Annotated in this window: 51 protein-coding genes and 1 other RNA gene (1 of these 52 cut by a window edge); 25 read left to right on the top strand and 27 right to left on the bottom strand. The window is 64.0% G+C overall.

Features of this window, described 5'->3' with window-relative positions; genetic code table 11:
• Nucleotides 1-457, bottom strand: partial view of an SDR family NAD(P)-dependent oxidoreductase gene (locus DEM26_RS17370; protein ID WP_088718700.1) — the 5' portion only. It extends 290 nt beyond the left edge of the window; only the first 457 of its 747 coding nucleotides appear in the window; the start codon lies at nt 455-457; its stop codon lies off the left edge, out of view.
• A 251-nt stretch (nt 458-708) separates the two neighbouring features.
• Here DEM26_RS17370 and DEM26_RS17365 point away from each other — a divergent pair, with 251 nt between their 5' ends.
• Nucleotides 709-1,302, top strand: a complete 594-nt coding sequence (locus DEM26_RS17365) for an outer membrane protein (protein ID WP_158275150.1) — start codon at nt 709-711, stop codon at nt 1,300-1,302.
• A gap of 100 nt (nt 1,303-1,402) precedes the next feature.
• On the opposite strand, the gene DEM26_RS17360 is transcribed toward DEM26_RS17365, so the two are convergent.
• From DEM26_RS17360 to DEM26_RS17325, 8 genes are all read right to left on the bottom strand, one after another.
• A complete protein-coding gene (locus DEM26_RS17360; RefSeq protein ID WP_075776547.1) occupies nt 1,403-2,011 on the bottom strand; it encodes a TetR/AcrR family transcriptional regulator in 609 nt (202 codons plus the stop codon).
• Nucleotides 2,004-2,900 carry a polyphosphate kinase 2 gene (gene ppk2 / locus DEM26_RS17355; protein ID WP_109172946.1) on the bottom strand — a complete coding sequence of 299 codons (897 nt, stop codon included), beginning with the start codon at nt 2,898-2,900 and terminating at the stop codon, nt 2,004-2,006. Before ppk2 ends, DEM26_RS17360 begins: the two co-directional genes overlap by 8 nt.
• 156 nt (nt 2,901-3,056) lie before the next feature.
• Nucleotides 3,057-4,040, bottom strand: coding sequence for an alpha/beta fold hydrolase (locus tag DEM26_RS17350; protein ID WP_109172945.1), 984 nt, complete (start codon nt 4,038-4,040; stop codon nt 3,057-3,059).
• Entirely contained in the window at nt 4,015-4,935 is a 921-nt protein-coding gene (locus DEM26_RS17345) for a homoserine O-succinyltransferase (protein WP_075776544.1), read from the bottom strand. Before DEM26_RS17345 ends, DEM26_RS17350 begins: the two co-directional genes overlap by 26 nt.
• A 54-nt stretch (nt 4,936-4,989) precedes the next feature.
• Entirely contained in the window at nt 4,990-5,844 is an 855-nt protein-coding gene (locus tag DEM26_RS17340; protein ID WP_075776543.1) for an ATPase, read from the bottom strand.
• A 50-nt stretch (nt 5,845-5,894) separates the two neighbouring features.
• Entirely contained in the window at nt 5,895-6,800 is a 906-nt protein-coding gene (locus DEM26_RS17335) for a DMT family transporter (RefSeq protein ID WP_109172944.1), read from the bottom strand.
• Between the two features lie 119 nt (nt 6,801-6,919).
• Nucleotides 6,920-8,026 (bottom strand): outer membrane protein transport protein, encoded by a 1,107-nt coding sequence (locus DEM26_RS17330; RefSeq protein WP_109172943.1) that lies wholly within the window; start codon nt 8,024-8,026, stop codon nt 6,920-6,922.
• A gap of 199 nt (nt 8,027-8,225) precedes the next feature.
• On the bottom strand, nt 8,226-8,432 hold the full coding sequence (locus DEM26_RS17325; RefSeq protein WP_088718694.1) for a hypothetical protein: 207 nt from the start codon (nt 8,430-8,432) through the stop codon (nt 8,226-8,228).
• Nucleotides 8,433-8,505: 73 nt separating this feature from the next.
• Here DEM26_RS17325 and DEM26_RS17320 point away from each other — a divergent pair, with 73 nt between their 5' ends.
• Nucleotides 8,506-9,399, top strand: coding sequence for a GNAT family N-acetyltransferase (locus DEM26_RS17320; RefSeq protein WP_158275149.1), 894 nt, complete (start codon nt 8,506-8,508; stop codon nt 9,397-9,399).
• Nucleotides 9,400-9,438: 39 nt separating this feature from the next.
• Here DEM26_RS17320 and speB read toward each other — a convergent pair whose 3' ends face one another.
• A complete protein-coding gene (gene speB, locus DEM26_RS17315) occupies nt 9,439-10,428 on the bottom strand; it encodes an agmatinase (RefSeq protein WP_109172941.1) in 990 nt (329 codons plus the stop codon).
• 107 nt (nt 10,429-10,535) lie between these two features.
• Here speB and DEM26_RS17310 point away from each other — a divergent pair, with 107 nt between their 5' ends.
• Nucleotides 10,536-11,498, top strand: coding sequence for a tellurium resistance protein (locus DEM26_RS17310; protein WP_088724253.1), 963 nt, complete (start codon nt 10,536-10,538; stop codon nt 11,496-11,498).
• 298 nt (nt 11,499-11,796) lie between these two features.
• Nucleotides 11,797-13,245, top strand: a complete 1,449-nt coding sequence (guaB, locus tag DEM26_RS17305; RefSeq protein WP_075776536.1) for an IMP dehydrogenase — start codon at nt 11,797-11,799, stop codon at nt 13,243-13,245.
• Nucleotides 13,246-13,813: 568 nt separating this feature from the next.
• On the opposite strand, the gene DEM26_RS17300 is transcribed toward guaB, so the two are convergent.
• Nucleotides 13,814-14,020 carry a DUF1127 domain-containing protein gene (locus tag DEM26_RS17300; protein WP_075776535.1) on the bottom strand — a complete coding sequence of 69 codons (207 nt, stop codon included), beginning with the start codon at nt 14,018-14,020 and terminating at the stop codon, nt 13,814-13,816.
• A 386-nt stretch (nt 14,021-14,406) separates the two neighbouring features.
• Here DEM26_RS17300 and DEM26_RS17295 point away from each other — a divergent pair, with 386 nt between their 5' ends.
• Nucleotides 14,407-15,822, top strand: a complete 1,416-nt coding sequence (locus tag DEM26_RS17295) for a tetratricopeptide repeat protein (protein ID WP_146194478.1) — start codon at nt 14,407-14,409, stop codon at nt 15,820-15,822.
• A 667-nt stretch (nt 15,823-16,489) separates the two neighbouring features.
• Here the strand turns inward: DEM26_RS17295 and DEM26_RS17290 are convergent.
• The 8 genes from DEM26_RS17290 to DEM26_RS17255 all read right to left on the bottom strand — a co-directional run bounded on the left by DEM26_RS17290 (nt 16,490) and on the right by DEM26_RS17255 (nt 26,285).
• Nucleotides 16,490-17,383: a 2-oxo acid dehydrogenase subunit E2 gene (locus DEM26_RS17290; RefSeq protein ID WP_233243171.1), complete on the bottom strand. Its 894-nt coding sequence runs from the start codon at nt 17,381-17,383 to the stop codon at nt 16,490-16,492.
• Between the two features lie 10 nt (nt 17,384-17,393).
• Complete coding sequence (locus DEM26_RS17285; RefSeq protein ID WP_088718688.1) at nt 17,394-18,824, bottom strand: NAD-dependent succinate-semialdehyde dehydrogenase; 1,431 nt, start codon at nt 18,822-18,824, stop codon at nt 17,394-17,396.
• A 19-nt stretch (nt 18,825-18,843) separates the two neighbouring features.
• Complete coding sequence (locus DEM26_RS17280) at nt 18,844-20,202, bottom strand: biotin/lipoyl-containing protein (RefSeq protein WP_109172938.1); 1,359 nt, start codon at nt 20,200-20,202, stop codon at nt 18,844-18,846.
• Complete coding sequence (locus tag DEM26_RS17275) at nt 20,192-21,187, bottom strand: alpha-ketoacid dehydrogenase subunit beta (protein WP_075776530.1); 996 nt, start codon at nt 21,185-21,187, stop codon at nt 20,192-20,194. Before DEM26_RS17275 ends, DEM26_RS17280 begins: the two co-directional genes overlap by 11 nt.
• 10 nt (nt 21,188-21,197) lie before the next feature.
• The gene (locus DEM26_RS17270; protein WP_075776529.1) at nt 21,198-22,196 is read right to left on the bottom strand and encodes a thiamine pyrophosphate-dependent dehydrogenase E1 component subunit alpha; all 999 of its coding nucleotides are present in this window, start codon (nt 22,194-22,196) and stop codon (nt 21,198-21,200) included.
• Between the two features lie 77 nt (nt 22,197-22,273).
• Nucleotides 22,274-23,575 carry a M24 family metallopeptidase gene (locus tag DEM26_RS17265; protein ID WP_075776528.1) on the bottom strand — a complete coding sequence of 434 codons (1,302 nt, stop codon included), beginning with the start codon at nt 23,573-23,575 and terminating at the stop codon, nt 22,274-22,276.
• An 89-nt stretch (nt 23,576-23,664) separates the two neighbouring features.
• Nucleotides 23,665-24,468, bottom strand: coding sequence for an SDR family NAD(P)-dependent oxidoreductase (locus DEM26_RS17260; RefSeq protein ID WP_075776527.1), 804 nt, complete (start codon nt 24,466-24,468; stop codon nt 23,665-23,667).
• An 11-nt stretch (nt 24,469-24,479) separates the two neighbouring features.
• Nucleotides 24,480-26,285: an ABC transporter substrate-binding protein gene (locus tag DEM26_RS17255; protein ID WP_109172937.1), complete on the bottom strand. Its 1,806-nt coding sequence runs from the start codon at nt 26,283-26,285 to the stop codon at nt 24,480-24,482.
• Nucleotides 26,286-26,512: 227 nt separating this feature from the next.
• On the opposite strand from DEM26_RS17255, the gene DEM26_RS17250 reads away from it, so the two are divergent.
• The 12 genes from DEM26_RS17250 (at nt 26,513) to DEM26_RS17195 (ending at nt 39,796) form a co-directional block, all read left to right on the top strand.
• A complete protein-coding gene (locus DEM26_RS17250; protein ID WP_109172936.1) occupies nt 26,513-27,463 on the top strand; it encodes a sugar ABC transporter substrate-binding protein in 951 nt (316 codons plus the stop codon).
• A 77-nt stretch (nt 27,464-27,540) separates the two neighbouring features.
• Nucleotides 27,541-28,338 (top strand): SDR family NAD(P)-dependent oxidoreductase, encoded by a 798-nt coding sequence (locus DEM26_RS17245; RefSeq protein WP_075776525.1) that lies wholly within the window; start codon nt 27,541-27,543, stop codon nt 28,336-28,338.
• Nucleotides 28,339-28,467: 129 nt separating this feature from the next.
• Nucleotides 28,468-29,442 carry an ABC transporter permease gene (locus DEM26_RS17240; RefSeq protein WP_075776524.1) on the top strand — a complete coding sequence of 325 codons (975 nt, stop codon included), beginning with the start codon at nt 28,468-28,470 and terminating at the stop codon, nt 29,440-29,442.
• A gap of 10 nt (nt 29,443-29,452) precedes the next feature.
• Complete coding sequence (locus DEM26_RS17235) at nt 29,453-30,442, top strand: ABC transporter permease (RefSeq protein ID WP_088718684.1); 990 nt, start codon at nt 29,453-29,455, stop codon at nt 30,440-30,442.
• Nucleotides 30,439-31,965, top strand: coding sequence for a sugar ABC transporter ATP-binding protein (locus DEM26_RS17230; protein WP_075776522.1), 1,527 nt, complete (start codon nt 30,439-30,441; stop codon nt 31,963-31,965). The genes DEM26_RS17235 and DEM26_RS17230 overlap by 4 nt, the downstream gene beginning before the upstream one ends.
• On the top strand, nt 31,965-32,834 hold the full coding sequence (locus tag DEM26_RS17225) for an NAD(P)-dependent oxidoreductase (protein WP_109172935.1): 870 nt from the start codon (nt 31,965-31,967) through the stop codon (nt 32,832-32,834). The genes DEM26_RS17230 and DEM26_RS17225 overlap by 1 nt, the downstream gene beginning before the upstream one ends.
• Nucleotides 32,831-33,541: a ThuA domain-containing protein gene (locus DEM26_RS17220; RefSeq protein ID WP_109172934.1), complete on the top strand. Its 711-nt coding sequence runs from the start codon at nt 32,831-32,833 to the stop codon at nt 33,539-33,541. The genes DEM26_RS17225 and DEM26_RS17220 overlap by 4 nt, the downstream gene beginning before the upstream one ends.
• A gap of 154 nt (nt 33,542-33,695) precedes the next feature.
• Entirely contained in the window at nt 33,696-34,181 is a 486-nt protein-coding gene (locus DEM26_RS17215) for a TrgA family protein (RefSeq protein WP_075776519.1), read from the top strand.
• An 87-nt stretch (nt 34,182-34,268) separates the two neighbouring features.
• Complete coding sequence (locus DEM26_RS17210; protein ID WP_158275148.1) at nt 34,269-35,402, top strand: NUDIX domain-containing protein; 1,134 nt, start codon at nt 34,269-34,271, stop codon at nt 35,400-35,402.
• Nucleotides 35,403-35,488: 86 nt separating this feature from the next.
• Nucleotides 35,489-36,520: a cysteine synthase A gene (locus DEM26_RS17205; RefSeq protein WP_088718678.1), complete on the top strand. Its 1,032-nt coding sequence runs from the start codon at nt 35,489-35,491 to the stop codon at nt 36,518-36,520.
• Entirely contained in the window at nt 36,517-39,066 is a 2,550-nt protein-coding gene (locus DEM26_RS17200) for a DUF3772 domain-containing protein (RefSeq protein ID WP_109172932.1), read from the top strand. Before DEM26_RS17205 ends, DEM26_RS17200 begins: the two co-directional genes overlap by 4 nt.
• On the top strand, nt 39,050-39,796 hold the full coding sequence (locus DEM26_RS17195; RefSeq protein WP_088726602.1) for an alanyl-tRNA editing protein: 747 nt from the start codon (nt 39,050-39,052) through the stop codon (nt 39,794-39,796). Before DEM26_RS17200 ends, DEM26_RS17195 begins: the two co-directional genes overlap by 17 nt.
• Nucleotides 39,797-39,989: 193 nt before the next feature.
• On the opposite strand, the gene fumC is transcribed toward DEM26_RS17195, so the two are convergent.
• The 5 genes from fumC to ssrA all read right to left on the bottom strand — a co-directional run bounded on the left by fumC (nt 39,990) and on the right by ssrA (nt 43,308).
• Nucleotides 39,990-41,384: a class II fumarate hydratase gene (fumC, locus tag DEM26_RS17190; protein WP_075776620.1), complete on the bottom strand. Its 1,395-nt coding sequence runs from the start codon at nt 41,382-41,384 to the stop codon at nt 39,990-39,992.
• Nucleotides 41,385-41,480: 96 nt separating this feature from the next.
• Nucleotides 41,481-41,882 (bottom strand): ester cyclase, encoded by a 402-nt coding sequence (locus tag DEM26_RS17185; RefSeq protein WP_109172931.1) that lies wholly within the window; start codon nt 41,880-41,882, stop codon nt 41,481-41,483.
• A 4-nt stretch (nt 41,883-41,886) separates the two neighbouring features.
• Nucleotides 41,887-42,351 carry an SspB family protein gene (locus tag DEM26_RS17180; protein WP_075776513.1) on the bottom strand — a complete coding sequence of 155 codons (465 nt, stop codon included), beginning with the start codon at nt 42,349-42,351 and terminating at the stop codon, nt 41,887-41,889.
• Nucleotides 42,348-42,896, bottom strand: coding sequence for a nuclear transport factor 2 family protein (locus DEM26_RS17175; protein WP_109172930.1), 549 nt, complete (start codon nt 42,894-42,896; stop codon nt 42,348-42,350). Before DEM26_RS17175 ends, DEM26_RS17180 begins: the two co-directional genes overlap by 4 nt.
• Nucleotides 42,897-42,952: 56 nt before the next feature.
• Nucleotides 42,953-43,308: a transfer-messenger RNA gene (ssrA, locus tag DEM26_RS17170) on the bottom strand.
• An 89-nt stretch (nt 43,309-43,397) separates the two neighbouring features.
• Here ssrA and DEM26_RS17165 point away from each other — a divergent pair.
• The 3 genes from DEM26_RS17165 to DEM26_RS17155 are packed head-to-tail and all read left to right on the top strand — an operon-like array spanning nt 43,398 to nt 47,130.
• Entirely contained in the window at nt 43,398-44,981 is a 1,584-nt protein-coding gene (locus tag DEM26_RS17165; protein ID WP_109172929.1) for a glycosyltransferase, read from the top strand.
• On the top strand, nt 44,978-46,123 hold the full coding sequence (locus tag DEM26_RS17160) for a glycosyltransferase (protein ID WP_109172928.1): 1,146 nt from the start codon (nt 44,978-44,980) through the stop codon (nt 46,121-46,123). Before DEM26_RS17165 ends, DEM26_RS17160 begins: the two co-directional genes overlap by 4 nt.
• The gene (locus DEM26_RS17155) at nt 46,120-47,130 is read left to right on the top strand and encodes a sulfotransferase family 2 domain-containing protein (RefSeq protein ID WP_109172927.1); all 1,011 of its coding nucleotides are present in this window, start codon (nt 46,120-46,122) and stop codon (nt 47,128-47,130) included. The genes DEM26_RS17160 and DEM26_RS17155 overlap by 4 nt, the downstream gene beginning before the upstream one ends.
• A gap of 18 nt (nt 47,131-47,148) precedes the next feature.
• Here DEM26_RS17155 and DEM26_RS17150 read toward each other — a convergent pair whose 3' ends face one another.
• Both DEM26_RS17150 and DEM26_RS17145 read right to left on the bottom strand, forming a co-directional pair.
• On the bottom strand, nt 47,149-48,330 hold the full coding sequence (locus DEM26_RS17150) for a hypothetical protein (protein ID WP_199224693.1): 1,182 nt from the start codon (nt 48,328-48,330) through the stop codon (nt 47,149-47,151).
• A gap of 104 nt (nt 48,331-48,434) precedes the next feature.
• Nucleotides 48,435-49,487 carry an ABC transporter substrate-binding protein gene (locus DEM26_RS17145; RefSeq protein WP_088722726.1) on the bottom strand — a complete coding sequence of 351 codons (1,053 nt, stop codon included), beginning with the start codon at nt 49,485-49,487 and terminating at the stop codon, nt 48,435-48,437.
• Nucleotides 49,488-49,693: 206 nt separating this feature from the next.
• Here DEM26_RS17145 and DEM26_RS17140 point away from each other — a divergent pair, with 206 nt between their 5' ends.
• Entirely contained in the window at nt 49,694-51,106 is a 1,413-nt protein-coding gene (locus tag DEM26_RS17140) for a cryptochrome/photolyase family protein (RefSeq protein ID WP_109172926.1), read from the top strand.
• Between the two features lie 22 nt (nt 51,107-51,128).
• Here DEM26_RS17140 and nusG read toward each other — a convergent pair whose 3' ends face one another.
• A complete protein-coding gene (nusG, locus tag DEM26_RS17135) occupies nt 51,129-51,635 on the bottom strand; it encodes a transcription termination/antitermination protein NusG (RefSeq protein ID WP_088722728.1) in 507 nt (168 codons plus the stop codon).
• Between the two features lie 195 nt (nt 51,636-51,830).
• On the opposite strand from nusG, the gene DEM26_RS17130 reads away from it, so the two are divergent.
• The 4 genes from DEM26_RS17130 to DEM26_RS20725 form a co-directional block, all read left to right on the top strand.
• Nucleotides 51,831-53,261, top strand: coding sequence for a mannose-1-phosphate guanylyltransferase/mannose-6-phosphate isomerase (locus tag DEM26_RS17130; RefSeq protein WP_109172984.1), 1,431 nt, complete (start codon nt 51,831-51,833; stop codon nt 53,259-53,261).
• Between the two features lie 138 nt (nt 53,262-53,399).
• The gene (locus tag DEM26_RS17125; protein WP_109172925.1) at nt 53,400-55,514 is read left to right on the top strand and encodes a YjbH domain-containing protein; all 2,115 of its coding nucleotides are present in this window, start codon (nt 53,400-53,402) and stop codon (nt 55,512-55,514) included.
• Nucleotides 55,511-56,155: a YjbF family lipoprotein gene (locus tag DEM26_RS17120; RefSeq protein WP_109172924.1), complete on the top strand. Its 645-nt coding sequence runs from the start codon at nt 55,511-55,513 to the stop codon at nt 56,153-56,155. The genes DEM26_RS17125 and DEM26_RS17120 overlap by 4 nt, the downstream gene beginning before the upstream one ends.
• A gap of 98 nt (nt 56,156-56,253) precedes the next feature.
• A partial coding sequence (locus DEM26_RS20725) for a hypothetical protein (RefSeq protein ID WP_233243170.1) occupies nt 56,254-56,458 on the top strand: 205 nt, incomplete at its 3' end.

Below are 56,458 nucleotides of genomic sequence, written 5' to 3'. Positions count from 1 at the left end.
GGCCCTTCTGGCCGTCGAAAGCCGCGATGGAGGCAGTGTTGATGATCACGCCACGCTCGGGGCCGGGGTTGCGGGCCATCTCGGCGGCGGCGAGGCGGGCGACGTTGAAGCTGCCCACGAGGTTGATGTCGATCGTGCGCGCGAAGCTCTCGAGCCGGTGCGGCCCGTCGCGGCCGACCACGCGCTCGCCGGTGGCGATACCGGCGCAATTGACCGCCACATCGATGCCGCCCATCGCGTCTACTGCGGCTGCGATCCCGGCGGCGACGCTGTCCTCGGAGGTCACGTCGACCTCGGCGAAGGTCGCGCCGATCTCTGCCGCATAAGCCTCGCCGCCCGCCCGGTCGCGGTCGAAGAGCGTCACCTGCGCGCCCGACTCAACGAAGTGCCGCGCGGTCGCAGCCCCCAGCCCCGAAGCGCCGCCGGTGATGATGGCGCGAATTTTGCTCAACTCCATGTGATACTCCCTCGAAATGAACGCGTGTTCATTAACCAGTGGAACCGCCGCTTTGTCCAGTGTTGCCAATGCATTTTGCGGCTGCAGCATCCGGCACCCCGATCACGTCTTGTGACAGCTTCGGCAACCTGCCGCCTATGGCCGGAACCAAGCCGATTGACGTTGCATTGAATGAGCATAGGTCCGGGCAACGGATCTGATCCAAAACGTCTCAACGGGGGATGAACCCCCAAGACAGGAGAGAGAGAAACATGAAACGTATCATCGTTACGTCGAGCATTCTGGCACTCGCTGGCTCCGCCGCGATGGCGGGCGGCTACACCACCCCGGCACCGGCTCCGGAAGTCACCCCGGCACCGGTCGCAGTCGCGCCCGCGCAGTTCAGCTGGGACGGCTTCTATGCCGGTGCTCAACTCGGCTACGGCAAGGCTGACCAGTCGATCGATGGCGACGGCGTCGTGGGCGGTCTGCACGCGGGTTACCTGCGCGACTTCGGCGGCTATGTCCTCGGTGGCGAGCTGGCTTATAACGCCGCGAACATCGACGACAACACCACCGGCGCGAAGGTCAACTCGATGACCGACCTCAAGATGATCGCCGGTGCGCCCTACAACAACATGCTGTTCTACGGCACGCTCGGTGCGTCCTACGTCGACGCTGAAGACAATTCGGGCGCCAGCTACTCCGACACCGTTCCGCTGGTTGGCGTCGGCATGAAATATGCCATCAACCCGAAGTGGACCGTCGGTACCGAGCTCGACTACCGCAAGGGCAACAACTTCGACGGCACCACCAACGATCTGAACACCACGACGCTGAACCTCACCGCGTCCTACAAGTTCTGATCTGGAACGGATCGTCTGATATCGACGGGCGGGGGGAAACCTCCGCCCGTTTTTCTTTGTCCGGATGATGCTGCGACGCGGCGGGATCGCGCAGGGCGGCTCAATCCGGAGCGATCAGGCCCAGCCCGCGCAGATAGACGCCGATGCCGCTTTCCAGAAGGTCCTCGGGGGCATAGGGCGCGCGATTTCCCTCGCGGGAATAAAGCTCCACGACGCCGTGGCTCATCGCCCAGACATGCGCCGCGACCATCGCGACGGGCGGGCGCTTTTCCGGCGGCATATGCGCCATCAGGGCGCGCGTCGCCCGTTCCATCGCGTCGCTGGATTTGCGCGCCACCGCCGCAAGATCGGGTGAGCGGTTGGGCGATATGCCGCTTTCGAACATCGCCATGTAGTGACCGGGATATTTCCGCGCGAAGGCGAGATAGGCGCGCCCCACCGCCGAGAACGCCGCCAGCGCCGAAGGCTTGCCGCCGTTCCACGCGTGATCCAGCAGGTCGCCGAAGATCAGATAGCCCTGCCGCGCACATTCCGCGATCAGGTCCTCGCGCCCCTCGAAATGGCGATAGACCGCAGCCGGGGTCACACCTGCGCGTTTCGCCGCTTCCGAGAGCGTGAAGCCGGTCGGGCCCTTCTCCTCGATCAGCTCCAGCGCGGAGGCTACGAGCGCCTGACGCAGGTTGCCGTGATGATAGCCTTGCTTAGACATTCAGAACGTCGATGCCACCGCAGATTTCACCGTCGATCTCGCCGATCGCGTCGCGGTCCTTATGTGCATAATCGACCGCGTTCAACACCGTCTGGATCGCGGCGATCCGGGCGCGTTTCTTGTCGTCCGAGCGGATCACCGTCCAAGGCGCATGCGCATTGTCGGAGCGCGCCAGCGTCTCCTGGATCGCGTCGGAATAAGCGTCCCAGCGCTTGAGCCCTTCGACGTCGATCCAGCTCAGCTTCCACTGTTTGAGCGGATCCTTCTCGCGCTTGAGAAAGCGGCGCAGCTGTTCGGCGCGATCCACGTTGAGCCAGAGCTTCACGAGGATGATCCCGTCATCGACCAGCATCTTCTCGAAATCGGGCAACTGGCAGAAGAAATGCTCGCGCTGCTCGGGCGTGCAGAAGCCGAAGACATGTTCCACCACGCCGCGGTTGTACCACGAGCGGTCGAACATCGCGATCTGGCCCGCGGCCGGAAGCCAGTCGACATAGCGCTGGAAATACCATTGCGTGGCTTCGGTCTCGGTGGGCTTCGGCAGCGCCACGACATAGGCCGAGCGCGGGTTCAGGTTCTGCCGCATCCGCCCGATCGTGCCGCCTTTGCCCGCCGCGTCGCGCCCTTCGAAGATCACCGCGATCCGCTTGCCGGTTTCCTTGGCGTCCCAGAACATCTTGACCAGCTCGACCTGAAGCGCATCCATGTGACGGTCGTATTTCTTGCGCTTCATCTCCTCGTCGTAAGGGTAGGAGGGCGAGAGCATGTCATCCTTGTCCGCCTTCTCGATCGCCTCGCGCACGACATCCGGCGCTTCCTGCTCGAGGTAGCGGGTGATGTCGCCCACGAAGGGGATATCGAACGGCGGGTCACTCTTGTCCTTGGCCATGATCTGCCTTTTGTCGTTTCACGGCAGTATGCTGCGCGGGCCGGGACGGTGCAAGCGGTGCCGCACAGCGGCGGGCAGGCGATACCGGGCGTGTGACGTGCGCGCAAAACCGCAGGAGTGACCGCTTTTCACGCGACTGCAGTGCTTGAGTGGCGGTTACTCCGCCGCCGCCTTCATCAGGATATCATAGCCAGCGCGCGTCGCGACACGGTCCACCGCGGCGACGGTCTGGAGCAACGCGACATGCGGGACCATGTGTCCGATCCCGTCGAGCGAGATCAGTTCCGCCCCCGGCACCTCCTTCGTGAAGGGCACCGCGTGGATTTTCTCGCCCACGATGGTGTCGGCCGTGCCATGCAAAGAGACGATCGGGAGGTCGAGATCGGGATAATGGGGGATCATCTGCTGAATTTCGGGCTTCAGCTCGGCACGCTGGCGGGCATTCACCCGCATCGTTTCGACCCGCAGCGTCATGCCGGGGCCGAACCAGCGCATGTAGCCGATCGGCATCTCCTGCGGCGCGAAGACTCCTTCCACCTCGGAGCGAATGATCGCGGGTGGCGTCCAGGCCGAAATCAACGGGACGGCGATCGCCTGACCCAGTGGCGGCGACGTGATCTGATAGAGAAGCGGCAGCCCGGTGTCCCAGCTATGCGAGGGAGCGGAGACCGGCACCAGACCCGAGAGCGTGCCGGGCAAATATACCGCCCAGGCAATTGCGACAGCCCCGCCATAGGAATGGCCGAGCACGATCGGTTTCTCCGCGCCCGCCATCTTCGTCGCCTGCTGCAGCAGCTTGGCCTGATCCTCGATCGTGTCGTGCCCCTCCGGCAGCGGATCGGAATATCCGAACCCTGGACGGTCGGGCACGAAGACGCGATAGCGTTTCGCTAGTTCCGGTGCGAGATCGAAGGTCAGATCGCGGGCCGAGCCCGAGGCGCCGTGGATCAACACGACCGCCGGGCCGTGATCGCCCTTGATGACCATATGCACACGCTGGTCCCCAACGTCCACGAATATGCCGTTGGGCGGATAGCGCTGCTCCGCCATCCGGCCGCGCCAGCTCTCGAGTCCCCAGGTCGCGCCGCCCAGAATGAGCAGCACGAGGACGAGGCTAGTTACCAATCTCGGCCAGATCATACGGAGTTTCCTGATAAATCTCGTTAATCCAGTTGCCGTAAAGCAGGTGGGCGTGGCTCTTCCACCGGTTCGTCGGCACCCGGCTCGGGTCGTTCTCAGGATAGTAATTCGCGGGGACGTTGATCGGTTTCCCCGCCGCGACGTCACGATCGTATTCTTCTTTCAGCGTGCCGCTGTCATATTCCAGATGGTTGAAGATGTAGAGCGCCCGATGAGCGCGATCTTCGACCAGACAGGGCCCGGTTTCATCGGAATGGATCAGCGTGATCATGCCCGCCGCTTCCAACTCGTCACGCCGCATCTCGGTCCAGCGGCTCACCGGGATCAGCAGATCGTCCGAGAAGCCGCGCAGGTAGGGCGAGGCGGGCGCGCAATTGCGATGCCGAAAGCAGCCGAAGGCCTTGTGATCAAGCATGTGCTTGTTCACGCCGTGGAAGTAGTGGGCCATCGCCATGCCGCCCCAGCAGACGCCGAAGGTCGAAAAGACATGGGTCTGCGTCCAGTCGAAAATCCGCTTGAGCTCTTCCCAGTAAGTCACCTCCTCGAAAGGCAAATGTTCGATCGGAGCACCGGTGATGATCAGCCCGTCGAACTTCTCGCCGGTGGCCTCGACCTCTTCGAAGGGACGGTAGAACTCTTCCATATGCTCGGCGGCGGTGTTCTTCGTCTGATGCTCGCTCATGCGGATCAGCTGGAAGTCGATCTGCAGCGGCGTCGCTCCGATCAGGCGTGCGAACTGGTTCTCGGTCTGGATCTTCTTCGGCATGAGATTGAGAAGGCCGATCCGGATGGGTCGGATTTCCTGCCGCGATGCGCGCTCGGGCGACATCACCATCACGCCTTCCCGCGACAGGATGTCGAAGGCGGGGAGGTTTTCAGGCAGCTTGATCGGCATTGTTTCTCAGTCTCTTGCAGGGTGAAGTTAAAGTAATGCGTGAAGTGTCGCGGCTCACGCGGGCAGCGCGTCGGCGATCAGCGATGTAAAGCCTTTTGCGTCGCGGACAAGGTAGAGGTCTTCGGCACGGATCGTCACGCCCCAGTTTCTCGCCATCGCCGCATAGCGCGGCTGACGATGGGCCAGCGCTTGCGCATAGGTCCAGCGCACGAAGTCGTCGGGGTCGACCTCCGTTTCGGCCACACCTTTCAGATCGCGATACTCGTCCCATTTCGCGGCCAGAAACGCGGGCTGATAATACATCGGCTTCGGCGCGCGCGAGAAGCGCTTGATCAGCTCCTCGGTGTGCGCCTCGGAGCCCTCGATCCAGACCATCAGCAGGTTCTGCGACAGCGAGGTCAGGATCGGATCCTCGGGGTCGTCGGGGTCCACCACCTCGCAGATCGAGCCGCCGGAATCGCACAGGAAATTCTCGATCCCGTAAATCTGCTTCGCGCGGTCGATGAAATGCGCGGTGTCGAGAAGCGCGTCCATCTCGGCCTTGCGGTGCTGGCGCTGGCGTTCGAGGTATTCCTCGAAGGGCAGCCCGCCCTTGGTCGGATCGCCCGGCTTGCCGAGATAGGTCGACAGCGGCGCGAGGTTCTCAAACGTGATGTTCGACGCGATATAGACCGAGTCCGACAGCAGAAGCTCCGCCAGGAACGGGTTCTTCATCGCCTCGCGCTTGAAGTTGTCGGCGATATATTCGCCCATGTAGCGCGTGCCGATCCGGTAATCGACGGAGTAGTGGAACCAGCCCTCGTCGCGCAGCAGGTTCGCAGCCCAGGTCTTGCCGAGGCCGGACATGCCGAACAGGGCAACCTTCCTCGATTTGGCGGCCAGCCACTCGGCGCGATTGGAATAGATCATCGTGTCCCCATAGGTCTTTCGCCCCGGTGTAGCCCGGCAAGGCGCGCACGTCACGGGGTTTTGGGGCGGCGGTTCAGGATCAACAGACCGAGCGCGAGGATCGCGAAGCCCAAGGCCTCCGCCCAGCCCAGACGCTCGCCATAGACTGCCCAGCCTGCGAGGATCGCCACCGGCGGGATCAAGAGCGTGACGAGGGCGAGATTGGCTGCCCCCGCCAGCGCGAGAATGCGGTAATAGAGCAGGTAGGCCAGCGCCGAACAGCCGACACCCAGCCAGAGCATCGCGATCCAGACCGAGGGCGCGTAGTCGAAGCTCGGCACGCCTTCGGTGAGAAGCAGGATCGGCAGCGTCCAGATCGCGCCGCCGGTGAGCATCCCGGCCGCAGCAACTTCGGGCCGTAAGCCTCTGATTGCAAAGCGCGCATAGGCGCCCGCGAAACCATAGCTCAGCGCCGCTCCCAGCACGGCGAGCTGGCCCGCCGAGGTCAGATCGAACCCCTTCAGCGCATCCGGCCCGATCGCCACCACGACGCCCGCGAAGCCGACCGCGATGCCGGTGGCCTTGCGCGCGCTCAACCGCTCGTCGGTGAAGACCACCGCCGCGACCAGCGCCCCGAAGATCGCGGTCGAGGCGTTCAGGATCGAGGCCAACCCGCTATCGATATGCTTCTGGCCCCAGACGATGAGCGAGAAGGGTATGGCGTTGTTCAAGAGCCCCATGATCAGGAAATGCCCGAGATAGATCGGGTGCCGCGGCACCGGCAGGCGGCGCAGCGCGACATAGGCCCAGATCAGCACCGCGCCCGAGGCCACGCGCAGGAAGACCACGGTAAAGACGCCCGCACCTTCCAGAGCAGCGCGGTTCGACAGGAAGGACGAGCCCCAGATCAGCGCGAGCGCCGCGAGCAGCGCCCAGGCGAGTGGGGTGAGGGATAAAGGGGCGGGTGCGTGTTTCATCGCTTCGATCTAGCGGGCGGCAGCGACGCGCACCACCCGGAACTTGCGGCAATGTCGATGATCCAAAGAAATAGCCCCGCACGAAGCGGGGCTTTTCGAGAATTATCAGTACCTTGCGATCAGAAGTTGATCCCGACGCGGAGACCTGCGCCCCAGCCGTCATTGCCGGAGAAGTCGGTAGTGTAAGGACCGATTTCCGTTTTGGCATTGCCAATATCGACATAGCGGACGCCGCCGGTGATTTTGATGTTGCTGGTCGCTTGGTAGCTAGCCGCCAGCGAGACAGATTTGAAGCCATCGGTTGGACCTAGGTTGCCTACGGTGCCACCTTGGTGCTTCTCATAGCCGAACATAATCGCGCCCGACCATTGGTCGTTGAAGCGGCGACCGACGCCAAGATTATATGTGATCGTATTGTCGGCATAGTCGACGAGCGGTTCCCCGCCCGAAAGTAATGGGTTCCCGACATAGACCGGCGGCGAGATGTCGAATTGCGTCCAGTGGACCCAGCGCACCGAGCCCATCAGAAGAGTGTCTTTCATGATACCGGTCTGGAACTCAAGATTGACAGATTCCGGAACAGTCGTCGTGAAATTCGTATTGAAGTCCGCGCCTCCTGCAGTCTCTTTGGCGTCGAATTCATGCTCGATCTTAGAATTATAGGTCAAAGCCACGCGCGCTGCGATTTCAGGCTTCTCCCAAGCGGCCCCGATGACATAGCCGAAATCGGTTTCTTCGGAGGTGTCTAGGTTGTAGTAATTGGCGCCGCCTTGATAGAGCGACGCTTTGCCCGAGACGCTCTCGCTGCGGAGGCCCCCATAGACCGAGATATTGCTCGGCATCTTGTAGCGGACGAGGGCCGTCACGGCAGACGATTTGATCGTCGCGTTCGAACCGCCGACCGGATATCCAGTGTTCGCAGCTGCCGGGTAGTTGACCTTCGCGCCGACGGGCTGGTCGAAGATGACCGCGAGATCCCACTGGTCGTTGAGCTGCTGCTTATACCCGAGGCTCAGCGTGCCGTAACCCGGCGCCATGTCGCCCGATTCCGCACCCGTCGGGAAAGTGCCCGAAACATCCGGATTGAACGCGCCAAAGCTCATTTCGGCGTAGTTCCCCTGCTCGAACAGGATACCGACAGACTGTGTCGAGCGCTCCACCCCGCCCGCATGGGCCGCGCCTGCGCCAATCGCGAGTGCGGCCATCGAAGTCATCACACGTTTCATAATGTTCCTCTTCCCTAACGTGTCCCGAAGGAGATCCTAACGTCTCGAAGGAATTCCTTTCGGCGACGCTACCACCCGGAAGGTGTAAATCAATCTGGGGATCACGGTGACGTCACGTTCTGTTGCAGCTGTGCAGGGAAAACCGTGTCTTCGCGGTCACTCCAGGGTGACCTGAACGTCAAGTTCTGAACTGAAGCGTTCAGAAGTCACTGGAAAAGCTGAGAATCGCGAGAAGGCCGAGCCAGAGCGCCGCGCCGAAGATTGCGATGAAAAGCGCGCTCCAGAGCGTCGCGCGTGACGCTGGCAGATTTCGCGGTTCCTCGGTCTGGCGTGGGCGCAACGGTTTGCGCGCGGGTCTGGGTGATTGGCGCAGGTTGCGGAGCGCGTTGGGGAGAATGCGGGGCATGTTCGCCTCAAGGTTGAAACGTTTCGCGTCTCCATTAACCCAGACTTAGGTGAAGCCGGCCTTAATGGCAGCGATGAAACCTCTTCGTGTCATGCAGTTTCCCGGCTCCGACGACAGCTGGAACCGTGCGTTGCGCGCGCTTGCGCCGGAACACCCTCCGGCTGTTCAGCAGGCGGCGCTCTATGGAACGATCGCGGCCGCGCGCGGGCGGCGATGCCTGCGGCTGGAGGCGACAAGTCAGGGCAGGCGGGTCGCGCTGGCCCAGATGATCGGGCGCGGCGGTTTGTGGCTTCTGTCGCGCGGGCCGGTCTTTGCGCCGGAGCTCGGTATCTGGATCCGGCGCGCAGTGCTGCGTCGGATCGCGCGCCGTGCCGGGCTGGTGCTGATGACGCCGGAAAACCCGCTGGCCGGGTTCGGGCTGATCCCGCTGATCACCCCGCGCCACCATGCGCATTGGTCCTTACTCCCCAATGCCCACTCGCTGCGCGCAGGCTTGGCGGGAAAATGGCGCAACAGGTTGGCGGCAGCAGAGCGTGCCGGGCTGTGCGTGGAGCCCGAGCCCGAGATCGAGTGGCTTCTCGCCTCCGACGCGGCCCAGCAACACGCCCGCGGTTACCGCGCCTTGCCGCCGAGCTTCACCCTCGCGTGGGCGGATCGCAGCCCCGCCGACCTTCTCGCCTTGCGCGTCGCGACATCGAAAGGAGAGCGGATCGCGGGCGGCATCTTCCTGCTTCACGGCGGAGGTGCCAGCTATCACATCGGATGGACCGGGCCGGAAGGGCGCGTGTCCGGCGCGCATAACCTGATGCTCTGGCAGGCCGCGCTGCGGCTGAAGGCGCGCGGAATCCGACAGCTCGATCTCGGTGCGGTGGATAGCGAGGACGGGGCAGGGCGGATGCACTTCAAACTGGGCACCGGCGCCAAGCCGCACAGTCTCGGGGCGACTATGTGGGTGTTGCCGGGCTAACCCCTTCCTCTTGATCCAAATATCCCCGCCGGAGGCTCCTCAGCCCGCCGCAGACGCGCCGCTGGACTGTCGCGCGTGGAAGATGAAGCCGAGGAAATTCAGCAGCACCTGCGCTGCGAGGATCGGGGTCGAGCCGCTGGGGTCGTAATCGGGGGCGACCTCGACCAGATCGATGCCGACAACTTCGTGCCGCTTTGCCACGCCCTGCAGGATCTCCAGCACCTCGTAATAGAGAAACCCGCCATGGCTCGGCGTCCCGGTGCCGGGCGCGATCGAGGGGTCGAACCCGTCGATATCGATCGTGACATAGATCCGTGCGCCTTCGGGAATCCGGGCCAGCACGCCCTCGGTTCCCAGTTTGCGCACTTGCCGCACGCTCAGGAAGTCGTCGCCCATTGCGCGGGCGGCGTCATACCCGTCTTTTGCGGTGGAAGAGACGTTGCGAATGCCGAGCGCGGTGATGCCCGAGACATAGTCCTTCTCGGCGGCGCGGCGCATCGGATTGCCGTGGCCTTCGGTGACGCCGTGGCGCTCGTCCACGAAATCGAGATGGGCGTCGATTTGCAGGATATGGATCGGTCCCTTCTCGGCGCAATCGGACTCGAAGGCGCGGATGCAGGGAATATTGATCGAGTGATCGCCGCCGATCACCACCGGCAGCGCGCCCGCCTTCAGCATAGCACGCACGCCGGCCTCGATATTCGCATGGCTCTTCACCGTGTCGGTATGAACGATGTCGGCATCGCCGATATCGACGATCGTGACCTCCGGCCCGAGATAGGTCGCGTCATCCTCGTGGTCGTAGGCGCCCGCGTGTCCGAAGGAGAACAGCGTCGAGGCCTCGCGCACCGCCCGCGGCCCGAACCGCGCGCCGGGGCGGAACTGTGTGCCGAAATCGAAGGGCGCGCCCATCACCGCCACATCCGCCTCGATCGCATCCCAATCGGCCACGTATGCGCGCTTGCCGAAAGTCGAAATCCCCACGAAAGGCAGGTTCAGCCGCCCCGCCTCATACCCATGTCCCGCCATCTTGCCTCCAGACACCCTGTCGCACCCCCGACAGCTTTTCGCCACGCGCGAAATATTGCAAGCTTCTGCGCGACCGAAATGATTTGCCGATTGCCCGAGGAGAGCGCATGTCCTTCGCCCCGCCCAAGATGACGCCCAAGGGCCTGTTTCGCCGCACCCCGCCCGCGATGTTCCCGCCCGTGCTGGGGCTGATGGGCCTCGGGATCGCGTGGCGGCGTGGTGTGGGGCAATTCGCGCTGCCGCCCGATCTGGCGGAGCTGTTTCTGGGCGCGGTGACCTTGCTCGCGCTGTTCACGCTGGTTGCCTATGGCGCGAAGATCGTGCGGCGTCCGGGCGTGGTGTTCGAGGATCTGCGCGTGCTGCCCGGGCGTGCGGGGCTCGCGGCGGGAACGCTGACGATCTATCTGATCGCGGCGTCGCTTGCGCCCTATGGCGGGCTGGCAGCGATCGTCTTCTGGCTGGGCGTCGTCGTGCATCTGGGGCTGATCGCGGCGGTGATCTACACACTCGCGACCGGCCCGGCCGAGCAGCGCCGCGTCAATCCCACGTGGCAGCTGACCTTCTCGGGCTGGATCGTCGGCGCGGTGGCGGCCGTGATCCTCGGGCTCGATAGCGTGGCTCTGGTGATGTTCTGGGTCGCGATGCTGTCGGCCGTCGTGATCTGGATGATCTCGCTGCGACAATTCGCACATGAGCGCGTTCCCGCGCCGCTGCGCCCGCTACTCGCCATTCACCTCGCGCCTGCGGCGCTGCTCGGGACTGTCGCGAGCGGGTTCGGCGCGATGGGCATCGCGCAGGCGATGGCGATCCTGTCTGCTGGCTATTTGCTGGCACTGGTCGTGTCGGTGCGCTGGCTGCTCGCTGGGGGCTTCTCGCCGCTCTGGGGAGCGTTCACCTTCCCGGTCGCAGCCACGGCGGGGTGCTGGCTCGCGCTTGGCGGCGTCTGGGCGCTGCCCGGCGCGCTGATGCTGACGGCGGCGACGCTGGTCGTAGTACCGATCGCGCTGAAGGTGTTGCAACTTTGGGCGAAGGGGCAGCTTGCGATGAAGACCAACGCCGCGATTGCGTGAGGCGAAAGGGCGGCCCCCGAGCCTCGGATAGGCGCTTTGCTCCGCACGTGGCCGGCTGCTTTGTCTTGAAGGCCCGGGTGTCGAGTGCGCCCGCGACGACATGACCAATGCGCCCAACCGGGGGAGGCTCGGGCGCGGCCCGGGGCTGGTCGCCCCCGCGCCCAGAGACCTTTGGCGCGGTGCACGCAGGCCGACCTTTCCGCACACCCGCTGCGTACCGCGTCCGCGAGGGGTTGCCTTCGCGTCCATTGCGTGAAACAGCAAACTGCCAAACGCATCTGGACACTGGAGACCCCCCATGCAGATTCGCGAGGCGCTCACCTTCGACGACGTTCTTCTTCTTCCCGCAGCCTCTTCGGTGCTTCCGGCAACCGCAGATGTTTCGACCCAGGTGACGAAGAAAATCCGGCTCAACATCCCGCTTCTGTCCTCCGCGATGGACACCGTCACCGAGGCGCGCATGGCGATCGCGATGGCGCAGGCGGGCGGCGTGGGCGTGATCCACAAGAACCTCACCGTCGCGCAGCAGGCCGACGAGGTCCGCCGCGTCAAGCGTTTCGAGAGCGGCATCGTCTACAACCCGATCACGCTGCGCCCCGATCAGACGCTGGCCGATGCGAAGGCACTGACCGAGCGCTACGGTTTCTCCGGCTTCCCGGTCGTCGATGAAAACCGCCGCGTCGTCGGCATCGTGACCAACCGAGACATGCGCTTCGCCCAGAAGGACGAAACTCCGGTCTCGGTGATGATGACCACCGACAACCTCGCGATCCTGCAGGAGCCGGCGGATCGGTCCGAAGCGATCGCGATGATGCGCGAGCGCCGGATCGAGAAGCTGCTGGTGACCGATGACGAGGGCAAGCTGACCGGCCTGCTGACGCTGCGCGACACCGAGCAGGCTGTCCTCAACCCCACCGCCTGCAAGGACGAGCTGGGCCGCCTGCGCGTGGCCGCCGCGACCTCGGTCGGCGATGCGGGCTTCGAGCGGTCCGAGGCGCTGATCGATGCGGGCTGTGACCTGATCGTCGTCGACACCGCCCACGGCCATAGTCAGGGCGTGATCGACGCGGTGAAGCGCATCAAGCAGGTGTCGAACGATATTCAGGTGATCGCGGGCAACGTGGCGACGGCAGATGCCACCAAGGCGCTGATCGACGTGGGCGCGGATGCGGTGAAATGCGGCATCGGTCCGGGTTCGATCTGCACGACGCGGATGGTCGCGGGCGTGGGCGTGCCGCAGTTGACAGCAATCATGGATTGCGTGAGTGCGGCTGGAGACGTGCCGATCATCGCCGATGGCGGCATCAAGTTCTCGGGCGATTTCGCGAAAGCCATCGCGGCGGGCGCAAGCTGCGCCATGGTCGGCTCGATGATCGCGGGCACCGACGAGAGCCCCGGCGAAGTGATCCTCTATCAGGGCCGCTCGTTCAAATCCTATCGCGGCATGGGCAGCTTAGGTGCGATGGCACGCGGCTCGGCGGATCGCTACTTCCAGAAGGATGCGGCGAACGACAAGCTCGTGCCGGAAGGCATCGAGGGGCAGGTGCCCTACAAAGGCCCGGCAGGCGCCGTCGTCCACCAGCTCGTGGGCGGTCTGCGCGCAGCGATGGGCTATACCGGCTCCGCGACGGTCGCCGAGATGCGCACGAACTGCAATTTCGTCCGCATCACCGGCGCGGGTCTCAAGGAAAGCCACGTCCACGACGTCGCGATCACCCGCGAGAGCCCGAACTACCGGATCGGGTAAGTATCTGATTGTACGTCTTTAATCGATCCTTCAGGCCGCGCGCGATGCGCGCGGCCTGAAGGTGAACAGGATATGAACTACCCAGAACTGGACAGCGTTTGCTTATGCGAACTGATTCAGTTTCGTTGCAGCTGCATCCGTTCGCTCCGATGCTATCTTTTCGCGGCTCGGTATATCGCTGACGCGTCGCTGTCGAACGGGGTTATGTTGATGCTTCAATGCACCGCCGATGCGCGCAGGTATCGAGCGCGTCAGATAAACTGGTAGCGATACGGAACGGTCATCATGTCGGAGACAAAGTCTCGGAAAATTGGCCGATCGCCCGATGTTTTAGTGCACATGCAGCGATCAGCTACGCCCAGCAGCCCCGGATGACTAGCTCTTGTCGGCCCATCCCAAACCAGACACTTGCTCCGAGCACAGCAGGCGTCTGCTCGCTTGAATTAACCTCTCATCTAATGACAGCAGTCATGCATTGCGCGGCTGCAACGCAATAAAGGTGTGCTGGAGGGCGACTGCTCGCGCATGACACCCGTGAAGGAAATGCCACCGCCCTCCCGGCACAGGATCAATCGTCGCGGAGCGCGAAGCGTTTGTAGAAGGCGGTATCCGCGTCCTCACGTGATATCCCCATGTCCTCGAGCCGTTCGTCGGTCATGGAACGCAACTTGTGCGAAGCGCGGTAGTTGGCATTCTGCTCCACAATCCAGTGGAGGGCGTGCATCCAGCCCTTGGGGCGGCGAATTTTGAGGGCAATGTCGCTTAGGGTTTGCATCTCTGGGCTCCTGCTGAAGTGGCAAACTGAAGCCAGATTGCCAGTCTTCCGCAAAACACCCGCAAAAGCCGCCCACCAAAACTCTCCCTCCAGCGTAAAAATCGCGTAAAATCGAATGCGACGACCGTAAGAAGCTTCGAGAACCGCGAGATATTATGGCTACGTCGACGGGACAGCTGCATTTGACACTTATCCTTCACGGAGTGTTCTCTGCCCATTATGGGTCAGGCCTCGAACTCGTGGGCCTGTCGCGAAGGGGGCAAGCGCTGCTCGCCTTCCTGTCACAACAACCGGAAATGCGGGCCGAGCGTGCGCGATTGGCAGACCTTCTCTGGTCGGACCGATCCGAGGTGCAAGCCCGGGCATCGCTCCGACAGGAGTTGTCGGTGTTGCGTCGCGTTTTGCCCGAAGGGGTTCTTGACGCGAACCGACAACTCGTCTGGCTGGACCCGACCGCAGTGGTCGCCGACAAGTCCGGCTCGGGCGTATTTCTCGAAGGGTTCGATCTTGCCACGGAAGGTTTCGAAGATTGGCTCCGGGAAATGCGGCAAGCCGAGCGCTTGGGCTCAGCCACTCCTGTAGCTACAGCCGCCCCTCATAGAGCAAGGCGGCTTCCCAGCCTTGCAGTGCTCCCCTTTGAAGAGATCGGAGTGGCTGCCACAGACATGTTTGCCGACGGGGTGGTCGAGGAAATTACTGGTGCGCTCGGCCGGGTGCATGAGTTCCACGTCATCGCCCGCCAATCTGCAATCGCGATTATCGGCGAGCATCTGGATGTGCCTCAAGTCGCCGAAAGACTCGGGGTTGATTACGTTGTTGAGGGGACTGTCAGGCGCGCCGACGACAGAGTGCGGATCTCAGTTCAACTCGTAGAGGGGCGCGACGGTCGCACAATCTGGACTGAACGCTTCGACGACCGGCTCGACGACCTATTCGCCTTGCAGGATAGGGTCGCAGGCCAAGTCGCGGGGCAGATTTTACCCAGTCTGCGCAATGCCGAGATCGCACGCGCAAGAACCACTCCGCCGGAAAGCCGGAATGCTTACGAATTGTTTTTGACCGGCCTGCCGCACATGTGGGCCCATCAACGCAAAAGCAACGCACGAGCGATTGACCTGTTCGATAGAGCGCTTTCGATCGCTCCGGACTATGGACCTGCGCTGGCGCATAAGGCATGGGCGCTTGCGCAACAGTGCTCCTACATATGGTCAGACAATCCTTTGGCGGATAAGGCAGAGGCGCTGCGGTTGGCGCAGCAGGCTGCCCAATTCGTCGGTGAACATGCGCCTTCGATGGTGGCTGTCGGCGCAGCAGTTGACCTCGTTTCAACGGATCACGATTTCAGCAGAACTTTTATAGATCGCGCGCTTGCGATCGACCCAAATTGTGCTTGGGGCTGGATGCGCCGCGGCTGGAACCGTCATTATCTTGGAGAAACCGAAGAGGCGCGCTTGAGCTTTGATCGTGCGGAAGCCCTTAGTCCACTCGACCCTTTCCTGTTCAACATAGAGTTTGGCCGCGGGGTCACATATCTCCATGAAGATCGCTTTGAGGAGTGCCTCAAACACTTCAAGCGAGGAATGGCCCTCTCTCCTGGCGTCGAATGGGCCTACCGTTTCATAGCGTCTCTGAATATTCGGCTTGGACGGCAGGCGGATGCCGAAGAAGCCTATCGAAAGCTGCTTGCAGCGTATCCGGGACTGACCGTTCGCAAACTGAGTGACTCGCTTCCACCATCAGCCGTAGAGAACCGGCAGGAGTTCTACGACGCAATGCGTCGGGCAGGTTTGCCAGAAGAATAGCTTCGTTACTCAAATACCCGATGACGCATGCATTGAATGCCATCTGACCATGAAGTCCAATTTTTTTGGCCGATATAGTGAAAGTCCAGTGCCTGCCCGTTGGGGCCGTTCGTGGATATCGCAAGGAAATTCCGTTTCCCGTCCGGCATCCCCCGAGCCCGCCGCAACGCGCTCTAACCATACATTTGAACCGAACGCAGCGAACTTCTGGAATCCGCCCTTCTGGCAGTATGTCGGAAGCTAATCATCTCCATTCCGGTTTCCACAAATGCCGGAGACAACAAATGGAAAATCGCCACTCGAAACATGCCTCGACGGCTCAGTGCAGGGGATTGCTCGCCGTATCCCCCCAGAACCTGGGAGGCAGAACACATGGCGTGTGAAAAGCGTCAATTGATCGGTGCTGAGCCCCAGGAAGTCCCGCTGCCCCGCTACTGTGAGACCGACGAAATCGCAGTTCGGTTTCGCCGCCATCCCCGCACGATCCGAGATCGGATTCAAAAGGGATGCCCGGTGAACGGACGTCGCTTGAAGCTACCGGCCACGCGTCTCTTTGGACGCTGTGCCTTTACCCGGCAATCGTAATCGACGGGCTGTCTCCGGCGGGGGCGGCAGATCGCCACGTCGACCACGGCGAGGGCGCGATGCTTCGCGCCCCGTTCCGCCGTCAGATCAGCATCCGGCGCGGAACCGCCATCAGTGTTGCATAGCGCGACAGGAAGCGCGCGGCATCGGCGCCGTTGATGACCCGGTGATCGTAGCTCAGATCGAGCGGGCAAAGCGGCACCGGCACCCATTCGCCTTCCCAGACCGGTGTGACCTGGCTTCGGGTGATGCCGAGGATCGCGACTTCCGGAGGGTTCACGATCGGGGTGAAGGCGCTGCCGCCGATCCCGCCGAGATTGGAGATCGTCATCGAGGCGCCGCCCATTTCCTCGGGGCGCAGTTTCCGGCCCTGCGCCTTGCGAGACAGGTCGGTGATTTCCGCCGCGATTTCCCAAAGCCCCTTGCGGTCGGCGTCGCGGATCACCGGGACCATCAGGCCGTTCGGCGTGTCGACCGCGATGCCCACATGGACGTAATCCTTGAGCACCAGCGTCTCGCCGCTTGCGTCGAGCGAGGCGTTGAACCGGGGGAATTCGCGCAGACAGCGCGCCAGAACCCGCACATGGAAGGCGAGCGCCGTCAGGCGGGTGCCACGGTCCCGCGCCTCGTCGCGAAGGCCTTTTCGGAAGGCCTCGACCGCGCGCATGTCGGCGCTGTCGTGATGCGTGACCTGCGGGATCAGCGAATTCGCGGCCGAGAGGTTGTCGGCGGCGACTCGGGCGATCCGTGAGAGTGGTTCTTCGGTCACCGGCCCGAAGGCCGCATGATCGACATCCCAGTAGCGCGCGGCATCCGGGGCGGGGCCGGGTGCGACACCGGAGCCCGCCCCGTCGGCCTTGCGATCCACATCTTCGCGCGCGAGCGTCTCGCGCCCGGTCTCCTGCGCGAGGCGGTCGAGATCCACCCCGCGTTCGGCGGCGTAGCTGCGCACCGAAGGGCTTGCGACATAGCTCATGGCATCCTCCTCACCAGCTGGCCGAGATGTATTGCGTTTCCATGAATTCGAGCATCCCTTCATGCCCGCCTTCGCGGCCGAGACCCGATTGCTTGGAGCCGCCGAAGGGCGCTGCAGGATCGCTGACGAGGCCGCGATTGAGCCCGACCATCCCGTAATCGAGCCGTTCGCAGACCCGCATCCCGCGCGCCATGTCCTGCGTGAAGACATAGCCCACGAGCCCGTATTCGGTGTCGTTGGCGCGTGCGATCACGTCTTCTTCGTCGGTGAAGGTCTGGATCGCGGCGACCGGGCCGAAGATCTCGTCATGCACGCATGCGGCATCCTGCGGCACCTTCGTCAGCACGGTCGGCGGGTAGAAATAGCCCGGCCCGTTCGGGACCTTGCCGCCGAGTTTCAGTTCCGCGCCACGCTCCAGCGCGTCGGTCACGAAGCTCGCCACCTTGTCGCGGGTCTTGGCGTTGACCAGCGGGCCGACATCGACGTCCTTTTCGACGCCGTTGCCCACCTTCAGCGCGCCCATCGCCGCTGTCATCTTCGCGGTGAATTCCTCGGCCACCGCCTCGTGGACATAGAACCGGTTCGCTGCGGTGCAGGCTTCGCCGAGGTTGCGCATCTTGGCCAGCATCGCACCTTCGACAGCGACGTCGATATCGGCATCCTCGAAGACGATCAGCGGCGCGTTGCCGCCCAGCTCCATCGCCGGTTTCAGCACCTGATCGGCGGCCGAGCGCAGAAGCTTGCGGCCGACCCCGGTGGAGCCGGTGAAGCTCACGACGCGCACCCGCGGATCGTGCAGCATGTGATCGACGATCTCCGCGGAATTCTCCGACGGCAGCACGTTCACGAGGCCCTTGGGCACGCCGGCCTCTTCCAGCAGCGGCATCAGCGCGAGCATCGTCAGCGGCGTCTCGGAGGCGGGCTTGATGATAACCGGGCAGCCTGCCGCCAGCGCGGGCGCGATCTTGCGGGTGCCCATCGCGGCGGGGTAGTTCCAGGGCGTCACCAGCACCGCGATGCCCGCCGGTTTGTGCTGCACCACGATCCGCGCGCCGGAGGCGGGGGCGCGGGTAATCATCCCGTCGGCGCGCACGGCTTCCTCGGCGAACCAGCGGAAGAACTCGGCGGCGTAGCGGGCTTCGCCCATCGCGTCGGCCCCGGCCTTGCCGTTCTCCAGCGTGATGAGATGCGCGAAGTGATCAAGCCGTTCGGTCATCAACTCGAACGCCTTGCGCAGGATTTCCGAGCGTTCGCGGGGCGAGCGCGCCGCCCAGTCCACGAAGGCCTTCTGCGCGGCGTCGAGCGCCGCATCCGCGTCTTCGATCTCGGCGGAGGCGACGGAGGCGAGCACTTCCTCGGTCGCGGGGTTGATGACATCGAAGCGGGCGCCTTTCGCGCCCTGGCGCCACGCGCCGTCGATATAGAGGTCGGTCTGGTCCATGTCGGTCCGGTTCCTTGTATCAGAGGAGATGGCGCAGCGGCTCGGCCAGCCGCGCGGCAAATCCGGTTATCAGGTCGAGCGCCGTCTCGGGCGCGAGCTGGCCGGGATCGGCCTCGAGCGTGAGGGTCAGCGGATCGGAGCCGGTGAGCGTCAGCACTGGCTGCGCCTCTGCGCCGAGCGAGATCCGCTGCAACGCGCTGCCGCGCAGATCGCGGATCAGGAGCGCGGGGGTGGCATCCTCTTCCGCCTCGGGGGCTTGGCCTAGCGGGTGACGGCCCGGATCGGCAAAGCAGCGGCTGCGCCCGTGACGCGAAACCGCGACCGGGCCCGAGAACGTCGTACCTGCCGCGAGACCGGCGAGCAGCGCGCCCGGATCGGGGGCCTGACCCGTCTCCGCTTCAATCCAGTCGCAGAATGCGGCGAAGCCTTTCGCCGACACCTCGGCGCTCAGATGCAGCGCTTGAGCGGTCGGAGCCGTCGCTGTCGCCGCTTGCGGTGCGGGCAGGGTGCGCAGCGTCTCGAGATCCGAGACATGGTAGGGCTGCGCGATGCCCGCCTCGGCCAGCCGCGCGAGGTCGAGCCCTTGTTCGCGGGCCAGCCGTTTCGCCTTCGGCGAGGCGAGGATGCGACCGCCGGGCGCGGGGACTGCCGCGGGTTTCGCAGACGGCCTGGCCGCTGCGGGCTTCGGTGTGGTCTCTTTTTCCGGCGTGGCTTTGTTCGCCGGGGCTTCTGCCTTGGCAGGCTCGGGCGCGACCGGTTTTTGCGCGTGGCTGCGGCGGACCGGGTTCGCGGGCGCCTCCGCCGAAATGATCGCAATCGGCGCGCCGACCGGGACTTCCTCGCCGGGGTCCGCGAGGATCGCGGCAAGGTAGCCCGAGACACCGGCAGGTACTTCGACAGCGCTCTTGTCGGTCTCGACCTCGAAGAGAATGTCGTCGGCACCCACCGCGTCGCCCGGCTCCTTGAGCCAGGTCGTGATCTGACCGGTCTCCTGCGCCATGCCAAGCGCGGGCATGATGACCTCCGCGCCCTCGGGGAGCGCGTCGTCGTTCGCGGCCTCGGTATCGGACCCGGACGCTGGCTCGTCGGCAGGTGCGTCTTGGGCAACCTCTCCGCCAGCTTCGGCCTCCGCGGCTTCCTTCGTCTCGGCGATCACCGCGACCACGGAGCCCACGGGCACGTCATCGCCCGCCTTCGCGCGCAGCCCGCCGAGGTAGCCGTCGGCCTGCGCCTCGACCTCCATCGTGGCCTTGTCGGTTTCGACCTCCATCAGGGGTTCGCCCGCCTTCACGGCATCGCCCGGCGCTTTCAGCCAGGCGACCAGTTGGCCCGATTGCTGGGCCATGCCGAGCGCGGGCATGATGACCTCATGCGGCATCGCTCACCTCCTGCCGGACCAGCCGGCGGGCCGCTTGCGCCACGCCCTCTGCCGTCGGCACGGTCAGATCCTCGAGCGCGGGTGAGAACGGCACCGGCACGTCCATCGCGCCCATCCGCAGCACCGGCGCGTCGAGGTGGTAGAAGGCCTTCTCCGAGATGCGCGCGGCGATCTCGCCGGTGATGCCGTAGCTCTGGTGGCCCTCGTCGATGACGATGGCGCGGCTGGTCTTGCGCACGCTGTCGAGGATTGTCTTCTCATCCAGCGGCACGATGGTACGCGGGTCGATCACCTCGGCGGAGATGCCCTCCGCGGCCAGCGTCTCGGCGGCAGCCTGCGCCACCTGCACCATCGACGAGGTGGCGACCAGAGTGATATCGCTGCCCTCGCGCAGCACGTTGGCCTCGCCGAAGGGAATGTAATACTCCTCCTCGGGCACCGGAGCCTTGTCGTTATACATCAGCTTGTCTTCGAAAATGACGACCGGGCTGTTGTCGCGGATCGCGGTCTTCATCAGCCCCTTGGCCTCGTAGGCCGAAGAGGGCAGGGCGACCTTCAGCCCCGGGATATGGGCCACGAGCGCATGGAGCGACTGGCTGTGCTGCGCGGCCGAGCGCCGGGTCGCGCCCAGATTGGTGCGCAGCACCAAGGGCACGCTCAGCTTGCCGCCCGACATGTAATGGGTCTTGGCCGCCTGGTTGCAGAGCTGATCCATCACCAGAAACAGGAAGTCGCCGAACATCAGATCGACGATAGGTCGCGATCCGGTCATCGCCGCGCCCACCGCGAGGCCCATGAAACCGGGCTCGGAGATGGGGGTGTCGATGATCCGCTCGGTGCCGAATTCCTCGACGAGCCCGGAGAGGACCTTGAAGGGGGTGCCGGCTTCGGCCACGTCCTCGCCGATCAGGAAGATCGTGGGATCGCGGCGCATTTCCTCGGCGATGGCCTCGTTGACGGCCTTGGACAGGGTGATCTCGCGCATGATTTCCTCCTCAGGCGGCGTCGTTGGGGGCGTAGACATGCATGTCGACCTCGCCCGGATCGGGGTAGGCGGCGGCCAGCGCATATTCGACGGCGTCGGCGGCATCTTTCTTCACCGCTTCGCGGATCTCCTCGAGTTCCGCATCGCTCGCGACGCCCTCGCCGACGAGCCATTTGCCGAAATTGATGATCGGGTCGCGCTGCTCCTTCCAGATCGTCTCTTCGTCCTTGGAGCGGTAGTAGTCGCGGTTGATGTCGCCGACATGGTGACCGTGATAGCGGTAAGTCTTGAGTTCGATGAAGAACGGGCCTTCGCCCTTGCGGGCGCGGGCGACCAGTCGCTGCGCCAGTTCGTTCACCGCCAGCACGTCCTGCCCGTCGACCTCGAAGCTCTCGATGCCGAAAGCCTCGGCGCGCGCGGTCAGCGAACCAGCGGCGATCTCGTCGGTCTTGGTGTATTCGGAATAGCCGTTATTCTCGCAGGCATAGATGACCGGCAGCTTCCAGAGCGCGGCCATGTTCATCACCTCGTACCAAAGGCCCTGCGCGGTCGCGCCGTCGCCGAAGAAGCAGACGGTCACGTCGTCGCGCCCGAGCCGCCGGGCCGAGAGCGCGGCCCCTGTGGCGATCCCCATCGAGCCGCCGACGATGGCGTTGGCGCCGAGGTTGCCGTGGCTCTGATCGGCGATATGCATCGAGCCACCCTTGCCGCGGCAATAGCCCTCGGCCTTGCCGAGAAGCTCGCAGAACATCTGCTTGAACTCGGCCCCCTTGGCGACGCAATGGCCGTGGCCCCGGTGCGTCGAGGTGATCTTGTCGTCGTCGGTCAGCGCCTCGCAGATGCCCACCGCGACGGCCTCCTCGCCGGAATACATGTGGGTCAGGCCCGGCATCTTGGCCGAGAGATACAGCTGGTTGGCGTTGTCCTCGAAGCTGCGGATGCGCACCATCTGGCGATACATGCGCAGGTAGTCTTCGGTATTCGTCTTGCGCTTGGTGGCTTTGGCCATGGCGCGCTCCCCCCTTTGGCGTAGGCATTATGCGTAAGGTCCGGGCCCGCGCGGAATGGCGCGGGCCCGGGAGCCGGTCAGTAGCGGGCCGCGATCGGCAGCTCTTCGGCCGGGAAAAGGCTGATCACGGTGCAGCCCTTGTCGGTCACCACGACCTCCTCCTCGATCCGTGCCGCCGAATAGCCGTCAGAGGCCGGGCAATAGGTTTCGAGTGCGAAGACCATGCCGGTCTGGATCTCCATCGGATTGTCGAGCGACACCGCGCGGCTGATGATCGGCCGTTCGTGCAGCGCGAGACCCAGCCCGTGGCCGAATTGCAGGCCGAAGGCCGACAGCTCGTCGGGGAAGCCGAATTCCTCGCATTTCGGGAAAGCCTTCGCGACGACATCGGTGGTGACGCCCGGCTTGATCAGGGCGATCGCGTTGTCGAGCCATTCGCGGCACCGGATGTAGGCGTCGTTCTGCGAGGGCGTCGCGCGACCGATGTTGAAGGTCCGGTAATAGCAGGTGCGGTAACCCTGATAGCTTTGCAGGATGTCGAAGAAGGCCTGATCACCGGGCCGGAACAGGCGGTCGGTGAAGTTATGCGGGTGCGGGTTGCAGCGCTCGCCCGAGATCGCGTTGATCGCTTCCACGTCGTCCGAGCCCATCTCGTAGAGGAGCTTGTTCGACATCGCGACGATATCGTTCTCGCGCACGCCCGGTTTCAGCTCCTCGTGGATCATGTGGTAGACGCCATCGACCATCGAAGCCGCCTGGTTGAGCAGCTGAATCTCATCGATATTCTTGATCTCGCGGGCCGAGAGCATGACCTGCTGGCCGTCCACGACGTTCAGCCCGGCTTCCTTCAGCGCGAAGAACATCGCCGTCTCGGCATAGTCCACGCCCACCGGCATGTCGGCCATGCCCGCCTTCTTGATCAGCGAGGCGATCTCCTCGGCATATTTCTTCATCAGCCCGAAGGAGGGCGGGATCGTTCCGCGCATGCCGACGACGCCCGCCAGCATCCGCTCGGGGTCGAGCCAGTCGCAATATTCGCGGTGGTGCACGGCGGCGGAGCCGAAGTCCCAGACATAGGGTTCTTCATCGCCTGCGAGCAGGCAGAACCGGCACATCTTGTCGCGTTCCCACTCGCCGATCTTGGTGCCGGAGATGTAGCGGATGTTGTTCACATCGAACAGCAGCAGCGAGCCGCAGCCCGATTTCTTCAGCGCATCCTTGGCGCGGCTGAGGCGGTAGCGGCGCAGACGGTCGTGATCGACGCGGCGCTCGAAATCCACCGAGGTGTGACCCCAGGCGGGGATGTGCTTTTCCCAGCGCCAGTTCGGGTCGATGTCCCCGGGTTGCAGAATGCGCGGGTTGAGGGCGGTCGTGGTCATGATATGTCTCCCGGCGCGGCCGTTCCGGCGCGCCTGTTCGGTTGCGATTGTCTAAGAGTTCCGGGGTGTTGGCCCGGTTCAGGCGCGGATCACTGGATGACCCAGCCGCCGTCGATATGGATCATCTGGCCGGTCATGTAGTCGCTCTCCGGGCTGACGAGGAACGCCGCCGTTCCCTTCACGTCATCCGGGTAGGAGACCTTCTTGAGCGCGAGGATTTCGGCCAGATCGTCGAAGGCCTGACCTTCACGCTCCTTGAAGCCGATATCCACGAGATCCTTGTCGAGCTGCTCCCAGAGCGGCGTCTTCACCACGCCGGGCGCGTAGCCGTTCACGGTGATGCCATGCTCTGCCAGCGCGATCGCCCCGCAATGGGTCAGCGCGAGGCAGCCGTATTTCGAGGTGCAGTAGACCGTCACGTCGACCAGCGGCTTGCGCGAGGCGACGGAGCCCACGTTGATCAGCTTGTAGGGATAGTCCTGCTTGCCCTGCGCGATCATCTGCCGTGCGGTTTCCTGCATGCCGAGCCACATGCCCTTGGTGTTGACCGTCATGATGTGATCCCAGTTGTCTTCATCGATATCCATGAAGAACCGGGGCTTGTTCAGGCCCGCATTGAACAGGCCGACATTGATCATGCCGAAGGCGTCGACGGTGGCTGCGACTGCATCGGCATTGTCCTTGCGCTTGGTGACGTCCATGCGCACCGCGATCGCCTTGCCGTTGCCGCCCTTGTTGATACGGTCGGCGGTCTCTTGGGCTGCGTCGAGATCGATATCACCCAGGCAGACATTCGCGCCCTGCTGCGCGAAATACTCCGCGTTGCACGCACCCATGCCCTGGCCTGCGCCGGTGATCAGGATGTTCTTTCCCTTCAGTCGATCGGGGTCCATGTCTTTCCTCCCTAACTTGAACCTGTCCTCAGCACCCGGTCGGCCCGAATCTGGACCTTGCCGAGTGCCTCGCGCGGGGTGGTGACCCCGCGCAGCATGTCGTGAATTTCCTGCCCGCAGATCTCGATCAGCTCGCAGATGTTCGGCAGCGGCGGACGCGGCCAGAATTGCAGCTCGTCTCGCCAGGACATCGCGTCCACCGCCTCGAAGATCGGCGAGAGATGCTGCACCTGCGGATCGGCGCCGACCGAGTAGCGCGGCACCGTGCGGCTGCCGTTGAGCACGTACAGTTTCTGCGCCGCGGGCGAGGTGAAGGCGATCAGCGCCTCTGCCGCGGCGGCGCGCCGCTCCTCGGGTAGATTGGCCGGGATCGCGAGCACGTATCCGCCCACAGGCGCCACCGGCTTCGCGCCAAGCCCCGTCGGATGCGGAAGATAGCCGGTCGTGTCATGCGCGGGCGAATTCGCGTCGAGTTCGAAATACGGCGCGAGCAGCGTGTAGCCATAGGCCATTGCGACCTTACCCGCCGCGTAGGGGCGCACGCGCTCGTACCAGGACATCGACAGGATGTCGGGCGGCGAGACGCTCATCAGTTGCAGCAGGTACTCTGCAGCCGCCTCGGTCGCGGGAGTGTCGAACTGCGCAACGAAATCGTCGCGATCGAGATGATCGGCGTCGAACCCGCCCGCGATCGGGTCGAGATTGACGACCGGCTGGCCGAAATCGGCCATCGCCATGATGAAGGTGTGCCCCAGCGCGGTGCCGCGCGCGGCGTTCCACGCGATGCCGTAGCGGCCATGCGTGGGGTCGTGGAAATGCCGCGCGGCCTTTAGCACGAGATCGGTCGTGGACGGTGGCTTCAGCCCGGCTTCGGCGAACAGATCCTTGCGATAGAACAGCAGCTCCGGCGTGGTCTGGCTGGGCACGCCATAGGGGCGGCCCTCCCAATGCGCGCCACGCCAGCCCGCGGTATGGAAATCGCTCGGATCGAGGCGCGAGATATCCATCACCTCGTCGAGCGGCATCAACAGCCCTTTCTTCGCGAATTCCCCGATCCACGGCAGGTCGACGGCGACGATGTCGTAATGGCTGGTCTTGCGGGTGGCATTGCGCAGCGTCTCTTCGTGCAGCCGGTCGATCGAGAAGGCCCGCTGCGAGATCGATGTACCCACGATATGTTCAAACTGGCGCTTGAGGTTCTCCATCACCATGAAGGTCGGATCGCCATGAACCAGAACGCGCAGGCCGCCCGGCACGGTGATCGGCTCGGGCAGCACCGAGGGCGGAGCAATCGAATGACCGGCGAGGTAGGTGCCGCCGAAGTAATAGTCGCGCTCGCCCCCGTCGGAGTCGGCGAGGTGCTTGCGGGCAAGACGCGCGACGCGATCGGAAAGCTGTCCCCAGTTCGTCAGCAGCTGCGTGCTGGCATGAAGCGAAACGGTCTTGCCAGAGCGAGTGCGCGGGCGTTGCTCGATCATCCCGGCATCGATCATGTCCGAGAGTTTGCGCATCGCCGTCGCGTAGGGCACGCCCGAAGCCGCGACGAGCGAGGAGGGCGTGACGATCTTGCCCTCCAGATGGCAGCGCACCAGATGGGCGGCCATCGCGAGATACGGGTTTGGGGTGGAGAGCGCGAGCGTGGAATCGATCTCGTCGGCGAGAGACTCGAGCAGGTCGATCATCGACAGCGCGGTGTCCCGATCCTGAACGACGGACGCGGACGGCGCCGGGGCGCCGGTATGTCCATGTTGGATATTTTGCGGATCGAGTTTGGTCACGCGTCTGTGTCCGAGCTGTGGTTTTGGTTGCTTCGCCATGAAGTCCTCCGAAAGATGTCCAGATCGAGGATCGTTCACCTTAGCAAAAATATCCATTATGGATGTAACGATGTTCAAAATGGATAAGTTGGCGGGCGAAAGCCGGGGCCGCTGTCGGAATGATCAGGATGTGCCGCCGGAGGATTCGGGCTGCATGGCAGACACTCAGGAGGGGGTGGGTGCCACGGCTGACCAACGGCCGGACTGAAACATCATGGGAGGTAATGATGAAAAGATCGATGAAGGCGCTCGTCGCCGGAACTACCGCAGTCGCAACGCTCGCGCTTGCCGGCGGTGCATGGGCCGAACAGATGAAGATCGGCATTACGCAGAACAACGTCGGGGTGGACAGCTACCAGACCACCTATGAGAAGGCCTTCAAGGAGGCGGCGGCGGCCAATCCCGACGTCGATGCGGTCGTGCTCGATGCGGGCGGCGACGTGGCGCGCCAGATCGCGCAGATCCAGGATCTCGTGCAGCAGAAAGTGCAGGCGATCATCGTCTGGCCGACCAACGGCAAGGCCGTGGTCCCGGCGGTCAAGAAGGCGCATGACGCGGGCATCCCGGTCATCATCACCAACTCCAACATCGCCGAGCAGGGCATGCCATTCATCGCCGCCTTCTCGGGCCCGAACAATATCGAGCAGGGCAAGGAAGCCGCGGACATGATGTGCACCGGGCTCAAAGGCAAGGGTGACATCGTGCAGATCTCGGGCAAGCCCGGCTACACTACCGCGATCGAACGCCAGAAGGGCTTCGAGGACGAGCTGGCCAAAGCCTGCCCCGACGTGAAGATCATGGACACCCAGCCTGGCGACTGGAACCGCGAGAAGTCGCAGCGCGTCATGGAAGATTTCCTCGTGAAATATCCGAAGATCGACGGCGTCTATGCGGCCGATGACAACATGGGCGTCGGTGCGCTCAACGCCGCCAAGGCTGCGGGTCGTGCCAAGGACATCAAGTTCGTCGGCGCCACCAACTTCGCGGTCGGCTACGAGGCGATGAAGAAGGGCGAGTATTACGGCTCGGTCTACCAGTCGCCGATCGACGATGCGAAGAACGCGCTTCAGACCGCGATCGACGTGATCCAGGGCAAGGACGTTCCGAAGATGAACTACTTCAAGACGCCCCAGATCACCCAGGAGAATATGGACCAGTTCAAGAAGCCTGCCTTCTGATCTCTCCTCCCCAGGGCATGGGTCAAGCTCACGGGGCGACCCATGCCCACCTTATTGCAGGAAAAACGGAGAATTCGATGGGACGCGTAACTGGACGGGTCTGTCTCGTGACGGGTGCTGCGCGCGGTATTGGACGCGCGATTGCCGAGGCTTTGCTGGATGAGGGGGCGGATGTCTGTTTCGCCGATCTCAACGGTGAGCGGGTCGCCGAACTTGCGACGGAGAATGCGGCGCGCGCGGAAGCTGCGGGTGGCCGGGTGATGTCGGCGCAGGTGAACGTGACCAAGCGTGACGAAGTGCGCGCGATGATGCAGAAGGTCGCTGCGGAATTCGGCCGGGTCGACGTGGTGTTCAACAATGCGGGCGTCAATCGCCCGATGAACTTCCTCGACGTGACCGAAGATAATTGGCATTTCATCATGGATATCAATGGGCTCGGCACTCTGATCGGGATGCAGGAAGCGGCCCATCAGATGATCGCGCAGGGCGGTGGTGGCAAGATCATCAACACCGCTTCGATCGCGAGCCGTCAGGGCTTTGACAACGTGGCGCCCTATTGCGCCTCGAAATGGGCGGTGGTTTCGCTGACGCAATCAGGCGCGCGCGATCTTGCGAAGCACGATATCACCGTGACAGGTTTCGCGCCGGGCGTGGTGGCGACGGAGATGTGGGAAGAGGTCGATCGCGACCTGATGGAGATCGGCGCGGCGCAGGCGCCCGGGCAGGCGATGGAGGAGTTCGCCTCGGGCATCCTGCGCGGACGGGTCGCACGACCTGCCGATATCACGGGAACCACGACGTTCCTCGCCTCGCCCGACAGTGACTACATGACGGGACAGATCGTGATGATCGACGGCGGTATGACACTGGTCTGACCCGCCGTCAGCGGCAGCGAGGAGGCTGCCCGACGGGAGGAGAAAATGGCGAATTCGCATGTGGAGAAGCCGGCTGCCGCAAGCAGCCCGCACACGGCGCGCGTGGCGCGTGACAGCAGGGGGAGTGGAATGAACCGAGACAGGTGGAAAACGATCGCCGGCGTGCTGGCGCGGCAGGGCATCCTGGTGGCCTTCGCTCTGTTCCTGATCGGATTCTCGATCTTTTCGGATCGGTTCCTGTCGCCGGAGAACCTCTTCTCGGTGATACGCTCCTCGGCGATCATCGGGGTCATGGCGCTAGGCGTGACGGTGGTGGTGATCGGCGGCAATCTCGATCTGTCGGTGGGCTCGATGCTGTCCTTCTCGACCGTCCTGGTGGTCGATCTGCATGACAAGATCGGCCCGGCACCGGCGATTGGTGTGATGCTGGTCGCCACACTGGCGCTCGGCGCGGTGAACGGGTTGCTCGTCGGCGTCGCGCGGCTGAATTCGCTGATCGTGACCCTCGGTATGCTCTCGGCGATACAGGGCCTCACGCTGATTTATTCGGGCGGCAAGAACGTCGATATCGTCAATCAGGATCAGACCTGGTTCAAGATTTTCGGGCGCGGCTCGATCTTCGATATCCCGACGCCCATCGTGATCTTCGGGATCTGTGCGATCGTGCTGCACCTGACGATGGCCTACACCCCCTTCGGACGGCGCATCTACGCCACCGGCGGCAACGCCACGGCGGCGGTGTTCTCGGGCGTGCGGCGCTCGCGCGTGGTGTTCCTGACCTACCTGATCTCGGCCACCGGCGTCGCCATCGCCGCGATCATCCTCGGCAGCCGGGTGATGGGCTCGCAGAACAACGTGGGCCAAGGCTACGAGCTGCAGGTGCTGGCGGGCGTGATCCTCGGCGGAACGTCGCTGCTGGGCGGCTCGGGCACGATCTGGAAGACGGTGATCGGCGTGCTGATCCTCGGCTTCATCCAGAACGGCCTGCTGCTGATGGGCTTCGAATACTACGTGCAGTGGCTGGTGACGTGGGTGGTGATCATCCTCGCGGTCTGGCTCGACATCGCGGCCAAGCGTGGCCGGCTGCTTTCCCCGATCGCCTGAGGAGGAGACAATGGCGGATACCGTTATCAAATCGCCCGTGCGTTGGCTCGCAGCCAACCCGATATGGGGCTTCATCGTTCTGATCTTCGTGTTCTTCAGCTTCGCGAACCCGTATTTCTTCGCGGTGCAGAACTTCCAGAACATCCTCGTGCAGACCTCGACCATCGGCCTGATCGCGCTCGGCATGACGCTGGTGATGATCAACGGCAATATCGACCTGAGCGTCGGTGCGGTCGTCGCCCTCGCGGCGAGCCTCTGCGTCGACATTCAGGGCTGGGATATGTTCTCGGCCTGGGGCAACTGGGCGCTCCTGCCCGCCGTGATCGCGGCGCTGGTAGCGGGCACCGCCCTTGGCGCGCTCAACGGGTTCATCGTCTGGAAAACGGGGGTCGATGCCTTCATCGTGACGCTGGGCGCGATGCTTGGCGTGCGCGGGCTCGTCTTCGTCTACACCAAGGAACAGTCCTTCTTCGCGATGAACTTCTCCTTCTCGGATTTCGGGTCGAGCAATCTCGGACCGTTGCCGACGCTGGCGGTGCTGTTCCTCGTCTGCACGGTAGTGGTGCATCTGCTGCTTGCGCGCACCGTGCATGGCCGTAACACCTACGCGGTGGGGGGCAACCGGGCAGCAGCGGTGAATGCGGGGATCCGCGTGGGGCCGCACATGCTGATCAACTTCATGATCGTCGGCTTCTTCGCGGCGCTCGCAGGGGTCACGCTGTCCTCGCAGATGGGCGCGGCGACGCCGAACCTCGGCACGAATTACGAACTGTGGGTCATCACCTCGGTCGTGCTTGGCGGCACCAAGCTGAACGGCGGTGCGGGCAATATCATCGGCACGCTGGGCGGCGTGCTCGCCATCGGCATCCTGCGCAACGGGATGAACCTGATGCAGGTGCCCGCTTTCTACGTGCTGGTGATCCTCGGGACGATCCTGATCGCCGTGCTGCTGCTCGACAAGCAGCTCAACCGCAAGGGCAAAGAGGAGCTTCGGGTATGAGCGACGCTGCTGAAACCAAGACCCCCGCGCTGCAGCTCAAGGGGATCGTCAAGACCTTTCCCGGTGTGCGCGCACTGGACGACGTGACATTCGACGTCCGCGCAGGCGAGGTCCACGCGCTGCTGGGCGAAAACGGCGCGGGCAAATCCACCCTGATGAAGGTGCTCGCCGGGATGTATCAACCCGACGAGGGCACGATCGAGATCGAGGGCAAACCGGTCACGATGCGTACGCCCCTCGAGGCAAAACGGCGCGGCGTGGTGCTGATCCACCAGGAGCTGTCGCTGGCCGAGGAGATGACGGTCGCCGAGAACATCTATCTAGGTGAACTCCCGCGCAGGAGCCTTGGCCGGGTCGACTGGAAGACGCTCTTCGCCAAGTCGGAGGAAATCCTCAAACGCCTCAATTGCGGCTTCGGCCCGAAGGACCGGGTGGGCGCACTCTCCATCGCCAACCAGCAGATGGTGGAGATCGCCCGCGCGCTGACGGTAGATGCGAAGGTCGTGATCTTCGACGAGCCGACCGCCTCGCTGACCGATGCCGAGAAGGTGGTGCTGTTCGAGATCATCAACGACCTGAAGGCGCGCGGCGTTGGCATCGTCTACATTTCGCACCGAATGGACGAGATCTTCACGCTGGCCGACCGGATCTCGGTCCTGCGCGATGGCGGCTATCGCGGGACGCTGGTCGCCGGCGACACCACCGAGGACGAGGTAATCCAGCTGATGATCGGGCGCTCGCTCGACCTGTCGCGCCGCCAGCATGCCGAGGTGAAAACCGGTGACGTCGCCCTGAAGGTGGAGGGGCTGAGCTGCGGCAAGCTGTTCCAGGATGTCAGCTTCGAGCTGCGCGAGGGTGAGGTGCTGGGCTTCTACGGTCTTGTGGGCGCGGGGCGCACCGAGATCGCCGAGACGCTGTTCGGCCTGCGCCGTCCCACCGCCGGCACGATCGAAATCGACGGCAAGGAGACCTCGATCCACTCGCCCGCCGACGCGATCGCGAAAGGCATCTCGCTGGTGCCCGAAAGCCGCAAGGAACAGGGGCTGGTGCTTGGCATGAACTGCCGCGACAACATCACCCTGCCGCAGGTGGGCGATCTGACCTCGGGGCCGTTCGTGTCGGACGGGGCCGAGATCGCGATCTTCGACCAGTATCGCGATACGCTGAAGATCAAGACTCCCAGCTGGCGGCAGGCGGTCGGCAATCTCTCGGGCGGCAACCAGCAGAAGATCGTGATCGGCAAATGGCTCGCGATGCATCCGCGCATCCTGATCGTGGACGAGCCAACGCGCGGCATCGACGTGGGCTCGAAATCCGAGATCCACGACCTGATCCGCGAGCTTGCCCGCTCGGGCTACGCGGTGATCGTGATTTCTTCGGAGATGCCCGAAGTGCTTCATGTCTCGGACCGCATCCTCGCGATGTATCATGGACGCGTGATGCGCCGCTTCACCGCCGAGGAAGTGACCGAGGACAGCCTCGTCGCCGCGATTTCCGGGATCGAGCAAGAACAGGTCGCGTGATGCGGATCGGGTTTGCGGGGCTCGGGCGGATGGGTGCGCCGATGGCGCGCAACCTGATCGCGGCCGGGCATGAGGTGACGGTCTGGAACCGCTCTCCGGACCGCGCCGAGACCTTCGCCGCCGAGACCGGGGCAGGGGTGGCCGCCACCCCGCGCGCCTTGGCCGAGGGGACGGAACTGGTGGTGACGATGCTCTCCGACGACGCGGCGTCCTCCGCCGTGCATCTGGGAGAGGACGGTCTCTTCGCCGCGTCCGGTCCGCTGACGGTGCTTGAGATGGGCACGATGAGCCCCGAACATATCGCTGATCTCGCGGGCGAGGCCCCCGCAGGCTGGCAGGTGATCGACGCGCCGGTCTCGGGTTCCACAGCCGCGGCCGAGGCGGCGAGCCTGATGATCATGGCGGGCTGCACCGAGGATCAGGCGGCGCCGCTGCGCCCCGCGCTCGATGCCATGGGCAAGACGGTGATCTGTCTGGGCAATGTGGGCGACGGCGCGGTGATGAAGCTCGCCGTGAACATGCTCATCCACAGCCTCAACCAGACCCTCGCCGAGGCGCTGAGCCTCACCGACGCGGCAGGCATCGACACAAGCACGGCCTTTGCCGCGATCGAGGCTTCGGCCGCCGCCGCGCCGATGCTGAGCTACCGCAAGCCGCTTTATCTGGACGAAGCCGCCCACCCGGTCAGTTTCACAGTGGCGCTGGCGCGCAAGGATATGGAGGTCACGCAGGCACTGGCCGCGCAGCTTGGCGTCGCGCTGCCGCAGGGCGAGGTTGTGCTGGAGCGGCTTCGCGCCGCCGAAGCTGCGGGCCGTGGGGCGCGCGACATGGCTTCGATGGTCGATTTCACGCGAAAGGATAAATCATGAAAGCCGTTCTCTTCGTCGGAGGCTGGGAAGGCCACGCGCCGACCGAATTCGCAGACTGGTGCCGCGACCTGCTGGAGGGCGAGGGCTTCGAGGTGGTGGTGCATGACACGCTCGCGCCCCTTGCCGAGCCCGAGAAGATGGCCGATTGCGACCTGATCGTGCCGATCTGGTCGTCCGCCCGCTCCGCGCACCAGCCGGAATTCGGCAACATGACCAAGGCGGAGGAGGACGGGCTTCTTAAGTTGGTCGCCAATGGCTGTGGGCTGGCGGGCTGGCACGGCCATATGGGCGATGCCTTCCGCGACCGCCCGACCTACCACTTCCTGATCGGCGGGCAGTTCGTCGCCCATCCACCGGGCTGGCCGGACAACCTTGTGCCGACCGACGATTACGTCGATTACGACGTCACGATCTGCCGCCCCGCAGATCCGATCGTGAAGGGCATCCGCAGCTTCCGGCTGAAATCCGAGCAGTATTATATGCTTACCGATCCGAGTAACGAGGTGCTCGCGACGACGACCTTCTCGGGCGATCACCTGTGGTGGATCGAGGGCACTGTGATTCCGGTCGTCTGGAAGCGGCGCTGGGACAAGGGGCGGATCTTCTATTGCTCGATCGGACACACGCTCGACGATCTGAAGGTCGAGCAGGTGACCGAGATCATCCGGCGCGGGATGCATTGGGCGGCGCGGGGGCCTGACGCGTGAAAGCGAGCGACGCGACCGGACAAATGCGTCCTTCGTGATGGCCTTCTTGATGTCGTATTACCTTACGTCAGTCTTTCATAGTTTCGCCGTAATCGCGCGTTAACCAGTAGGGATCACCCTCAGACCGGATCGGTTTCGAGATGGAGGCCCGGCAATGATGCAACGTATCGCAGTGCGCAAGTCGCAGGCGCAAATCCCGACCCTCGCGAAACTTTTCGCGGCGCTCGCGCTCGGAGCGACGGGGTTCTTCGCCGCCCAACAGATCATGCCTGCGATTCCGGCTGGGGTCGATGGCGCGAAAGAGCTGGGCCTGATCATGGGCTCCTTCGGGCTTCTGGTTGGTTGGCGCGTGGTGGGCGTGTCGGAGGGGCGGCGTTGGGTCGATGCAATCAATGACGGGCTGCGCGGCGGGATCTATGTTCTGATGTGGACCTTCTTCTTCCTCGGCACAATCCAGATGCTGAAGCTGGCACTGCGGATGCGCTATGACGACGTGCTCTCCGCCGTGACCGATGTCATCGGGCAGGGTGTCGCGATCGGGGTGGCCTCGCTGGGGGTGGCGCCGGTCATCACGCTCGGTCTGGGTGCGATGGGCGCGGGCCTGCTGTCGGAGTTCGCCTATCGCCGCTACGGGCGCTGAACACCGCGAGGGCCGCACCCTTGGCTTGACATCGCGCGCTTGCCTTGCAGGTTGAAGCGCATGATGCGCCAAGCTGCGGGGATGCTCATGCAACCACATTTCTTCTATGGAACGCTTTGTCATCCGCCACTGCTGGAGGCGGTGATCGGACGTGTGCCGCAGCTCGTTCCGGCACGGCTGGAAGGTTTCGCGCCGCACGAGGCCTGCCGCGAGGGGCAGGGTCTGGGCTTTCCGATCCTGATCGAAACGCCGGGGGCGGTGACGCGCGGGGTCGTGGCCGATCTGACCGAGGCCGAGGCGGAGCGCATCGCGTGGTACGAGGATGGTTACGACGCCGAAATTCGTGAGCTGGAAACCGGGGCGGGGTCGCGCGACGCGAAGCTTTGGCTGCCGCAGGCCGATCGTTGGGAGGTCGGCGCGGCGTGGACGCTCGGCGACTGGGCGCCGAAATGGGCGGCGCTGAAGACCGAAGCCGCGCGCCTCTTCATCGCCGAAGCGCAGGCCGTCGGGCCCGACGCCGCCAATGCGCGCTATCACGCGATCCTCGTGCGCGCGGCCTCCATCCTGCGGGCGCGCGCTACCCCGATGGCGCAGGACCTGCGCCGCGACCTGCAGGATGGCGACATCAAGATCGACGCGCAACAGACTGCCTATGCTAAGTTTTTCGCCGTCGAAGATTACAAACTTAAACACCGGCTCTTTGCCGGAGGCATGAGCGCCAAGCTCGACCGGGCGGCCTTCGTTTCGGGCGATGCGAGCGTCGTTTTGCCTTATGATCCGGTGCGCGACCGGGTGATGCTGATCGAACAGATCCGCACCGGGCCGCTGGCCCGCGGTGAGCCGAACCCGTGGATGATCGAGGCGATCGCGGGCCGGGTCGATCCCGGCGAGACCCCCGAGGAAGCGGCGCTGCGCGAGGCGGGGGAAGAGGCGGGCATCACGATTGCGCGCCTCATCGAGGCCCCGCGCTACTATCCGTCGCCGGGAGCCAAGAGCGAATTCGTCTATTCCTATATAGGGATCGCCGATCTTCCTGACGAGGCTGCGCAGCTTGGCGGCAAGGCCGATGAGCATGAAGATATCCGCGCTCATCTGGTGCCGTTCGAGCGTCTGATGACGCTGGTGGCGACCGGCGAGGCGGGCAATGCGCCGCTTGTCGTGCTCGCACTCTGGCTCGCCGGGCAGCGCGCCGCACTGCAGCGGATGGCGGGCGTCGCGTAATCGCGGGGTTGAGGTGGCGCGCGCCGCGTCCTAAGTCTGGCTTCAACGGCCCGGTGGCGGGCAACTCGATACGGGAGGAAAGCGCGATGCGTATCTGCAGCGATCTGGCGTCGGCGGTGGGAAATACCCCGCTCATCAAGCTCAGGAAGGCATCGGAAGAGACCGGCTGCACGATCCTCGGCAAGGCGGAATTCCTCAATCCCGGCCAATCGGTGAAAGACCGCGCGGCGCTCTACATCATCCGCGACGCGATCCAGCGCGGCGAGCTCGCACCCGGTGGCACGATCGTCGAAGGCACGGCGGGCAACACCGGCATCGGCCTCGCGCTCGTGGGCGCGTCGATGGGCTTCCGCTCGGTGATCGTGATCCCCGAGACGCAGAGCCAGGAAAAGAAGGACATGCTGAGGCTGGCCGGCGCCGAGCTGGTGCAGGTCCCGGCCGCGCCCTATCGCAACCCCAACAACTACGTGCGCTATTCCGAGCGACTGGCGAAGGAACTGGCCAAGACCGATCCGCATGGCGCGATCTGGGCGAACCAGTTCGACAATACCGCGAACCGGCAGGCCCATATCGAAACGACCGGCCCCGAAATCTGGGATCAGACCGGCGGCAAGGTCGACGGCTTCATCTGCGCGGTGGGCTCGGGCGGCACGCTCGCGGGCACCGGCATGGCGCTGCAGCCCAAGGGCGTGAAGATCGGCCTCGCCGATCCCGATGGCGCGGCGCTGCACAGCTATTACACGACCGGCGAGTTCAAATCCGAGGGCTCGTCGATCACCGAAGGCATCGGGCAGGGGCGGATCACCGCGAATCTCGAAGGCTTCACCCCGGATATGAGCTTCAACATCCCCGATAGCGAGGCGCTGCCGGTGGTGTTCGACCTGCTGCAGGAAGAAGGCCTCTGCTTGGGCGGCTCCTCGGGCATCAATATCGCGGGCGCGATGCATATGGCGCGCGAGCTTGGCCCCGGCCACACGATCGTGACGGTGCTGTGCGACTACGGCAACCGATATCAGTCGAAGCTCTTCAACCCCGACTTCCTCAAGGGCAAGGGTCTGCCTGTGCCGGAATGGCTCGACCGGGCCCCGCGTGAGATGCCGGAGGTGTTCGAGGGATGATCCTGCGTCTGGCGCGTCTGCTATTGCTGGCCGTCGCGCTGGCGCTTCCGGGGATCGTCTTTGCACAAAGCCCCGAGCCGCCGGATTACAAGGCGTGGGAAAAAACCGCGACCGAAGCCGAGCAGATGGTGCAGGCCGACAAGGCGCAGCGCCAGGAATTCGACAAGATCCGGCAGGAGGTCGTCAACTGGCGCGAGAAATTCAAGGCGGCCGAGGATATCAACGCCAGCCAGATCTCGACCGTCAAAGCGCAGATCGAAGCGCTCGGACCTCCGCCGAAGGAGGGCCAGAGCGAGGACAAGGCGATCGCCGACCGGCGCAAGAAACTCAACGACGAGTTGGCGCAGCTGCAATCGCCGGGGTTGCGCGCGACCGAGGCCGCGAGCCGCGCGGATTCCATCGTTGCCAATATCGACCAGCTTCTGCGCGCGCGGCAGACTGACAAGCTGTTGCGGCTCACACCCTCGCCGCTGAACCCGATAAACTGGCCCGAGGGGCTGAAAGTGCTGTCGGAACTGACCTCCGAGCTTGCCTCGGAGATGGGCCAGCAGCTCAATGACACCGATCCCTATGCCAGTGCGCGCAACAACGCGCCCGCGATCGTGGGCTTGCTGTTGGTGGCGCTGCTTCTGGTGGCGCGCGGCCGGACATGGATCGACAAGCTGGCCGATGTGCTCGAGGCGCGGCTGGCGCGCAATGCGCAGAGGGTGATCGATTTCATCGTCTCGCTGGGGCAGCTCCTGCTGCCGATCGCGGGGATCGTGCTGCTCGAAGCTGCGCTGGTTCAGACCGAACTCTTCGGCTCGCGATGGATGGAGCTGCTCATAGCGATCGGCGTGGTGCTGAGCGCGGCCTTCGTCGCCTTCTGGCTCTCGGGCCGCATCTTCCCGCGCAACGACCGGCAAGTCGCGCCCTTCACCCTGCAAAGCGAGCGTCGCCGCGAAGGCCGGTTGCTGACGATCTCGCTGGCGGTTTTCGCGGCGATCCAGGGCCCGTTCGGCGATTGGCTCGTCGCGCGCGGGCAGGATGTGATCGAGGGAAGCGCGAAAACGGCCGAAGAGATCGATGCGGCGGGGCATACGCTCGATGCCGGTTTCGGCGTGTTGGTCTTCCCGCTGCAGGTTCTTGCCGCGATCGCGCTATTCCGCTTCGGACAACTGCTGCGGCGCCACCTGCGCAACGAGACCTCCGGCTCCGAGGAGGGCGCGTTCCGCGACCGGCTCGTGGGGGCGCTCGGCAATGCGCTGATCGCGGTCGCGGTGGTCGCGCCGGTTCTGGGCGGTATCGGCTATATCAACGCCGCCAACGCGCTGATCTTCCCGACCATCCTGACGCTGGGGCTGATCGCGCTGCTCCTGGTGCTCAACCAGTTCTTTACCGATGTCTATGTGCTGGTCGCCCGGCGCGAAGATGACGGGCGCGACTCTCTGATCCCGGCGCTGATCGGCTTCCTGCTTGGCCTGCTCGCGATGCCGCCCGCAGCTCTGATCTGGGGGGCGCGCCCGGCCGATCTGGCCGAGATGTGGACGCGCTTCCAGAACGGCGTCTCGGTCAGCGGCGTCACGATCTCGCCTGGCATTTTCCTGACCTTCGCGATCGTCTTCGTGATCGGCCTGATGGTTACCCGGCTCCTGCAAGGGGCGCTGAAAACCTCGCTTCTGCCGAAGACCAAGATCGACAAGGGCGGGCAGAACGCCATCGTCTCGGGCCTTGGCTATTTCGGCATCTTCCTCGCCGCGGTGATCGCGATTTCCTCGGCCGGGATCGACCTCAGCTCGCTCGCCATCGTCGCCGGTGCGCTCTCTGTCGGTGTCGGTTTCGGTCTGCAGACCATCGTGCAGAACTTCGTCTCGGGCATCATCCTGCTGATCGAGCGCCCGATCTCCGAAGGCGACTGGATCGAGGTCAACGGCCAGATGGGGATCGTGAAGGCGATCTCCGTGCGCTCCACCCGGATCGAGACCTTCGATCGCACCGAAGTCATCGTGCCCAATGCGGACCTGATCTCGGGGCAGGTGACGAACTGGACGCGCGGCAATGTCACGGGGCGCCTGATCGTGCCGGTCGGCGTGGCTTATGGCACCGACACCCGCAAGGTCGAGACCATCCTGCACGAGGTGGCCGCGAACCAGTCGCTGGTGATGATGAACCCCGAGCCTGTCGTGATCTTCAAGGGCTTCGGCGCGGACAGCCTCGATTTCGAGGTGCGCGTGATCCTCTCGGACGTGAACTTCATCCTCCGCGTCCAGAGCGAGATGAACCACGAGATCAATCAACGCTTCGCCGAGGCCGGGATCGAGATTCCCTTCGCACAGCGCGACGTCTGGTTGCGCAACCCCGAGGTGCTGCGGCCCAGTAAGGACGACGCCGAGGCGCAATCCGACGAGGCCGAGGACAAGGGGTCGGAGGACAGTGACGACACCGCCTCCAAGCGCCCCGTCAGCCGCGCCGAGTATGGCAAGCCTCAACCCGGCGAAGGTCCGGAAGGGTTAGAACAACAGCGCCACGACAGTTCCGATGGAGAGGCCGATGCAGGAGACCGTTAAACAATCGCAGCAGCAAAGCTACCGTATCCACCCCTATGCCCGCGATCTCGAAGTTCGGGTGACCGGACTGACCGACGAAGGCGGCATCTATTGCGCGGATTCGATCTTCTACCCGACCGGCGGCGGCCAACCGGGGGATAGCGGCAAGCTGGTCTGGGACGGCGGAGAGATCGAGATCGCGACCACCGTGAAGGCCGAATCCGGTGCGCCCGGCGCGGTGATCCTCGTGCCCGCCGAGCCGCAACCCCTGCCGCCTGTCGGTGCTCAGGTGCAGCAGCATCTCGACTGGGAACGCCGCCACCGCCACATGCGCGTCCATACCGCGCTGCATCTGCTGTCGGTCGCGATCCCGCTGCCGGTGACGGGCGGACAGATCGGGTCCGACAAGGGGCGGCTCGATTTCGATATGCCGGAGAGGCCTGAAGATCTGGAAGCGATCGAACGGCAGCTGAACGATTGGGTCGCGCAAGACCTGAAAGTGGTCGAGCATTGGATCACCGATGCCGAACTCGAGGCGCAGCCAGAGCTGGTCAAGACGCTCTCGGTCGCGCCGCCCAAGGGGCAGGGCTGGGTGCGGCTGGTCGCGATCGGCGAAGCTGCCGACCGCATCGACCTGCAGCCCTGCGGCGGCACCCATGTCGCCTCGACCGGCGAGATCGGTGGCCTCCGGCTCGGCAAGATCGAGAAGAAGGGCAAGATGAACCGCCGTGTACATCTTCATCTTGCCTGAGAACTGCGGGCCGGGCAGGGGCGCTACCCCTCTGCCTTCGACATTCACCCCGGGATATTTAGACAAGCCCGAACGGACATGGCTGCATCGGGCTTGCCGAAATATCCCGGGGGAGCGCTGAAAGCGCGGGGGCAGAGCCCCCCAATGAAAAGGGCGGCCACCGGGCCGCCCTTCGTCATTCATGGAAGCTGGATCAGGCTTTCGGGCCGATCATCTGCTCGGGGCGGACGACCTTGTCGAAGGTTTCCTCGTCGACGAAGCCAAGCTTGATCGCCTCCTCCTTCAACGTGGTGCCGTTCTTATGCGCGGTCTTCGCGACCTTGGTCGCGTTGTCGTAGCCGATCGTCGGCGCGAGCGCGGTGACCAGCATCAGCGACTCGTGCAGCAGTTTCTCGATGCGCGGCTCGTTGGCCTCGATGCCGGCAACCATGTTGTCGGTGAAGGCCGAGGCGCTGTCGCCCAGAAGCTGCATGGATTGCAGCACGTTGTAGCTCATCATCGGGTTGTAGACGTTGAGCTCGAAATGGCCTTGCGAGCCGGCGAAACCGATGGCCGCGTCATTGCCCATGACATGGGCGCAGACCATGGTCAGCGCTTCGGCCTGCGTCGGGTTCACCTTGCCCGGCATGATCGAGGAGCCCGGCTCGTTTTCCGGCAGGATCAGCTCGCCCAGGCCGCAGCGCGGGCCAGAGCCCAGCAGGCGGATGTCGTTGGCGATCTTGAAGAGCGAGGCGGCCACGGTTTTCAGCGCGCCCGAGAACATGACCATCGCGTCATGCGCGGCGAGCGCTTCGAACTTGTTCGGCGCGGTGACGAAAGGCAGGTCGGTAATCTCGGCCATATTCGCCGCCACCGTCTCGGCCCAACCGACTTGGGTGTTCAGACCGGTACCGACGGCGGTGCCGCCTTGGGCCAGTTCGTAGATGTCGCCGAGTGAGGCTTCGACGCGCTCGATTCCCTTCTTCACCTGATGGGCGTAGCCGGAGAATTCCTGGCCGAGGGTCAGCGGCGTCGCGTCCTGCGTGTGGGTGCGACCGATCTTGATGATGTCCTTGAAGTCCTCGGACTTGGCTTCCAGCGCCGCGTGCAGTTTGCGCAGACCGGGCAGCAGCACGTCGCGCGCCTGCATCGCGATCCCGACATGCATCGCGGTCGGGAAAGTGTCGTTCGAGGACTGCCCCATGTTGCAGTGATCGTTCGGGTGGACCGGGTCTTTCGAGCCCATCTCGCCGCCCAGAATTTCGATCGCGCGGTTCGAGATCACCTCGTTGGCGTTCATGTTCGACTGCGTACCCGATCCGGTCTGCCAGACCACGAGGGGGAAGTTGTCGTCGAACTTGCCTTCGATCACTTCGCCGGCCGCCTCGATGATCGCATCGGCGATCTTCGCGTCCAGCTTGCCCTGCGCCTTGTTGGCCATCGCGCAGGCTTTCTTGATCACGCCGAGCGCGCGGATGATCGGGACCGGCTGGCGCTCCCATCCGATCGGGAAGTTCATGATCGAGCGCTGCGTCTGCGCGCCCCAATATTTGTCTGCAGGAACTTCAAGCGGGCCGAAGCTGTCGGTTTCGGTGCGGGTCGCGGTCATCTGGGCCTCCATGATTGCGCGCAATCTTTCGCACGCACTGATAGGGCCCGCGAAGGAATTTTGCAACGGTATACGGAGGTATACTTGGCGCGGCTCTCAGATCTGTGCGGCGATCGCATCCCGGTCGATCAGCGAATGCACCTCGCGGATGCGGCCATCTGCAACGCGATAGAAGACATGCTCGTCGAACCTCACGCGGCGGCCATTCACCGGCAGATCGAAGAGCATTCCCACGGGCGTGCAGTCGAAGCGCAGCCGTGCTGCGATCACTGGCGGATCGGCCGCAAGCGTTTCCGCATCGAAATGAAGGTCGGGGATCGCGCGATGGTCACCCTCGAGCATCTCCCGGTAGCCCGCGAGGCCAAGTGGGCGCGCATTATGAGTGACCTCGGGATGCACGAAATCACCGAGACGCGCCCAGTCCTGTTCGTTCAGGCAAGTCAGATAGCCGCGATAAAGCGACAGAAGCGCTTCGCGGTCCGGAGGCTCCGACGCCACCGGGTTACTTGCGGAATTGATCGAGGCTCACGACCTCGGCCTCGCCACGCGCGGCGGGGGCCGCCTCTTCTTCCTCGGCCACCTCTTCCTCTTCGAACTCGTCTTCGTCGTCATATTCCTGCGTCTCGAAACGCAGGCCGAACTCTACCGAGGGATCGACGAAGGTGGTGATCGCGTCGAGCGGCACATAGAGCGGCTCGGGCGAATTGCCGAAGTTCAGCGTGATCGAGAAACCGTCCTCGCCCACTTCGAAATTGTCATACCAATTCTGGATGACGATCGTCATTTCCTCGGGGTACCGTTCGCGCAGCCAATCGGCGAGTTCGGCGTCGGGATGACGGGTATCGAAGGTGATGAAAAAGTGGTGTTCACCGGGCAGGCCATTCGCCGCGATGTCGCTCAGCACTGTCTGGATCAGCCCGCGCATCGCGTGATGCATCAGGTTTCCGTAATCAATGGATTGCGTCATGGCCAAGTCCCTTTCTTCTCGGCCTCAAGCATAGGGGATTCTTGGCGGGCCGCAAGGCGGGCGAGGGAGCGCGAAGCGCGACTTTGCGGGGACGCGCCAGCCTCGTCGCGATCGATGCTTTTGCATCCTAGAGGCGAGACGGGGTAGCGTTTCTGCTTACTCCAGCATCTCCCCGGATAGGCAGAGCGCGACCCTGTCGGGGGCATCAGTTCCAAGCCCTCGAACAGCGTGATCACGTCGTGAGTGTTGTAAGCTTCCACGATTTTTTCTCCGCGAAATCGCATGGCCAATTGTCCGGTAAACCCCACCGAACGCGCGGTCTGCGCGGATTTTCCCGCGACTTTCAGAAGCGTCCAGAGCCATTCGCCGCATTCGACATGGCGTAGCACGGCTATCTGAATTCCGTGTAAATGCGCCCGCAACGCCGGCACCCGTTCGCCGAAAACCTCCGGTCGAATCTCGAGCTCAGAGATCGGTCCTTTGGTCAAGACATCCGCGTCAAACAACCCGTCGATCTCGTCCAGCCGATCCTTTCGGGTGAGCATTGCAGGCACGAATATCAAACCGGTTTACGGTGATCGAATGAACAAAGGGGGGAAGAAATGCAGGATTCTGTTGCAAGGCTCCTGCGGGCCCCGCCTTACGCGGCTAAGCGCAAGGAGTTAAGTTTCGGTTACCCGAGCTGCTTACGCAGCCAGAGCGACCGGAGCACGGTTGTCGTTGGCAACTGTACAATTTGCACCGATAACGGTGGTGGCTCACCGGGACAAAGCAAACATCTTTACACGTTCGTCGATCCTATTTCGGCCCCATTCTCCCCCAACGAGGGTTGATTGGTGGAGCCGCCGGGTACCGCCCCCGGGTCCGATCCGCTTATTACATGCGCGTTTATGCCCATAGTCCCCGTTGCCGGGAACGCTTTGGAATATAGGGGGAAGATTGGGGCGCTTCAAGGCGTCGGATGGGATGAATGCGCATTAACCGGACGTGAACTGGCAGCACGCTATAGCTCGAGTCGGGTCAAGAACTGGCCATGGAGGGGCGCGATGCGCGACAAGACGATCCTGATCGATCTCAGCACGAGCTATCAGTTCCGCCATTGGCGCCCCATGGGCATCCTTCGGGTGGAACATGAGGTCTGGCGGGCGTTTGCCGCGCACTTCGGCGTGCGGACGGTGCCAGTGATCTATGACGAGGCGCGTGGCGGGTTCTATCGCATCCCTCAGGCGATCTTCGAAGAGGTCATCTTTCGCAACGGTTTTCAGCCGGAGGCGCCTGCGCGCGCCCTCACCGCGCCGCGCCGCTGGCGGTCATGGGCGCGGATCGGGCGGTTTGTCTGCCGAGTCTCGCGCAGATTGCGGGCGGTCGGACGCGACTCGGGGCAGGGCGAAAGACCAAGCGAAGCTGCCCTTCGTGCGCGGCGTGAGAGCGCCGCGGCGGAGGAATTGCTGCGGCTGAGCGGTGACGAATATGCCCAGATGCGCCGCTGGCTCGTACGGCTCGAGCGGATCGCTCCGCCTATCGCGCCGCGCATCCGCGCGCTTGATGCGCTCAATCACCGGGCGCATTACGGGCTCATCGATACGGTCCATGACGAGATCTGCGCCGATCGAAACCGGATTTCGCCCGAGGAAGTGAGTGACTATGTCTCGGCCGGCGGATTCTGGGGCGACGCGCGCTACCGCGCGGCCTATGAGATGCGCCAGTCCCACGGCTGGCGGCTGAGCTACTACATTCATGACCTGATCCCGATCCTCTGGGGGCATGTCGCCGAACCCACTACGCGCAAGACTTTTCCGCCCGCGCTGCATTGGATGCTCTGGGGGGTGGATCGGATCTGGACGAATTCAGAGGTGACGCGGTGCGATCTGCTCGCCTACACCGCCCGCTGCGGCTACCCCGAGTTGGACCCGACCCACGTGCGTGTCGTTGCCCTCGGTGCCGATGCGCTGCCGCGAACTACGCCCGCGGACAATCTCGCGGGAATCTTCGCGCACCGAAGCCTGGAGCCCGGGCGTTACGCCCTCATGGTCGGCACGCAAGAGCCGCGCAAGAACCACGCATTCGCCTATCGCCTCTGGCGGGAGCTGTGTGCGCGGCACGGCGGCGATGTCTTGCCCTTGGTCTGGGTGGGGCAGCCCGGTTGGTCCATCGACCCGCTGCTCACGATGGTGCGCGCCGATCCCGGCCTGCCGCATGGCGCGATCCGCATCCTCGACGATGTGGACGATGCCGAGTTGCAGGTGCTCTACGGCAACTGTCGCTTCACCATCTACCCCTCCCATTACGAAGGGTGGGGCCTGCCAGTCGTGGAATCGTTGCTGCATGGCAAACCCTGTCTCACGTCGGATGCGCCGGCGCTGATCGAAGCCGGGGGCGGGGCCTCCGAGGCGATCGGTCTGTTCGAGGGCGAGCGCTGGCTTGCGCGCGCCGAGGCGCTGATGGTGGACGAGGCGGCCTATCGCGCGGCCTGCGCGCATGTGGAGCGGTTCAAGCCGCATAGATGGGCTGATTTTCGAGTGGCGTTGACCGAAGGCTTCGACGTGGACCCGTCGGAGAAATCTTCACGTCCCGCCACATCCTACGCGCTTTCCGAAAACGCCACGACCTACCGGGAGGACGCCGCATGAAGATCGCCGCTTTCGGTCATTATCCGATCCACCGCCCGCTACATGGCGGTCAGCGCCGGGTCGCAGCGATCGCGCGGCAGGCGCGGGCGGCGGGGCATATCTTTCGCTATGTCCCGATCTATTCGACGCGCGGCTATCCCGACGGCTCCCCGGACGAGCAACGTACGGCGGTGCCGATGGCGCTGCTGTCGCGTCTCCACGATCCGCAGCGCCGAGAGGATCTGCATATATCGGACGCTCTCGCCGCTCATCCATTGATCCCCGGGCTGATCGGCGAGTTGCGCGATTTCGCACCCGACGCGGTGCAGTTCGAGCATCCCTGGCTCTATCCGCTTTTCGCCGAAGCGCTGGAACGCGACCCCATCCTGCGCCTCGCCCGGCTCATCTATTCCGCCCATAATGTCGAGGCGGCGCTGATCGACCCACATTGGCGCGCGCAGGCGGAAGCGCTCGAAGCGGCGCTCGTCGCGGCGGCCGATCTGGTCATCGCGGTCTGCGAGGCCGATGCACGGCACTTCGCGTGCCAGCCGGGCGCGCCGGCGATCGTCGTGGCTCCGAACGGCTGCTGGGCGCCCGATCCCGAGGCGCGTCCACCCGCACCGTTGGATGGGGCTTACGCACTCGTTGCGGGCTCAGCGCATCCGCCGAACGCCACGGGCTATTGGGCGTCTTTTGGCGAAATTCCGGGGTTCCTTCCGCCGCGTAGCCGTCTCGCCGTCGCGGGGGCGATGACCCACCTTATTACCACCGACGCCCGCTATGAACGTTACGCGCAGATGAACGCGGAATTCGTCACGCCCCTGGGCGTGGTGGCGGAAGAAACCTTGAGTGGTCTTCTGCATCACGCCCGCGCCATCTGCCTGCCGATCACCGAGGGAGGCGGCACCAATCTCAAGACCGCGGAGGCGCTTTTGTCCTGCAAGCCCGTCGTCGCGATGCGTCCCGCGATGCGCGGGTTTGAAGACGCGGAGGGGCTGAGCGGCGTTCATGTCGCGGACGATCCTGTGCAGTTTCGTCGCTTGTTGCGCGATGCCATGACGGGGGCGATCGGCTCGCAGCGCCGCCCCGAAGACGTGGCGCAATATGGCTGGCCCGCGCAGCTCGCGCCTCTGATGTCCCGCTATGAAAGTCTCGCCGCATGACGGATTTATCCCTGCAGCCCGTCGCCTTTGCCGATCCGGAACTGGCCGCGCAAATGCGCGCCACGCCTGACGCGATCGACACGTTGTTTCAGGCCTATCTCGGGCGGCCTGCGAAAGCGCGGGCGCAGGCCGCGTTGAAAGAGCGGCGCGCGAGCGTGGCCGATGTCGAGCGGGAGTTGCGCGGGTCGGAGGAATATCGACGCAAGGCCCGGCTTCTGCGCGATCAGGATCGTAGCCAGTACGATGGCGCGATGCTCTACATTGCGCCGGCGCGGGCGGTGTTCTGCCCGATCGCGAAGGTCGCCAATACCTCGGTCAAGGATTGGGCTCTGCGGTTGGTGGGCGATGGACGACCCGAGCCGGGCATGTCGCATTACTGGCTCGATTCCGGACAGAGCCGCATGCAGGCACGCCACTGGGCCTTCGCCGCACGCGCCCGCGTTGATCACGCGCCGGATTGGGTCTCGGTCGCGCTTCTGCGCGATCCCGTCGATCGGCTCGTCAGCTGCTATTGCGACAAGTTCGGGCGCAACCGAATGCACGACTCGGTGCTCCATCATACCCGGTCGGTCTATGCGTTCTTCGCGGGGGGAGACGCGCCGGACCGGGAGATGGTCGAGCGCGGGCTGAGCTTTCGCCAATTCTGTTTCTACATCAACGCCACTGCGCGCGAGGTGCAGGACAGCCACTGGGCGGCACAGTGGAGCTACCTGCAAAATCGCCGCTGGGACAGGCTCTTCGCGCTGGAAAAGATCGAGAGTTTCGAGGCCTTCCTGCGTGAGCGCCTGCCGGAGGATCTGCACGAGATCCGGCTCGGGCTGACCAATGCGGCGCAAAAGACACGCGGGACGCCGACGCGCGATCTCTCCGATGCGCTGCCGGGGGACTGGATGGCGGCGCGCACCCCGCCTTACGAGGCGTTCCTGACGGACGATATTAGCGGCTTCATAGGGGATTACTATGCGCTCGATGCGCGGCTGCATGCGCAGGCGCTGGCCGAGAGCTAGCTTGGCCGGATAGGCGCCTCAGTCGCCTTCGGCCGGGATGCCCAGAAGCGTGATCGCAACCCCAAGCGCAGCAAGTGCCCAGAACGCGTGGCGCTTCGTCCCTTCGGTTTGCAGTGCGGCCAGCACTGCTTGCAGCGCGTAATAGCCCGCGAAGGCGCGCGAGGCGTAGGAGATGATCTGGAACAGGTCGGTCGTCCAGGTCAGCACGATGCCCGCGCCGATCAACACCGGGTAGGCCGCCTTTTGCGGGATTTTCCCACGCGAGAATTCCGCGATCAGACCGCCCGCGCCACCGGTATCGGCCACGGCAGCGGAGAACTGCGCGGCCAGCGCCGCGGCTACCAGCATGGCCGGCAGGATCGGGGCGACGACGCGCATCATGTCGATGATCGCGGTCTCGGTCAGGTTATGGGCGTTGGGCGTGAAGATGTAAGCCAGCAGCGCGATATAGACCATGTAGATCGCGGTCGCGAGCATCTGCGCCCATTTCATCGCAGCGACCCGGGTGTCGGCATCGTAGCTCTTGCCCAGATAGCGCGCGGTCTCGAACCCCTGCACGGTCACGATCAGGCCGAAGAGCAGCCGTAAAGAGTCCCACGGGCCCAGCGTCGGCGCATCGACCACAAGATCGCCCGCGACGGCGACCTTGCCGAAATAGACCGCAAGGCCGAGGATCAGTCCCGCGATGATCGCGAGCTTGAGTGCGACCGAGGCATATTCCATCTGCTCGAGCCGTTTGAACCCGCCCGAGAACCCGGCGATCGCGACGATGGCGAGCATCGTCGTCGTCACCGCGCGCGCCGCGAAATCCGTGTTCCACGGCGTAAGCGAAACCGCGAAGGCCCCGAACAGGTTGAGGTAATAGGCGACCGAGATGACATAGGCGAAGGCGAGTGCGAGCTGTGCCACCTCTTCGATGCGCTTGACGGCGCGGGTGTCGGGCACGTCCTCGGCGCGGATATTGGCGCGCACGGCCGCGCCGAACAGCCATCCCAAGCCACACAAGGCCGCCATCGCAAGCGGCGCGAAACTGCCGTAGCGCACCTCTAGGATCGGCCCCAGCACCAGGAAGCCCGAGCCGATGATCGAGGCCAGCGGCGTCACCATGGCGCGCCAGCGCGGCAGGTCGCGTAGCTGCGGCAGGAACATCGCGGCAAGGACGATCAGGGCGAGAATGAGAATGGCTGCGTCGAGGATCATGGTCGGTCTCAAATGGTCGGTTGCACGCAGCTAGCACGAGGGGGGCAATTAGAAAGGGCCGCGTCAGACGCGGCCCTCGGGTTGTGACGTATTCGGCGCAGTGATCAGAAGCCAGCCTTGATCTTCTCGAACTCGGCCAGTTGCTTTTCTCGCAGCTCCGGCGAGTTCGGCGTCTGTGCGAGGACAGGCGCGTTGATCTCGGTCAGGCCTGCCGTTTCCAGCTGCTCCGGCGGGATCAGTTTCATCGCCTCGGTGTTCGTGTGACCGTAGCCGATCTCGTCGACGAGAACCGGGCCCGCCTCCGGGCGCAGCCATGCGTTCATGAAATCGTAAAGCTTTTCTTCCGAGCCGGGACCGTCCTTGAGGTTCACGAAGCCGCAGAACCAGGTCGACGAGCCCTCTTTCGCCTCGCGCTGGAAGGCGACCGGATAATTGTCGTCCTGCAGATAGGCGACGCCGTCATTCCACGACCACGCGACCAGAACCTCGCCCGAGGCCATCAGCTGGGCCTGCTGCGAGGGGTCGGTCCAGTAAGATTGCACGTTCTTGTTGGCCTCGCGCAGCCAGTCGGCGGCGGCCTGGAACTGCTCGTCGGTGACATTGGTCCAGTCGGTCACGCCGGTCGCGAGATAGGCCAGCGCCCAGACGTCGTCCGAGCTGTCGGGCAGCGAGGTGCGGCCCGCATATTTCGGGTTCACGAAGACATCGAGGCTGGCCACGTCCTCGGCCGGGACCTTGTCGGGATTGTAGGCGATCGCGGTCGCGCCCCAATCGGTCGGCAGATACCAGACGTTCTTGTCGTCATCGACGAAAATCTTCGAGTTCAGGTATTTGGGGTCGATATTCTTGAACTCCGGGATCTTGGAGACATCCCAGGGCTCGATCAGCCCGGCGTCCTTGTATTTCGAGATCATCTGAGAACAGGGATGCGCCGCATCTGCTTTGAAGCCGGAGGCGAGTTTCTGATAGGCCTCGTCGTCATCGCCGTAGAAGGCGTAAGTCGGGCTGTCGCCGTATTTGTCGATATAGGGCTGGAACAGGCCCGGGATTTCGAAGCCGGCCCAATCGAAGATAGTCAGGTCCGGATCGGCGGCCCGCGCGGGCGCGCTCAGTGCGGCCACGGCGATCCCCGCCATAAGGAGAGCAGAAGTCTTCATTGTATCTTCCCTGTTTTGTGTTCGTTTTGTGAAAACGCTAGAGCGGCTTTTTCGCCCTCGCAAGAGGCATTTGCACGGCCGTTAGGCAGGAGTGCCGGGTTTGACGGTGCGGCGCTATGGTCAAGCGGGGCGGATGCGGAAAATTTGGGCGCGACTGAACCGGATCGGGCGCGGCGCGTAGGGAGAGGGAGGCAAAGGAGACGAGCATGAGTGACACCCCCGTCCTGTTATGGCTGCGGCGCGACTTCCGATTCCACGATCATGAGGCGATGGCGGCGGCCGCGAAGACCGGTGCCCCGGTGATCCCGGTCTTCATCCATGACGACCAGGTCGAAGCCTTGGGGGCGGCGGCGAAATGGCGGCTCGGTCTTGCGGTGGAGGCATTTGCGGAAAGCCTCTCGGAGAAAGACTCGAAGCTGATCCTGCGCAAGGGCGCGCCCCTTACTGTGCTCCGTGCGCTGATCGAGGAGACGGGCGCGGGCGCGGTCTATTGGTCGCGCCGCTACGACAAGCCGGGTCGCGACACCGATACGGAGGTGAAATCCGCGCTCTCCGACGACGGGATCGAGGCAAAAAGCTTCACCGGGCATCTGCTGTTCGAGCCTTGGACGGTGGAGACCAAGACCGGCGGCCCCTATAAGGTTTACACTCCCTTTTGGAACGCGGTGAAGGGCACGGATGTCGCGCCGGAAGTTAAGACAGTGTCTGAACTTCGCCCGCCAAGTGATTGGCCAAGAAGCAAAAAGCTGGACGACTGGAAGATGGGAGCGGCGATGCGGCGCGGTGCGGCCATCGTTGCGAAACATGTCAATGTCGGCGAGCGCGCCGCGCAGTCGCGGCTGTCGAATTTCCTGCGCGATCGCCTCTCGGCCTACAAGACGCAGCGTGATGTGCCCGCTTCGGGCGGTACCTCGGGCCTGTCCGAAAACCTGACTTATGGCGAGATCTCCCCGCGTACGATCTGGCATGCCGGTTATCGCGAGATGGCCGAGGGCAACCCCGGTGCGGAAACCTTCCTGAAGGAGCTCGTCTGGCGCGAATTCGCCTGGCACCTGTTCTTTCACTGGCCCGACATGGCCGAGAGAAACTGGCGCGACGAGTGGAACGGCTTCGACTGGCGGCGCGACAATAACGACGCCGAGGCGTGGCGGCGCGGTATGACCGGAGAGCCTTTCGTCGATGCGGCGATGCGCGAGATGTATGTCACCGGCACGATGCATAATCGCGCCCGGATGATCGTGGCCTCTTATCTCAGCAAGCACCTGATGACCGATTGGCGGGTGGGCTTGCGCTGGTTCGAGGACTGCCTGATCGACTGGGATCCGGCAAGCAACGCGATGGGATGGCAATGGGTCGCAGGTCCGGGGCCGGACGCGACGCCCTATTTCCGCGTGTTCAATCCGGAGACGCAGCTGGATAAATTCGATAAGGACGGGCGCTACCGGAAGGATTTCATCGCCGAGGGGCAGGCCAATCCGCCCGAGACGGCGACGGATTATTTCGAAGCGATCCCAGAGAGTTGGGCGCTAACGCCGGATCAGGACTATCCCGATCGACTGATCGATCTCAAGGAAGGGCGGGAGCGCGCCCTGGCCGCGTATGAGCAGCACAAAGGCTAGGCTGTAGCGCTGGTTCGCGGGCTTAGATCAAGGCGTCAGGCGTAGCCTTGATCCGGGTCTCGCGGCCCATGAAATCCAACAGCAGCCAGACCCGTCTCTCGGCATCGACCCTTTCGACCGTCGCCACAAAATCCGCGAACGGCCCGGTCGCCAGCGTGACCGCATCGCCGGGCGCGTAATCCGGCAGCGGCTGAACTTGATCTTGAGTATCGCAGCGCGCGCGCAGCGCCTTGATCATCGCGTCGGGCACCGGCGTCGGGCGACCTGCAAGCGCCACGAGCCGCGTTATCCCCTGCGTCCCGTTCACCGCGCCGAGATGCGCCGAGCCAGGTGTCTCGCGCAGGAAAAGATAGCCTGGAAAGAGCGGCGCGCTGCGGGTCACAAATTTGCCCGACTGGCGGCGCGTCGTCTCGATCATCGGCAGGAAAACCTCGAACTTCTGGCGCGCCAGATTGCGCCGGGCGATGGCGGCGCTGTTGGGCTTGAACTGCGCCACATGCCACGCGCGGGCCGGGCTCTGATCGGTCATGGCTTGGGCCTTTTGTCCAACCGGGGTGTGCTTTGCTGACTGATGGATAGGGCCTGACAAGTCAATCTGACAAGGCGAATTCGTGCGTAAAGATGCGCGCAAAAGTGGTTCCGAGCGTCGTTAACGTAGCGTTAGGAATGACCGTGCAAAGCTCCGACATGGCAGGAGAAACCTGCCGAGATGGGGAGGATGCACATGATCACTCCGGTTCTTCTAGCGGGCGGGTCGGGAACGCGTCTGTGGCCGCTGTCCCGGCGCAGCTATCCGAAGCAATTCGCCGAACTGACAGGGCCGGTAACACTGTTTCAAGCGACGGCAGAGCGGTTGTCGGGCGCGGGTTTCGCGCCGCCGCTGGTGCTCACACAATCCGACTTCCGCTTCATCGCGACCGAGCAGCTTGCCGCGGTCGGCATCGATCCCGGCGCGGTGATGCTGGAGCCCGAGGGGCGCAACACCGCCCCCGCCATTCTCGCCGCGGCGCTCTGGCTCCGACGCGAGGCAGGGGAGGAGGCGCTGATGCTGGTCGCGCCCTCGGATCATGTCATCGCCGACGCGCAGGCGTTTCAGGAGGCGATCGCAGGCGCAGAGCTTGCGGCGCGGGGAGGGCGGTTGGTGACCTTTGGCATTACCCCCGACCGGGCCGAGACGGGGTATGGATATCTCGAACCTTCTCAGGAGTCAGGCGTCGGCGGCCCCGTGCCCCTGGTCCGGTTCATCGAAAAGCCCGATCTCGTACGGGCGCGCGCCCTCTATGAAAGCGGCGATTACCTATGGAATTCCGGCCTCTTTCTGTTTTCCGCGGGCGCGATCCTCGAAGCCGCGCGAACCCATGCGCCGAGCCTCCTCGCGCGCGTCGAGGCGGCATTCGCTGCCGCGCGCGCCGATCTGGGTTTTCTCCGACTCGACCCGGATACCTGGGGGGATGCGCCCGACATCTCGATCGATTACGCGATCATGGAACGCGCGGGCTGCGTCTCCGTGATGCCGGTGCAGGCGGGCTGGTCGGATCTGGGCGACTGGGAGGCGGTGCGCCGCGCGGCCCCGGCTGCGCGTTCCGACGGGGTCGCGCTGTCGGGCGCTGCCACCGCGATCGATTGCCGCGACAGCCTGCTGCGCTCGGAAGATTCGCGGCTACAGATGGTCGGGATCGGGCTCGAGGACGTGATCGCGGTGGCGATGCCCGACGCGGTCCTCGTCGCGCATCGCTCGCGCGCGCAGGATGTGAAAGCGGCGGTTAACGCGCTCAAGGCCCGCGACGCTGCGCAGGCGACAGACTTCCCGCGCGATCACCGACCTTGGGGCGGGTTCGAGAGCCTCGTCACCGGCGATCGGTTCCAGGTGAAGCGGATCACGGTGAAGCCCGGCGCGGCGCTCAGTCTGCAAAGTCACCACCACCGGGCCGAGCATTGGATCGTCGTTCAGGGCACCGCCCTCGTGACGCTTGGCAAGGAAGCGCGCCTCGTGACGGAAAACGAATCCGTCTACATTCCGATCGGCGAGACGCACCGGCTCGAAAACCCCGGAATGATGCCGATGGTTCTGATCGAAGTGCAGACCGGGGCCTATCTCGGGGAAGATGACATCATCCGCTACGAAGATGTCTACATGCGCGCAGTGGGCGAATAGCACGTGCTCGGCGGCGGGTCGCCGCCCGGCAGTGCAAATCGGTGACAATTCCTTGGAAAAGCAGCAATTCGCGTTTCAGAGGAGTGCGACTCTCTGCTAGGTCTCCAATTGATTGTGACCGAGGCGGATTTTCCTGACATGTTGGCGCGCCCCTACCGCTCCCGTTTTCTCTTCTTTGCTACGGCGAGCAGTGCGCTCGCGGGTCTCGGCTTCGGCCCCGCCTGCGCGCAATCGGCCGACAGGGCCTGGGGCTATAACAGCTATGGCATCCCGGGGCTGATCGACATGCCCGTCGCGGGCAGTCGCGAGGATGCGGAACTTGGCTTCAATGTCTTCGCCTTCGCCGGGCAGACGCGCGTCTCGGCCGCGTTCCAGATCACGCCGCGCCTGTCGGCTGGCTTCCGATATTCGACGATCAAGAACTACATGGGCGGCGGTACGCTCTACGATCGCAGTTTCTCGATCCAGTATCGGTTCCTCGACGAGGGGCGCTTCTGGCCTGCGATGGCGTTCGGCATCAACGACATGACCGGCACCGGGGTCTATTCCGGGGAATATGTCGTGGCGACCAAGTCGATCTCGCCGAAACTGCGCGCGACGGCGGGGATCGGTTGGGGGCGTCTTGGGTCGAATAACGGCTTCGACAATCCGCTGGGCGTGCTGAGCGATCACTTCAAGACGCGCGGAGATCGCACCGGGGCGCAGGGCGGGACTTTCCAGCCGCAGCAATGGTTTACCGGGGATGCGGCACTGTTTGCGGGCGTCGAATGGCAGGCGACGGACCGGCTGCGGCTGATGGCGGAATATTCCTCCGACGCCTATACGCGCGAGGACGGTCCGACCTTCGATCGCAAATCCCCGGTCAACATCGCCGCGCAATACAAGATCAACGATCAGGCCTCGATCACGGCGGGCTATCTCTACGGAACCGATTTCAGCGTGCAATTGAGCTACGCGCTGAACCCCAAGCACAACGCGCATCCGAGCGGGCTGAAAGATGCACCGCCGCCGGTCGTACCGCGCGCGGGCGTCGAGGCGGCGAAAAGCTGGACGAACGATCCGGCCTATCTGACGGCGAAGCTGCGCCCGGCCTTGGCGCAACAGGGACTGGTGCTGGAAGGTGCGAAGCTCAGCGGCTCCACCCTTGCGATCCAGATTCGCAACGACCGATACAACGCGCCGCCCGAAGCGCTCGGGCGCGCCGCGCGGGTGCTGAGCGCGCAGGCCCCTGCTATGGTCGATCGGTTCGCGATCACCCTGTCGGAAAATTCGCAGCCCGTCTCGACCACGACAATCCGTCGGGACGACCTCGAGGCCTATGAATTCCACCCCGTCGGCGGCGAACTGATGCGCGCCCATGCACAGATCGACGGCGCGCCCCCTCGGCTGCCGGTCGCGCCCGGCACCTACCCGCGCTTTTCCTGGGGTGTCGGCCCTTATTTGCTTCCGGGCCTGTTCGACCCGGACGATCCGTTGCGCGCCGATCTGGGTGTAAGCGTGCAGGCACAATACGAGATCGCGCCAGGCCTGTTGCTGTCGGGGCGCGTGAACCAGAAGGTGATCGGCAATCTCGATCAGGCGAACCGGCCGTCGGATTCGGTGCTACCGCATGTGCGCTCGGATGCGTGGCTCTATTACAAGGGGTCGGGTCCGACGATTCCGGAACTGACGGGGGCCTATTTCTTCCGTCCGGGACGCGATCTCTTCGGGCGTGTGACGGCCGGCTATCTGGAGCCGATGTTCGCGGGTGTCTCGACCGAGCTTCTCTGGGCGCCGGAACACAGCCGCCTCGCCCTCGGGGCCGAGCTTAACCGGGTACGCCAGCGCGGCTACGACCAGCGCTTCGATCTGCGCGACTACGAGGTCACGACGGGCCATCTATCCGCTTATTATCAGTTCACCGACCAGTTCTATACGCAGCTCGATGTCGGCCGTTACCTCGCCGGCGACTGGGGCGCGACGCTGAGCTTCTCGCGCGTTTTCGACAATGGCTGGAAAGTCGGGGTCTATGCGACGAAGACCGATGTGTCCTCGGAAGATTTCGGCGAGGGCTCGTTCGACAAGGGCTTCATGATCACCATCCCGCTGCACTGGGCGACCGGGCAGCCGACGAAGCAGCGCTATTCGACGGTGATCCAGCCGATCGTGCGCGACGGCGGGGCGCGGTTGGGTGTGGCCAACAGGCTTTACGGGATGGTGCGCGAAGATCAGCCTGCCTCCTTCGACGGAAATTGGGAGCGGTTCTGGCGATGAGATCACTTGTTTTCGGCGCGGCGCTGCTGGCGGTCGCGGGCTGTGCGCAATTCGACAAACTGGGCAACACGATGACGCTTACGGGCGGAGGGGCCGTGCGGCAGGGCGCGCCCGTGCGATCCGCAACGAATGGTGAAGGTGTGGGCGTGAAGGTGGTGACGCGAGCAGTTCCGAAGCGCGGGCTCGAAGTTGTCATTCCGTCGCGCGACGCGAATGCGACCCTGTCTCTGGCCGGGCGGAATGGCACCGTCGAGACCTGGCGGTCCGGAGACGATATCACCGTGTCGGTCGATCGGGGCGTGGTGGTCGCAACCCGCGGCTTGGGCGACGATCTGATGGCGGCGGATTCGGGGCCGACGCTCGCCGCCCTTCGCAGCGCCAAGTTGGACGCCTATCGCCGGACCTACCGCTTCCTTACGGCGGACAATCATGCGGACTATGTGTTGCTCGGCTGCAAGATGACTGCGGCTGGAAATGAAACCCTCGCAGGGCTGAAATTGTTGCGCCACGAAGAACAATGTCGCAATCCGAAGATGGCAATAACCAATATTTACTGGACCGATGAAACGGGACGGATCCAGGCCGGGCGGCAATGGGTTTCCCCCACTGTGGGGCAGATCGCGATCGGCGTGCTCGACTAAACTGAATGGGCCTCGGGTATCAATTAACCCTATGGTTCACCAAAAGATTAATGTAAGATAATAATGTCTTACCTATCCCAACCTGATCGGAGGTTTCGATGACGAAGTTCTTTACGGGTGCCGTTGTAGTGGCAGCCACTCTTGCTGGTGCCCTTCCGGGTGCGGCCCAGAACCTGCAAGCGCCGGCCAATCTTAGCCACGACGCGCTCGTTGCCTGGGCAAAAGCGAATAATGTTTGCGACACGGCTGTGGTCGACGCTGTGTACAATAATAAAGGTGAGGCCGTGGTATCCTGCACGGCGG

The organism is Thioclava sp. NG1 (assembly GCF_003122275.1).
Lineage (GTDB): Bacteria > Pseudomonadota > Alphaproteobacteria > Rhodobacterales > Rhodobacteraceae > Thioclava > Thioclava nitratireducens.
This window is presented reverse-complemented; position numbering and strand designations above follow the sequence as displayed.

Excerpts from the sequence above, each read along its gene's own strand:
- DEM26_RS17365 (WP_158275150.1), top strand. The coding sequence starts at position 709 with ATGAAACGTATCATCGTTACGTCGAGCATTCTGGCACTCGCTGGCTCC.
- DEM26_RS17360 (WP_075776547.1), bottom strand. The coding sequence starts at position 2,011 with ATGTCTAAGCAAGGCTATCATCACGGCAACCTGCGTCAGGCGCTCGTA.
- ppk2 (WP_109172946.1), bottom strand. The coding sequence starts at position 2,900 with ATGGCCAAGGACAAGAGTGACCCGCCGTTCGATATCCCCTTCGTGGGC.
- DEM26_RS17350 (WP_109172945.1), bottom strand. The coding sequence starts at position 4,040 with ATGATCTGGCCGAGATTGGTAACTAGCCTCGTCCTCGTGCTGCTCATT.
- DEM26_RS17345 (WP_075776544.1), bottom strand. The coding sequence starts at position 4,935 with ATGCCGATCAAGCTGCCTGAAAACCTCCCCGCCTTCGACATCCTGTCG.
- DEM26_RS17340 (WP_075776543.1), bottom strand. The coding sequence starts at position 5,844 with ATGATCTATTCCAATCGCGCCGAGTGGCTGGCCGCCAAATCGAGGAAG.
- DEM26_RS17335 (WP_109172944.1), bottom strand. The coding sequence starts at position 6,800 with ATGAAACACGCACCCGCCCCTTTATCCCTCACCCCACTCGCCTGGGCG.
- DEM26_RS17330 (WP_109172943.1), bottom strand. The coding sequence starts at position 8,026 with ATGAAACGTGTGATGACTTCGATGGCCGCACTCGCGATTGGCGCAGGC.
- DEM26_RS17325 (WP_088718694.1), bottom strand. The coding sequence starts at position 8,432 with ATGCCCCGCATTCTCCCCAACGCGCTCCGCAACCTGCGCCAATCACCC.
- DEM26_RS17320 (WP_158275149.1), top strand. The coding sequence starts at position 8,506 with ATGAAACCTCTTCGTGTCATGCAGTTTCCCGGCTCCGACGACAGCTGG.
- speB (WP_109172941.1), bottom strand. The coding sequence starts at position 10,428 with ATGGCGGGACATGGGTATGAGGCGGGGCGGCTGAACCTGCCTTTCGTG.
- DEM26_RS17310 (WP_088724253.1), top strand. The coding sequence starts at position 10,536 with ATGTCCTTCGCCCCGCCCAAGATGACGCCCAAGGGCCTGTTTCGCCGC.
- guaB (WP_075776536.1), top strand. The coding sequence starts at position 11,797 with ATGCAGATTCGCGAGGCGCTCACCTTCGACGACGTTCTTCTTCTTCCC.
- DEM26_RS17300 (WP_075776535.1), bottom strand. The coding sequence starts at position 14,020 with ATGCAAACCCTAAGCGACATTGCCCTCAAAATTCGCCGCCCCAAGGGC.
- DEM26_RS17290 (WP_233243171.1), bottom strand. The coding sequence starts at position 17,383 with ATGAGCTATGTCGCAAGCCCTTCGGTGCGCAGCTACGCCGCCGAACGC.
- DEM26_RS17285 (WP_088718688.1), bottom strand. The coding sequence starts at position 18,824 with ATGGACCAGACCGACCTCTATATCGACGGCGCGTGGCGCCAGGGCGCG.
- DEM26_RS17280 (WP_109172938.1), bottom strand. The coding sequence starts at position 20,202 with ATGCCGCATGAGGTCATCATGCCCGCGCTCGGCATGGCCCAGCAATCG.
- DEM26_RS17275 (WP_075776530.1), bottom strand. The coding sequence starts at position 21,187 with ATGCGCGAGATCACCCTGTCCAAGGCCGTCAACGAGGCCATCGCCGAG.
- DEM26_RS17270 (WP_075776529.1), bottom strand. The coding sequence starts at position 22,196 with ATGGCCAAAGCCACCAAGCGCAAGACGAATACCGAAGACTACCTGCGC.
- DEM26_RS17265 (WP_075776528.1), bottom strand. The coding sequence starts at position 23,575 with ATGACCACGACCGCCCTCAACCCGCGCATTCTGCAACCCGGGGACATC.
- DEM26_RS17260 (WP_075776527.1), bottom strand. The coding sequence starts at position 24,468 with ATGGACCCCGATCGACTGAAGGGAAAGAACATCCTGATCACCGGCGCA.
- DEM26_RS17255 (WP_109172937.1), bottom strand. The coding sequence starts at position 26,285 with ATGGCGAAGCAACCAAAACCACAGCTCGGACACAGACGCGTGACCAAA.
- DEM26_RS17250 (WP_109172936.1), top strand. The coding sequence starts at position 26,513 with ATGAAAAGATCGATGAAGGCGCTCGTCGCCGGAACTACCGCAGTCGCA.
- DEM26_RS17245 (WP_075776525.1), top strand. The coding sequence starts at position 27,541 with ATGGGACGCGTAACTGGACGGGTCTGTCTCGTGACGGGTGCTGCGCGC.
- DEM26_RS17240 (WP_075776524.1), top strand. The coding sequence starts at position 28,468 with ATGAACCGAGACAGGTGGAAAACGATCGCCGGCGTGCTGGCGCGGCAG.
- DEM26_RS17235 (WP_088718684.1), top strand. The coding sequence starts at position 29,453 with ATGGCGGATACCGTTATCAAATCGCCCGTGCGTTGGCTCGCAGCCAAC.
- DEM26_RS17230 (WP_075776522.1), top strand. The coding sequence starts at position 30,439 with ATGAGCGACGCTGCTGAAACCAAGACCCCCGCGCTGCAGCTCAAGGGG.
- DEM26_RS17225 (WP_109172935.1), top strand. The coding sequence starts at position 31,965 with ATGCGGATCGGGTTTGCGGGGCTCGGGCGGATGGGTGCGCCGATGGCG.
- DEM26_RS17220 (WP_109172934.1), top strand. The coding sequence starts at position 32,831 with ATGAAAGCCGTTCTCTTCGTCGGAGGCTGGGAAGGCCACGCGCCGACC.
- DEM26_RS17215 (WP_075776519.1), top strand. The coding sequence starts at position 33,696 with ATGATGCAACGTATCGCAGTGCGCAAGTCGCAGGCGCAAATCCCGACC.
- DEM26_RS17210 (WP_158275148.1), top strand. The coding sequence starts at position 34,269 with ATGCAACCACATTTCTTCTATGGAACGCTTTGTCATCCGCCACTGCTG.
- DEM26_RS17205 (WP_088718678.1), top strand. The coding sequence starts at position 35,489 with ATGCGTATCTGCAGCGATCTGGCGTCGGCGGTGGGAAATACCCCGCTC.
- DEM26_RS17200 (WP_109172932.1), top strand. The coding sequence starts at position 36,517 with ATGATCCTGCGTCTGGCGCGTCTGCTATTGCTGGCCGTCGCGCTGGCG.
- DEM26_RS17195 (WP_088726602.1), top strand. The coding sequence starts at position 39,050 with ATGCAGGAGACCGTTAAACAATCGCAGCAGCAAAGCTACCGTATCCAC.
- fumC (WP_075776620.1), bottom strand. The coding sequence starts at position 41,384 with ATGACCGCGACCCGCACCGAAACCGACAGCTTCGGCCCGCTTGAAGTT.
- DEM26_RS17180 (WP_075776513.1), bottom strand. The coding sequence starts at position 42,351 with ATGACGCAATCCATTGATTACGGAAACCTGATGCATCACGCGATGCGC.
- DEM26_RS17175 (WP_109172930.1), bottom strand. The coding sequence starts at position 42,896 with ATGCTCACCCGAAAGGATCGGCTGGACGAGATCGACGGGTTGTTTGAC.
- DEM26_RS17165 (WP_109172929.1), top strand. The coding sequence starts at position 43,398 with ATGCGCGACAAGACGATCCTGATCGATCTCAGCACGAGCTATCAGTTC.
- DEM26_RS17160 (WP_109172928.1), top strand. The coding sequence starts at position 44,978 with ATGAAGATCGCCGCTTTCGGTCATTATCCGATCCACCGCCCGCTACAT.
- DEM26_RS17155 (WP_109172927.1), top strand. The coding sequence starts at position 46,120 with ATGACGGATTTATCCCTGCAGCCCGTCGCCTTTGCCGATCCGGAACTG.
- DEM26_RS17150 (WP_199224693.1), bottom strand. The coding sequence starts at position 48,330 with ATGATCCTCGACGCAGCCATTCTCATTCTCGCCCTGATCGTCCTTGCC.
- DEM26_RS17145 (WP_088722726.1), bottom strand. The coding sequence starts at position 49,487 with ATGAAGACTTCTGCTCTCCTTATGGCGGGGATCGCCGTGGCCGCACTG.
- DEM26_RS17140 (WP_109172926.1), top strand. The coding sequence starts at position 49,694 with ATGAGTGACACCCCCGTCCTGTTATGGCTGCGGCGCGACTTCCGATTC.
- nusG (WP_088722728.1), bottom strand. The coding sequence starts at position 51,635 with ATGACCGATCAGAGCCCGGCCCGCGCGTGGCATGTGGCGCAGTTCAAG.
- DEM26_RS17130 (WP_109172984.1), top strand. The coding sequence starts at position 51,831 with ATGATCACTCCGGTTCTTCTAGCGGGCGGGTCGGGAACGCGTCTGTGG.
- DEM26_RS17125 (WP_109172925.1), top strand. The coding sequence starts at position 53,400 with ATGTTGGCGCGCCCCTACCGCTCCCGTTTTCTCTTCTTTGCTACGGCG.
- DEM26_RS17120 (WP_109172924.1), top strand. The coding sequence starts at position 55,511 with ATGAGATCACTTGTTTTCGGCGCGGCGCTGCTGGCGGTCGCGGGCTGT.